This window comes from Streptomyces sp. NPDC102406 (genome assembly GCF_044765725.1).
Classification (GTDB): Bacteria; Actinomycetota; Actinomycetes; order Streptomycetales; family Streptomycetaceae; genus Streptomyces.
In genome coordinates, this window is sequence record NZ_JBIWKP010000010.1 from 169480 (window position 1) to 224958 (window position 55479).

Sequence of the window (55479 nt, forward strand, 5' to 3'; positions counted from 1 at the left end):
CGCGGGACGCCTCGACGTCACGTACGAGGAACTGGCCACCGGCCGGCCCGCGCACCAGGCGACGGACCTGCGGCTGCGCCTGACCGAGGCGCAGCGGGCCCTGGCGACCGGCGCGGCCGACGAAGCGGCGGAGCTGTACCGGGAGTTGAGCACGCAGGCGCCGGCGCTCGGCCTGGCCACGGAGCACGCCGCGGCCGAGCTCGGGCTCGGCGAGTGCGCCCTGGAGACCGGCGACCTGGGCCAGGCCCGCGCCCACTTCGACGTGGCGGACGCACTGCTCATCGAGGCCGGGGCCCCGCTCCCCCAGCGCGCCCCGGTGATCCGGGCCCGCGCCGTCGCGCACTACCTCTCCGGGTCCCTGCGCTACGCCTGCTACCTCCTGGAGTCCGCCCTGGACGAACTCAACACGGGCGGCCTGCACGACCCGGACGCGCTCGTCCTGCTCTACACCGCGTCGATCGCCCCGTACATGGACATGGGCGCCCACGCGCGTGCCGCACAGGCCGCCGAGCTGGCGCTCGCGCTCGCCCCGCGCGTGGGCGACCCGGCGCTCGTCGCCCAGATGCACCGCTCGGTGGCCCGCACCCTGCTCGCCGAGGGCAAGGTGGCCGAGGCCGACGCCTCCCTGGCGAAGGCGGCGGAGCTCTACCAACAGCTCCAGATCCGCACCGAGTTGGCGCACTGCCACTGGATGCGCGGCTATGTCCACGCGCAGGCGGGCCGCCTCACCGACGCGGAGGCGCAGTTGCGCACGGCACGAGACATGCTCTCCGCCAAGCGGGCCGCTCTCTACACGCAGCAGGTCGAGGTCGAACTGGCCGACGTACTGCGCCGGCTCGGCCGCCCGGGGGAGGCGGCCCACCTGCTGCGGGCCCTGCTCGGCGAGATCGGCCCGGAGCGGGGCGCCGTGCACGCGGCGGGCGCGCACCGGCTGCTCGGGCTGATCGCGCAGGAGTCGGACGCCGTGGAGGAGGCGGAGGAGCACTACGTCAACGCCCTGAGCCTGCTCGAACGCGCGGGCGCGGCGGGCGACCTGGCGGACCTGTGCCGGCTGCTCGGCGATCTGTACCGCCGCTCGGGCCGTATCGAGGCGGCCCTGGACACCTACCGCACGGGGCTCGGCCACCGGGCGGCCCCCGGCACGACGACCCTCGGCCCGGCCCCGGCACGGCCGCCCCTGTGACCCCGCTCCGTATATCGGCGTAGATATATGCGCGGGGTATTCCGGGGCGGGACCTTCCGGCGTAGATTCCCCACACCGTCGCCGCTCCGGGGCGATCGGATGAACCGCGTCGGCGCAGTTCATCCTCCCCCTCCCCGCCCCGGCTCGCCGACGGACGGCAGGCACAGCTCAGCACAGCGGGAGCACCTGCGTGGCGGACCCGGCCATCCCCTCGGAGACACCCCCGGCCGGGTCACGCCGAACCGTTTCACCCCTGTCCCCGGCGGTGCGGTCCGAGCGGGCACTATGGGGCCATGACTGAGAGCATGCCGTCCGTGTCGTCCGAGCCGTCTGCGTCGTCCATGCCGGATTGGGAGAAGCGGTTCCGCGCGCCGAGGGTGTCGCTGCCGGACTGGGCGGAGGACGCCCCGGACCGGTCCCTGTTCGTGTCGAACGCGACGGGCACGTACGAGCTGTACGCGTGGGACAGGGCGACGGGTGAGCAGCGCCAGGTGACAGACCGGGCGAACGGGACGACGGACGGCGTCCTCTCCCCCGACGGCGACTGGATCTGGTGGTTCAGCGACACGGACGGCGACGAGTTCGGCGTATGGCTGCGCCAGCCGTTCACCGGCGGCCCCGACACGGAGGCCGTCCCGGGTCTCGCGCCCTCCTATCCGGCAGGGCTCGCGCTCGGCCGTGACGGACGCACCGCCGTGATCGGGCGCTCCACGGACGAGGACGGCACGACCGTCCACGTCGTACGCCCGGACGCGACCGCCCCCGTCGAGATCTACCGGCACCGCGAGTCGGCCGGTGTCGGCGACCTCAGCCACGACGGGCGGCTGATCGCGATCGAGCACACGGAGCACGGCGACGCGATGCACTCGGCGCTGCGCGTGGTCCGCCTCGACGGTTCGACCGTCGCCGAGCTGGACGACACGCGGGGCGGCGAGGAGGAGCTGGGGCTCGAGGTCCTCGGCTTCGCCCCCGTGCCCGGTGACACCCGCCTCCTGGTCGGGCACCAGCGGCGCGGTCGCTGGGAGCCGATGGTGTGGGACGTGGCCTCGGGGGAGGAGACGGACCTGGCCCTCGACCTGCCCGGTGACGTGTCGGCCGAGTGGTACCCGGACGGCTCGGCGCTGCTCGTCGTCCACGAGTTCGAGGCCCGCGCCGACCTGTGGCGCTACGACCTCGCGTCCGGCGCGCTCACCCGGGTCGAGACCCCGGCCGGTTCGGTGTCGGGTGCCTCGGCCCGCCCGGACGGCAGCATCGAGTACCTGTGGTCGTCGGCGGAGCAGCCGCCGGCCGTGCGGTCCACCACGGGCGGTGTCGTCCTCGACCCGCCCGGTCCGAAGGCCCCGCGGTCGGTGCCGGTCGAGGACGCGTGGGTCCAGGGGCCCGGCGGCCGTATCCACGCCCTCGTGCAGCGTCCGGCCGGGGCGACGGGTCCGCTGCCCACGGTCTTCGAGATCCACGGCGGCCCGACCTGGCACGACTCGGACGCGTTCGCGGCGGGCCCGGCGGCCTGGGTCGATCACGGGTACGCGGTGGTCCGGGTCAACTACCGGGGGTCGACGGGGTACGGCCGGGAGTGGACCGACGCCCTCAAGCACCGCGTCGGCCTGATCGAGCTGGAGGACATCGCCGCGGTCCGCGAATGGGCCGTCTCCTCGGGGCTCGCCGACCCCGAGCGGCTGGTCCTGGCCGGTGGCTCCTGGGGCGGCTACCTCACCCTCCTCGGCCTTGGCACCCAGCCCGGCGCGTGGGCGGTGGGCCTGGCGGCGGTGCCGGTCGCGGACTACGTGGCGGCGTACGAGGACGAGATGGAGGCCCTCAAGGCGCTGGACCGCACGCTCTTCGGCGGCTCCCCCGAGGAGGTTCCGGACCGCTTCACGGTGTCCTCGCCGCTGACGTACGTGGACGACGTGGCCGCCCCGGTCTTCATCTCGGCGGGGGTCAACGACCCGCGCTGCCCCATCCGCCAGATCGACCACTACGTGGACCGGCTCGCGGCCCGGGACGCCCCGCACGAGGTGTACCGGTACGACGCGGGGCACGGTTCGCTCGTCGTGGAGGAGCGCATCAAGCAGGTCCGGCTCGAACTGGACTTCGCGAGCCGCCACCTGCCGCCCCGCACGGCCTGAGAGCGGGGGACGCGGGGCGTTCCAGGCAGGGGTCGCGGGACGGGTCCGCACCTCGGGCCCGTACCGTGGGGGTGTGTACCGGTTCCTGCTGACGCCCCGCTGGTGGGGGATCAACCTCTTCGTCCTGCTGGCGGTCCCCGTCTGCGTCTTCATGGGCTCGTGGCAGCTCAGCCGCTTCGACGACCGGGTGCAGGACCACCGCTCCGCGTCCGAGCGGTCGGTGACCAACGAGAAGGCGGCCCCCGAGCCGCTCGCCTCGCTGCTGCCCGTCGACAAGAACACCTCGGGCAAACGGGCCGAGGCGACCGGCCGCTACGACAAGCAGCTCCTGGTGCCGGACCGCGATCTCGACGGGCGCCGCGGCTTCTACGTCGTGACGCTCCTGAAGGTCGACGGGACCGGCAGGGCGCTGCCCGTGGTCCGCGGTTGGCTGCCCGGCCCGGCGTCCGCCGCGAAGGCGCCCGCGCCGCCCGAGGGGGAGGTCACGGTGGTCGGCGCGCTCCAGGCCTCGGAGTCCGCGGGCTCGGACGGGGTGACCGCGGCGGGCGGCCTGCCGTCCGGACAGGTCGGCGTGATCAGCGCGGCGTCCCTGGTGAACCTGGTGCCCTACGACGTGTACGACGCGTGGGTCACGCTCGACGACGCCGACGGACGGATGACGCCGGTCCCGGCCGGCACCCCTGAGGGCAGCGGGCTCGATCTGAAGGCGTTCCAGAACCTGGGCTACACCGGCGAGTGGTTCGTCTTCGCGGGCTTCGTGCTCTTCATGTGGTTCCGCCTGGTCCGCCGTGAGGCGGAGGCGATCCGCGACGCCGAGCTGGGGCTCGCCGAAGAGACGGCCTGAACGGACGCCCCCCGGGGCCGGGTCCTAGGAAGCCGGCAGTACGCCCGTCCGGTACACGGTGCCCGCGCACGCGTCCGGGATGGTCGCGGCGGCGCTCGGCGTTCCGGGCTCCGCCGTGTGCGACACGACCACGCTTCCGTCGGCCGTGTCCTCGCTGCCGAACTGTGTCGACAGGCCCGAGTCGGCGGTGCCCGTCGCGGGGGTCGAGCCCGTGGTGTCCCCCGACGGCGTCGGCGCGGGCGTCTCCGGCTCGCCGCCGTTGCCGCCACCGGTGCCTCCGGTGCTGCTGCCGCCCGTCGCCGGGCAGGAGCCGGTCGGCACCCACGCGAAGCGCACCTCGTAGGCCATGCCGGGCTCCAGGATGAGCTGGCTCGGCTCGGTCGCCGGGTCGGGCAGACCGGTCGCCCGGTCGCCGGCCGTGTGGTCGACGACGCTCACCCTGCTGGGGTCGGCCGCGCCCTCGGCGATGGTGACGACGCTGCCGGGGCTGTCGACGGTGCAGTTGGCGCCCGAGCCGTTCGACACCCGGAACGAGCCGTAGACGGTGCCGCTGGCGTCGGGCTGGCCGACGCTGGCCACCGCGTCGGTCAGATCGCCCGCGTCGCAGACGGGGGAGCTCGCGGCGGCCGTGGACGCCGGGCCCGGGCCGCCGGTGGCGCCGCCGCCCGCGCCCTTCTCCTTGCCGCCCTTGTCCTTGTCCTTCTTGCCGTCCTTGTCCTTGTCCTTGGCGTGGGAGGGCGAATCGCCGGGCTCCTTGCCGCCCCCGCCGCCGGACTTGTCGACGTCCACCCCGCCGTGGGTGGCTTCGCTGTGTCCCGCTATGGAGGGCCGGTCACCGGAGGAGCCCGACTTCGTCACGTGCCACACCGCGGGCACCGCCATCGCGACGAACACCCCCGCGGCGACGGCGCCGACGAGGGCCTGCCGCTTGCGGGCGCGGCGCGCGGGCACCGCGCGGCGCAGACGGTCGAGGGCCTCGTCCGAGGGGTCGATCTCGGCGACGGCCTGGCGCATCATCCGCCGCAGTTCCAGCTCGTCGTCGGCCGCCGCACCGGCCGGACGACGGGGTCCGTCGTTCACAGTTTCGTTCCCAGCGTGCTCGTCGTGCTCGTGGTGCTCGTCGTGCCCGAAGCGCTTGTCCCGCCCGTGCTCCGAGGGGCTCATGCCGGTGCCTCCATGGCGATGCGCAGGGCCGCGATCCCGCGCGAACCGTACGCCTTCACCGACCCCAGCGATATCCCGAGCGCCTCGGCCACCTGAGCCTCGGTCATGTCCGCGAAGTACCGCATGACGAGGACCTCGCGCTGACGCCGCTGGAGTCCGCGCAGTGCCGCCTTCAGCGCGTCGCGCTCCAGCAGGTCGTACGCGCCCTCCTCGGCGCTCGCCATGTCGGGCATCGGCTTGGTGAGGAGCTTCAGCCCGAGGATGCGCCGGCGCAGCGTGGACCGGGAGAGGTTGACGACGGTCTGGCGCAGGTAGGCCAGCGTCTTCTCCGGGTCACGGACGCGTTTGCGCGCGGAGTGGACGCGGATGAACGCCTCCTGGACGACGTCCTCGCAGGAGGCGGTGTCGTCGAGGAGGAGCGCCGCGAGCCCCAGCAGGGACCGGTAGTGGGCGCGGTAGGTCTCGGTGAGGTGGTCGACTGTCGTACCCGTCGCCGTCACGTCGTCAACGCCCTGCTGTGCCGGAAGCTGCGCCGGCCGTGCCGCGGGCATGGGGGCGATCACCGGCATGCCGCCGACCGCGCCCCGACGGGGACGCCGGGTCCCCAGGGGTGCGAGTGATGCGAGGGGGGGCCGCAGCGCCGCGCCCCTCGCCTGTACCGCTGTGAAGTCGAGTACCTCTGCCACGCCTGTTGGACACGCTTCCCCCCGTCAGGGTTGTACGCGTCCGGCGGCTCATTTGCGACAGACCTCGTCATCCCCACCAATGACGACCCGTCAATTGCCGACATGCGTACCTGCTCTTCCCCTACGCCCCGATTGCCTGCTTCGTTCGAACACCCTGAGGACCCCCCTCAAGACGACAGAGACGCTCCCCACCCCGCGTGCGGTTGCGGGATGGGGAGGGAATCTTCGAACGATTCAGAAGCACGTTCACGCGGCGCGCATCAGTGGTGTGGACCACTGCCCTCCACGGAACTTACACAGATCCTACGAGGCGATCCGCATATGGGAAGGGGTTGATCGTCAGACGGACGGCGGGAGAGGGGAAGATCACGCGGGGTCTCAGGCCCCGGCGAACTCCGCGGCGACCAGCTCCGCGATCTGCGCCGTGTTCAAAGCGGCGCCTTTGCGGAGATTGTCCCCGCAGACGAAGAGTTCGATCCCTGCGGGGTCGTCGAGCGAGCGCCGCAGCCGGCCCACCCAGGTCGGGTCGGTGCCCACCGCGTCGGCGGGCGTCGGGAACTCACCGGCCGCCGGGTTGTCGAAGAGCACGACCCCGGGCGCGGTAGCCAGGATCTCGCGGGCCTTGTCCACGGTGACCTCGCTCTGGAAGCGGGCGTGGACGGTGGCGGAGTGCGTCGTGACGACCGGCACCCGCACACACGTGACGGCCACCTTGAGATCGGGCAGCCCGAGGATCTTGCGGGTCTCGTCCCGCACCTTCATCTCCTCCGACGACCAGCCGTCCTCGCGCAGCGACCCGGCCCACGGTACGACGTTCAGCGCGACCGGCTCGGGGAACGGCCCGGTCCGCTCGCCGACGGCCCGGCGCACATCGCCCGGGCTGGTCCCGAGCTCCGTACCGGCGACGAGGGAGAGTTGGGCGCGCAGGGTCTCGACCCCGGCGCGGCCCGCGCCGGACACCGCCTGGTAGCTGGAGACCACCAGCTCGCTCAGGCCGAACTCGGCGTGCAGCGCGCCGACGGCCACGATCATCGACAGGGTCGTGCAGTTGGCGCTGGAGATGATGGAGCGCGGGCGCACGCGCGCGGCGTGCGGATTGACCTCGGGGACGACGAGCGGCACCTCGGGGTCCATCCGGAAGGCGGCCGAGTTGTCCACCACCACGACGCCCTTGGCGGCGGCGACCGGCGCCCACTCGGCGGCGACCTCGTCGGGCACGTCGAACATGGCGACGTCGACCCCGTCGAAGACGGACTCCTCCAGGGCCACCACCTCGACCTCGGCGCCGCGCACGGTGAGCTTGCGCCCCGCCGAGCGCGCCGAGGCGACGAGCCGGATCTCGCCCCAGACGTCGGCGTGCTGCGACAGGATCTGAAGCAGCACGGCGCCGACGCTCCCGGTCGCTCCCACGACCGCGAGCGTCGGACGCCTCGCCGGGTTGCGGTCCATCAGCGGCCGGTGCCCCCGTAGACGACGGCCTCGTCGGAGTCCGAGTCGAGCCCGAAGGCGGAGTGCACGGCGCGCACCGCCTCGTTCACGTCGTCGGCGCGCGTCACCACGGAGATGCGGATCTCGGAGGTGGAGATCAGCTCGATGTTGACGCCCGCGTCGGTGAGCGCCTCGAAGAACCCGGCCGTGACACCCGGGTTGGTCTTCATCCCGGCGCCGACGAGGGAGATCTTGGCGATCTGGTCGTCGTAGCGCAGGGAGTCGAAGCCGACGCTCGCCTTGATCCGCTCCAGGGCGTCGATGGCCTTGCGGCCCTCGGTCTTGGGGAGCGTGAAGGAGATGTCGGTCAGGCCGGTCGACGCGGCCGACACGTTCTGGACGATCATGTCGAGGTTGATCGCGGCGTCCGCGACGGCGCGGAAGATCTTCGCGGCCTCGCCCGGCTTGTCCGGCACACCGACGACGGTGACCTTCGCCTCGGAGGTGTCGTGCGCGACACCGGAGATGATCGCCTGTTCCACGGTCTTCTCCCCTTGCTTGTTCTTCGCGATCGGCTCGTTGCTGACCCAGGTGCCCTGGAGTCCGCTGAAGCTGGACCGCACGTGGATCGGGATGTTGTAGCGGCGGGCGTACTCCACGCAGCGGTGGAGCAGGACCTTCGAGCCGGAGCTGGCGAGCTCCAGCATGTCCTCGAAGGAGATCCAGTCGATCTTCCGCGCCTTCTTCACGACGCGCGGGTCGGCGGTGAAGACACCGTCGACGTCGGTGTAGATCTCGCAGACCTCCGCGTCGAGGGCGGCGGCCAGGGCGACGGCGGTCGTGTCGGACCCGCCGCGGCCGAGGGTCGTGATGTTCTTGCCCTCCTGGCTGACGCCCTGGAACCCCGCGACGATGGCGATGTTGCCCTCTTCGATGGAGGTCCTGATGCGCCCCGGCGTGACATCGATGATCCGGGCTTTGTTGTGGACCGAGTCGGTGATGACACCGGCCTGACTGCCCGTGAACGACTGGGCCTCGTGGCCCAGGTTTTTGATCGCCATGGCAAGCAGTGCCATGGAGATCCGCTCTCCGGCGGTCAGCAGCATGTCGAATTCGCGCCCGGCAGGGATCGGGGATACCTGCTCGGCGAGATCGATCAACTCATCCGTCGTGTCACCCATCGCGGACACCACGACAACCACCTGGTTGCCGTTCTTCTTGGCGTCCACCACTCGCTTGGCGACCCGCTTGATGCCCTCGGCATCGGCTACGGAGGAGCCTCCGTACTTCTGCACGACAAGGCCCACGTGCGCTCCTCGCTCAGTCCGTCTGTCACCACGTGTACGTACGCGTACCGCGGTCGGCTCAGTTTAACGAGCGGCCGAAATCCGCCCCCGGCGTATCGCATCGTGAGATGTCCCGCTCACGAGGTGATCACCGAGGTTTTGGACGCGGATCTTCCGGCCACCCGGACAGGCTCATGCCCGACGCCGCCGGGGACAACCGGAAAAGTGGGACAGCTCACTTGACGGGGCGCAGGCCGAGCGGGCCCGCGATCTCCTCCACCATGACCTGTCCTGCCTCCTCGGCGAGGGTGTCCTCCGTGCGCGCGAGGTCCTCGTCGGTGTCCAGGCCGTCGAGGTCGTCGAGGGGCTGGTTGAGCCGCACGTGGGCCACCAGGGACTGAAGGGCGCGCAGCGTCGCGGAGGCGGTGGAGCCCCAGTTCGAGAAGTACGAGAACTGCCACCACCACAGCGCCTCGGAGACCCGGCCCGCGCGGTAGTGGGCCAGGCCGTGGCGCAGATCGGCGACCACGTCGGTCAGGTCGTCGGAGATCCGGGCGGCGACCCGCGCCTTGCGGGGCTCGTAGGGGTCGAAGACCTCGGAGTACACGTCGACGGGGGCCAGCATCCGGGCCAGCCGCTCGCGCATCTCGTCCACGTCCTGCTCCGGGCCGAGGTCCGGCTCGTAGCGCTCGTCCGGGACGATGTCCTCGTGCGCGCCGAGCCGGCCGCCCGCGAGCATCAACTGGGAGACCTCGAGCAGCAGGAACGGGATGGCCGAGTCCGGCTCGTCGCCCTTGGCGATCTCGGTGACCGCGACGATGAAGGACTCGATCTGGTCGGAGATCTGGACCGCGAAGCTGTCCGGATCCTGAGCGGTGGCGTGCAGCGTGGCGTCAGACATCTAGGAGTCGTCTCCCCTCGAAGGCCCGGCCGAGGGTGACCTCGTCCGCGTACTCCAGGTCGCCCCCGACGGGGAGGCCGCTGGCCAGGCGGGTGACCTTCAGGCCCATGGGCTTGATCATGCGGGCGAGGTACGTCGCCGTGGCCTCGCCCTCCAGGTTCGGATCGGTGGCCAGGATCAGCTCTGTGACCGTCCCGTCGGCCAACCGCGCGAGAAGTTCTCGTATACGCAGGTCGTCGGGTCCCACCCCTTCGATGGGGCTGATGGCGCCGCCGAGCACGTGGTACTTGCCCCGGAACTCACGGGTGCGCTCGATCGCGACGACGTCCTTGGGCTCCTCGACGACACAGATGACGGTGAGGTCGCGGCGCGGGTCGCGGCAGATGTTGCACAGCTCCTCCTGCGCGACGTTGCCGCACGTCGCGCAGAAGCGGACCTTCGCCTTGACCTCCATCAGGGCCTGGGCGAGGCGCCGCACGTCCGTGGGCTCCGCCTGGAGGATGTGGAAGGCGATCCGCTGCGCGCTCTTGGGACCGACGCCGGGCAGCCTGCCCAACTCGTCGATGAGGTCCTGGACCACGCCTTCGTACACGGCTCGAACGCCTTCCGTAAATCCTGCTCTGCTGCCTGGTACGTACGGTAGTCGGCGCCGGTCCTAGAAGGGGAGGCCCGGGATGCCGCTGCCGCCGCCGAGGCCCTGGGTGAGGGGGCCGAGCTTCTGCTGCTGGAGCGTCTGCGCGTTCTCGTTGGCCGCCTGGACCGCCGCGACGACCAGGTCGGCGAGGGTCTCGGTGTCCTCCGGGTCGACCGCCTTGGGGTCGATGACGAGGCCGCGCAGCTCGCCCGAGCCGTTCACCGTCGCCTTGACGAGTCCGCCGCCCGCCTGGCCCTCGACCTCGGTACGCGCCAGTTCCTCCTGGGCCGTCGCGAGGTCCTGCTGCATCTTCTGGGCCTGCTGGAGCAACTGCTGCATGTTGGGCTGGCCACCACCGGGGATCACGATCAGCTCCTGTTCCCGTCTCGTCTCGTGCGCTGCGTCGGGCGCGTCCGCGTGGGCGCGCGCCCATGAAACGAGCCTACGTGGTCCGGGTGGCGCCCGCCCCGGCACCTCGCACCGCACTCTTTCGAGTGAGACGGGCCGCTCTCCTATACCTGATCAAGGCCCACTTCTGAGCGGAAAACCCGCGAAAGGGGACTCTCGGCCACCCATTGGGCGGTAGGAAGATGCGTACCCAGTCGAGTCCAGTCGCGATCCGTAACCAGTCGAGGGAGTGCCGGTGAGTCAGCCGGAGATGCAGCCCGGAGGACCGCCCCCGGAGGGGCAGGGCGAGGGCCGCAGCACCTCGGACGACCTCACGGGACGCGCCTTCCCGCTCGGCGACTGGGGCGAGCCGGCCGAGCGGCTCGACGAGCTGTACCGGTGGGTCGAGCAGGGCGCCCTGCGCACCGCCGCCTGGTATCTCGCCGACCGCGTGTGGAAGCGGCGGGGCGCCCGGGCGATGCGCGGCGGGACGGTGCTCGGGGCGCTGGCCGCGGTGCTGCTGCCGCTGCTCGACCTGACCGGCGCGGCACACGGGGCGGCGCTCTGGGGCTACCTCGGGCTGCTGCTCGCGGTGGCCTGCGCCGGGTGCGACCGCTACTTCGGGCTCACGTCGGGCTGGACCCGGGACGTCGCCACGGCACAGGCCGTGCACCGGCGGTTACTCGTGCTCCAGTTCGACTGGGCGTCGGAGTGCGTCCGCGAGGTGCTGGGCCCCGCCGAGGGCACGGCGAGCGAGGCCGCCGAGCGGTGCCTGTCCGTGCTGCGGCGCTTCTCGGAGGACGTCACGGAGCTGGTGCGCTCCGAGACCGCGGACTGGATGGTCGAGTTCCGCTCCGGGCCCGCGCCGCTGGTCATGCAGTCCGCGATCCCGAGCCCGGCCCGCCCGGCGGACCCGCCCCCCGGCCGCTTCCCCCTCCCCCCGGGCGCCCGCCCCAACATGCCGAGGCAGCGGCCCCCGGAGCCGCGGTAGAGGCATAGTGTTCGGGCGAACCTTCACCGCCAGCCGAACCGGGGGACCCGACCCGTGCCCGCTTTCGACGGCCCCGCCGTCACCCGCAACACCCTCCGCCGGCAGATCGCGGACGCGCTGCGCGACGAGATCCTCGCGGGCCGCCTCTGCCCCGGCCAGGAGTTCACGGTCAAGGAGATCGCCGAGGGGTACGGGGTGTCGGCCACCCCGGTGCGCGAGGCCCTGGTCGACCTCACCGCGAAGGGCCTGCTCGACTCCGCCCAGCACCGCGGCTTCCGCGTCCACGAGTACTCCCTGGCCGACTACCGCGCCATGATCGAGGCCCGCTCCCTCGTCGCCGACGGGATCTTCCGCGGCCTGGCCGAACCCGCCCCGGCCGAGCCGCGCTCCCCCGCCGCCCTCGCCGGGGTGCGCCGCCGCGGCGAGGAGGCGGCCCGCGCCGCGGGCGCCGGTGACCTGAACGTCCTGATCGGCTACGACCTGCGGTTCTGGCGCGAACTCTCCGCCCTCTTCGGCAACCCGTACCTCTCCGACTTCTTCCACCGGCTGCGCGTCCAGTCCTGGATGTGCGCGGTCCCGCATCTGCGCCGGGCGGGCGACCTCCGGGGCAGCCTGTGGTCGGGACACTGCGACCTCGTCGACGCCCTGGCCCGCCACGACGCCCCGGCCGCGCACGCCATCGTCGAGGCGTACAACGCGGACTCGCTGCGCCTGATGGAGCGCCTCGCGGGCGATCAGGGGGCCTGAAGGCGGGTACGGGCAAAGGCAGGCGCACATTACCCTGGCGTACGCCCTACGCCGAGAACACGCCGCGCAACCGGAGTCCTAAGGAGCCCCCTTGGCCTGTGACCTGTGGCTCGTCCCCCTCGTCGACGTGCTGTGCCACAGCCCCGACAACCCTTTCGCGGAAGAACTCGCGCTCTACGACAAGGCGTTGCACGCGGCAGGTCTGCCCTCGGTGCCGGTCTACGCGTACATGCCGGGCCTCTCCGGTGACGTGGCGCCGGTCGCCGGGTTCGACTACGACGCGCTGCACTTCCTGCGCCGGGCCTACCTGCTCCAGATGTGCGGGCTCGCCGTCACGCCGGTCGACGAACTGGGCGGCGACTACGAGCAGTTGCTGGAGATGTTCGAGTCCACGGCGCAGGCCTCCCATCTGGTGTGGCACTACGACCACGCGGGCGCCTACGTTCCCGTGGACTTCCCCGCACCGCTGTCCAACGACGAACTCCTGGAGGGCGGCGGTCCGTTGGGCTCCTCCCACGCGTTGCTGCACGAGCTGGAGTACGTGGCGCCCGCGATCGGGATAGACCCGGCGAACCCGCCGCTGCCCCCGGCCCCGCCCGTGGCACCGACCTCCCTGGAGGAACCGGCCGCGCCGGTCCCGCCGGGCGAGGGCCCCTTCGCCCGGGAGCGTCACGTCTGGCTGGGCCTGCACCGGGCCGCGACCCGCAGCCTGGCCCAGGGCTCGATGATCGTCTTCAGTTGAACCGGAGCGCCTGCCGGGGCGGGGCGCCGGTGCCGAAGCGGCACCGGCGCCCTCGCCCCGGCACCCCTCACGCCACGTGCTCGTCCGCCGCGCCCAGCGCGATGTCCAGCGCGGCCAGGCCCTCCTTGGCCTCGGCCTCCGTGATGTTCAGCGGCGGCACCACGTGCGTGCGGTTCATGTTCACGAAGGGCCACAGTCCCTGCTTCTTCGCGGCGGCGGCGAACGCGGCCATCGGCGCGTTGGCCTCGCCGGTCGCGTTGTAGGGCACCAGCGGCTCCCGCGTCGCCCGGTCCCGTACGAGGTCGAGCGCCCAGAACATGCCGACGCCGCGCACCTCGCCCACCGAGGGGTGCCGCTCGGCCAGCTCGCGCAGGCCCGGCTCGATGACCTCGGAGCCGAGCTTCGCGGCGTGCGCGACGATGCCCTCCTCCTCCATCACGTTCATGGTGGCGACGGCCGCCGCGCAGGCCAGCGGGTGCCCTGAGTAGGTCAGGCCGCCCGGGTAGGGCCGCTTGGCGAACGTCTCGGCGATCGCGCCGGAGATGGCCACACCGCCGAGCGGCACGTACCCCGAGTTCACGCCCTTGGCGAAGGTCATCAGGTCCGGCGTCACGTCGTACAGATCGGCCGCGAACCACGTGCCCGTACGGCCGAAACCGGCCATGACCTCGTCCAGGACGAAGACGATGCCGTACTTGTCGCACAGCGCGCGGACCCCGGCGAGGTAACCGGCGGGCGGCAGCATGATGCCCGCCGTGCCCGGCACCGTCTCCAGGATGACCGCCGCGATCGTCGAGGGGCCCTCGAACTGGATCGTCGACTCCAGGTGTTCGAGGGCGCGCTCGCACTCCTGCGCCTCCGTCTGCGCGTAGAACCGGGTGCGGTAGAGGAACGGCGCCCAGAAGCGGACGACACCGGCCGTGCCCGTGTCGTTGGCCCAGCGGCGCGGATCACCGGTGACGTTGACGGCCTGCTGGGTGCCGCCGTGGTACGAGCGGTAGGCGGAGAGCACCTTCGGGCGGCCCGTGTGCAGGCGGGCCATCCGCAGGGCGTGCTCGACGGCGTCGGCGCCGCCGTTGGTGAAGAAGATCTTGTCGAGGTCGCCGGGCGTGCGCGCGGCGATGAGGCGTGCGGCCTCCGAGCGCGCCTCGACGGCGAAGGCCGGGGCGAAGGTCGTCATCTTCCCGGCCTGCTCCTGGATCGCGGCGACGACCTTCGGGTGCTGGTACCCGATGTTCGTGAAGACGAGCCCGGAGGTGAAGTCGAGGTAGCGGTTGCCGTCGTAGTCCCAGAAGTACGAGCCTTCGGCACCGGCGACGGCCAGCGGGTCGATGAGCTCCTGTGCGGACCAGGAGTGGAACACGTGGGCGCGGTCCGCGGCCTTGACGGCGGCGCCGACCTGGGGATTCGGCTGAGGGGTCATACCGCCGAGCGTAGATGCGCGCTGCACGGGCACACCATCGGCGTCCTGTCTGCGGGACGCGGGCGAACACGACAGACTGTCGCCCGCGCGCCGCCGTCTTCGCGAGCCGCTCAGTACGCGCCCCGCGGGAACGCCTGTCGGACCGGGCGGGCCCAGCGGTCGGCGCCCAGTTCCGGGCGGAGTGCCGCGAGGCCGCCGCAGTACTTCGTGAACTCCGACGCCCGCACCCCGAACCGGTGCAGCACCCCGTCCGCCTCGCAGCGCGGCCCCCGCGTCTTCGTCTTCACCAGCACCAGACCGCCGTCGGCCCGTGCCGCGCGCCCCCGCGGACCCGTCTCCCGCACCACCAGACCCGCGTCGCAGGTGATCCGCTGCCCGTCGGCGACGAACGTGGCCCGCTGGTACTCGGTCACCAGCGACGGCCGCAGCCCCGGTGGCGCCTCGACCCCGAACGCGCCGCCGATGACCCCGTCGAGGAAGCCGCGCCCGGCCGCGTCGAGCGCCTGCTCCTCACCCGTCAGGCGGTGCCGGTGCTTGACCGTCTCCCCTCGCGCGTTGCTCAGTTCGATCTCGAACTGCCGCTCCCCGCTGTCCTGGTAGAGCCGTTCGCGGATCTTGTAGCGGGGCCGGTTGCCCTGCCGGTGGGCGTGGTACGTGCGCAGGTCGGCGGTGTCGTAGTAGGTCGAGCGGTAGGTGAACCAGCGCCGTCCGCCCAGCGACAGCGCGCGGAACGGGCCGCCCGCCCGCCGCGGGTCGGTGAGCAGTGCCGCGAAGTCCGCGAAGATCTCGACCGGTACGAGGTAGCGCTGGTCGCGGCGGGCCAGCAGCTCGGCCGTGCTGTTGAGTTCGTCGAGCGACAGCGGCCGGGCGGCGAGCGCGGCACGCCCGATGGCGCGTACGGCGGGGATCACACGGTCTCCTGACGATAGGGGGCAGCGGACTTCGTCGTACTACGAGAGGGACGTACGGGCGGCGCGGGACGTTCCCGGTTTCCGGCCAACGGAAAAGAACTTCCGTTCGTCACTCTCCGCGTTTGTTACGGAACCGTACGAGCCACTCCGGGTCTCTTCGTCGTATGGCCGCACTATTCTCGGTCTGTTGGTCACGTACGGGGGAGGGTGGCGCGACATGGAGAGGCTCGAATCGCTGGGTCCGGGGGACCCTCAGCGCATCGGCGCGTACCGGCTGCTGGGACGGCTGGGCGCGGGCGGCATGGGGCAGGTGTACCTGGCGCGCTCGGAGCGCGGCCGTACCGTCGCGGTGAAGCTGGTCCGTCAGGAGCTGGCGGAGCAGGAGGAGTTCAGGACCCGGTTCCGGCAGGAGGTGCGGGCCGCGCGGCGGGTCGGCGGCGCGTGGACGGCGCCCGTGCTCGACGCGGACACCGAGGCGGAGATCCCGTGGGTGGCCACCGGGTACGTCGCGGGCCCCGCCCTCCAGCAGGTCGTCTCGCACGATCACGGCGCGCTGCCGGAGCGTTCCGTACGCATCCTCGCGGCCGGTCTCGCGCACGCCCTGAAGGACATCCACGAGGCGGGGCTGATCCACCGCGACCTCAAACCGTCGAACGTGCTGGTCACCATCGACGGCCCGCGCGTCATCGACTTCGGCATCGCGCGCGCCCTGGAGACCGTCACCGACGGCGGTCTCACCCGCACCGGCGCGCTCGTCGGCTCGCCCGGCTTCATGGCGCCCGAGCAGGTGCGCGGCGACCGGATCACCCCGGCGTGCGACGTGTTCTGCCTGGGCTCGGTCCTGGCGTACGCGGCGACGGGCGCGCTGCCCTTCGGCACCTCCAACAGCGGGGTGCACGCCCTGATGTTCCGCATCGCCCAGGAGGAGCCGAACCTCGCGGACCTCCCGGAGGGCCTTCAGGACCTGGTCAGGGACTGCCTGCGCAAGCAGCCCGCCGAGCGGCCCTCGCCGGCGGAGATCCTGGAGCGCACGGGCGCCGAGGACACCCTGGGCGACGGCGGCCGTACCCGCGACCCGTGGCTGCCCGGCTCGCTCGTGGCCCAACTGGGGCGCCACGCCGTGCAGTTGCTCGACTCCGAGGACCCCGCGACCGAACTGGCACAGCAGGAGAAGCAGGCGGCACAAGGGGACCAGGCGGAACACGCCCCCGTACCGCCGCCGGGGCGGCCGGGCGCGGTCCAGGTGAACCATCTGCCCACGATGGTGGTCGGCCAGCAGGCCCAGGCCCCGGCTCCGGCTCAGGCCGCCGCGCCGCCCGTGCCCAACCCGCCGGCGTACGGCTACCCGCACCAGCCGCCGCCCGGTTACGGCTATCCGCAGGGCAGTTGGAACCACACCCCGCCCTACGGTCCCGGGACCACGCCGCTCGTCGCCCACCAGGAGCCCCCGCAGCGGAGCCGTTCCACGGCGGCGCTGATCGTGGTCGCCCTGATAGTGGCGCTCGGCGCGGGCGGCTCCGTGTACGCCCTGATGAAGGACGACGGCAAGCAAGGCACGTCGTCCCAGGGCGACCCCGGTCCGTCGCCGTCGGCCACGGACCCCGTGGGGCCGGGGCCCGACTCCCCGACGCCCACCTCCCCGTCCACGGACCCGGAGAACTCACCGCAGTCCGCGGCGGGCGAGATCCCCACGAAGTTCCTGGGCACATGGTCGGGCGCGATCGACAACGAGCGGGGGCACCACCCGCGCCGCATCGTCATCCAGCAGGGCACGACGGGTGACACGGTCCTGTCCATGACGGCCGACGGCACGCAGAACAACGGGGAGCCCTACCACTGCGTCTTCCAGGGCGCGCTGACCTCGGCGACGGACTCCACGTTGCAGATCGGCGACACCGATCCGGTGGTCGCCGAGCCGCAGGCGGCCTGCACCCCCGGCAAGCCGAGCACGATCACGTACCTGCCCTCGGGCCGGCTGCAACGCGTCATGATCGACTCGGCGGGGAAGAGGCAGTCCCTGACGTACGACAAGTCCGACTGAGGCCGCCACGGACGACGACGCCCCGGCCCGCCGAGGCGGACCGGGGCGCGGTCGACGCGGAGCGCGTCCCTACAGGGGTCCTACAGGGGCCCTACAGGAACGAGTTGATCTCGATCGTCTCGTCGCGGCCGGGGCCCACGCCGATCGCCGAGATCGGGGCGCCGGACATCTCCTCCAGGGCCTTGACGTACGCCTGCGCGTTCTTCGGGAGGTCCGCGAAGGTCTTGGCCTTGGTGATGTCCTCGGACCAGCCCGGCAGCATCTCGTAGACCGGCTTCGCGTGGTGGAAGTCGGACTGCGAGTACGGCAGCTCCTCGACGCGCTTCCCGTCGATCTCGTAGGCGACGCAGACCGGGATCTGCTCCCAGCCCGTGAGGACGTCGAGCTTGGTGAGGAAGAAGTCGGTGAGGCCGTTCACCCGGGTCGCGTAGCGGGCGATCACCGCGTCGAACCAGCCGCAGCGGCGGTCGCGGCCGGTGGTCACACCGCGCTCGCCGCCGATGCGGCGCAGCGCCTCGCCGTCGTCGTCGAACAGCTCGGTCGGGAACGGGCCCGCGCCGACCCGCGTCGTGTACGCCTTGAGAATGCCGATGACGCGGCTGATCTTCGTCGGGCCGACACCGGCGCCCGTGCAGGCGCCGCCCGCGGTCGGGTTGGACGACGTGACGAAGGGGTACGTGCCGTGGTCGATGTCCAGGAGCGTGCCCTGGCCGCCCTCGAACAGCACGACCTTGTCGTCGTCGAGCGCCTTGTTGAGGATCAGGGTGGTGTCGGCGACGTACCCCTTGATCTGCTCCGCGTAGCCGAGCAGTTCCTCGACGACCTGCTGCGCCTCGATGGCACGGCGGTTGTACAGCTTGGTCAGGAGCTGGTTCTTGACCTCCAGGGCCGCTTCGACCTTCTGGGTGAGGATCGACTCGTCGTAGAGGTCCTGGACGCGGATGCCGACGCGGTTGATCTTGTCCGCGTACGTCGGGCCGATACCGCGCCCGGTGGTACCGATCTTGCGCTTGCCGAGGAAGCGTTCCGTCACCTTGTCGACGGTCACGTTGTACGGCGTGATGATGTGCGCGTTACCGCTGAGCAGGAGCTTGGACGTGTCGACGCCGCGCTCGTTCAGACCGCTCAGCTCGGAGAGCAGGACCGACGGGTCGACGACGACACCGTTTCCGATGACCGGCGTGCACTCCGGCGAGAGGATCCCGGAAGGGAGGAGGTGCAGCGCGTACTTCTGGTCGCCCACGACGACCGTGTGGCCGGCGTTGTTGCCGCCCTGGTAGCGCACTACATAGTCCACGGATCCACCGAGCAGGTCGGTGGCCTTTCCCTTGCCTTCGTCACCCCACTGAGCACCGAGCAGCACAAGTGCGGGCACAGGCGTACACCCCTTCCGGGCGGGGCATGTCCAAGGTCAGGGGCCGCAGCCACTGATGAATGCGTAAGCCTTGGGGTGCCCCGGAATAGACGAAGCCCCTGGCGCAATAGCGCAAGGGGCTCTTGCACAAAGATGCTACCCGAGGAAGCGAGGCAAGGCCGAGGTGGCGGCTTTGGACCATCCAACTGACCGGACGGACGAGGGGCTGTCACGGCAGGTTCTGGTGCTCGTGGACCCCCTCGCCCGGCGCGCGGACGGGGAGTCCGTGCGGATCGCCAAGGACGTGCTGTGCGCCGGTGCCAGCGTCAAGGTGTGCCTGCCCGAGAGCCCGGAGGAATTTGCGAAAGCGCTGGCCAGAAGGGGTGCGCGGCGTCCCGTCGTGATCGGCGACGACCGGGCGCTGCTGCGTGCGGTGGCGCTCCTGCACCGGGAGCGGGAGCTGTCCACAGCGGTGCTCTCGATGGTGCCGGTGGGCGGCGCGCTCTCCCTCGCCCGCTCGCTCGGAATTCCCGCGCAGACGGTGGCGGCGGCGCGCGCCGCGCTCGACGGGACGGAGCGCCGGCTCGATCTGCTGGTCGACGACAGCGACGGGCTGGTCCTCGGGGATCTGCGCATCCCGCCCCTCGCGCAGGCGCACGCGGGACCGGCCGACGCGGCGCGCCCCTGGGTGCGTACGTGCCGCTCACTGGTGCGCACGCTCGCGGCGCGGCCCGTGCGCCCGGCCGCCCTGGCGCCGGGGCCGCCGGTGCGGCTGCGGGTCGAGGCGGACGGCGTGACCCTCGCCGACCTCGACCGGCCGGTGGAGGGTGTCTCGGTCGGCCCCGCGACGGGCACCGGCCTCGCGCGCGTGGAGGTGCGCGGCGCGGCGGGCTCGGCACCGCTGCGCGCGACGGCCCGTACGGTCACGGTGACGGGGGCGGATTTCCGCTACCGGGCCGACGCGGGGGCCATCGCCGGGCCCGTACGCCGGCGGACGTGGACGGTGCGGGTGGCGGCGTGGGGCCTGGCGCTGCCCTGAGGTGGGCGCAACGCGTGCCGCTGCCCGACCCGGTCGGGTTCGAGCCGGACACCGAGCAACTGAAGGGATCCGTCCGCTGACGACCGGCACCGCCTCCTCCCCCGGCTACTCCACCCGGTCCCGGGCGTGCGTGTCGGAGTCGTACGACGTTGCCTGCATGCACTGCCGGATCAGCCACATGACGCGGAGAACGCGGCGATCTTCTCGAACTCGTCCACGGACATCGGCGACGTCTCGGACGTCGGGCGCTCAGCCAGTGGTCGCTCCCGGCCGGTCACAGCGTGACGGGCAGGCCCTTCAGGCCCCGGATCACGAAGTTCGGGGTGCGGGACGGTTCCGCGGCGGGGTGGAGGGTCGGGGCGCGGGTGAGCAGGGCCCGCATGGACGCGGCCAGTTCGATGCGGGCCAGGGGCGCGCCGACGCAGTAGTGGATGCCCGCGCTGAAGGAGATGTGGGGGTTGTCGGCGCGGGTCAGGTCGAGGCGGTCGGGGTCGGGGAAGACGGCCGGGTCGTGGTTGGCCGAGCCGAACAGGAGGGCCACCTCGGAGCCGCGCGGCAGGGTGACGCCGGCGAGTTCGATGTCGTCCAGCACCCAGCGTTCGAAGAGCTGGAGCGGGGTGTCGTAGCGCATCAGCTCCTCGACGGCGCCGGGGACCAGGGTGGGGTCCGCGCGCAGGGCCGCCAGTTGTCCCGGGTGGCGAAAGAGGGCCCACCAGCCGTTCACGGTGGCGTTGACGGTGGCCTCGTGACCGGCGTTGAGGAGCAGCACGCAGGTCGAGATCATCTCCTGTTCGGTGAGGCGGTCGTCGTTCTCGTCGTGCGCCGCGATCAGTGCGGAGATCAGGTCGGTGTCGGTGGGGCGCGCGCGCCGCTCGGCGATCAACTCGCTCAGGTAGGCGGTGAATTCGACGGAGGCGCGGACCGCGGCGCGGGCCGTCTCGGCGGGCGGGTTCAGTTCGTACATGCCGCAGATCGCCGCCGACCAGGGGCGCAGCAGGGGGCGGTCGCTCTCCGGGATGCCGAGCATCTCCGCGATGACCGCGACCGGGAGGGGTTCGGCGACGGCCGTGAGCAGGTCACCGCCGCCGTCCGCGACCAGGCCCGCCACCAGGTCGTCCGCCAGCTTCTCCACGTAGGGCCGCAGCCGCTCGACGGTGCGCGGGGTGAACGCCTTGGAGACGAGGCGGCGGATGCGGGTGTGGTCCGGGGGTTCGAGGTCGAGCATGCCGTGGTCGTTGAGGGTGTGGAACGGCTCGTGCTCGGGTGGCGGCGCGGTGCGGCCGAACTCCTCGTGCGTGTACCGGTGCCGGTAGGTGCGGCCGAGCCGGCGGTCGCGCAGGAGCGCCGAGACGTCGGCGTGGTGCGGGACCAGGTACTGGCGCGTGGGCTCGAACCAGTGGACCCGCCCGGCCTCGCGCAGCGCCGCGTACGCGGGGTACGGGTCGGCGACGAAGGCCGGGGACCACGGGTCGAAGGCGGAGAGCGCCGCGTCGGCATCCATGCGGGGACGTTAGCCCTCCGGGACCGGCGTGGCCAGGCCCTCCCGGTCCGGTGCCGTGGGCTCGCCCTTGCCGCCGTCCCGCAGCGCGACGAGGACGAGCAGCGCCGCGAACAGGGCGGCGCACCCGCAGACGGCGAACCCGATCGAGTAGCCGTGCCCGAGCGCGTCCAGTGCGAACGACCGGGCCGCTCCGGGGGCTGAGTCGGGGGCGACGGAGTTGAGGGCGAGGGGGCCGCCCTCCGTGAGCACCTCGTGCGCGGCGCCCTTGGCGTCGGCGGACAGCGACGAGCCGGACAGGGCGCCCGCGACCTGGGACGCGGCCTGGCTGAGGGCGACGGCGCCGATGACGGCGGGGCCGAGCGTGAAGCCGAAGTCGCGCAGCAGGTTGGTGGAGGCGCTGGCCATGCCCGCGAGGTGGACCGGGACGGTGTTGACGGCCGTCGCCGTGATGGAGGAGACGGTGAGGGCGAAGCCGGTGCCGACCAGGCCGAGGGGCAGGATCAGCGAGGTCAGGGCGCGGTCGTCGACGTCGAGCGTGGCCGCGGTGAAGTCGCCCGCGGCGATCAGCGCGAGCCCGGCCGTGAGCAGCGTACGCGCGGGGACGCGGGCGAGCAGCCGGGAGGTCAGCGGGGTCAGGAACGGTGTGATGCCGTTCAGGAGCAGGAACGCGAACGCGGTCCGCATCGGGCTCTGGTGCTGGATCGGGCCGAGCCTGATGCTCGCCGCGTAGGCGGTCCCGAGGAAGCTGAACATGCCGACGACGGCGACGACGGAGGCGACGGCGAACGCGCGGTTGCGGAACAGGTCGAGCCGCAGCAGCGGCGACCGCGCCCGGCGCTCGGCCACCACGAACAGGGCGACGAAGACGGCCGCGACGACGAACGCGGCCACCACAGGCGCCGAGCCCCAGCCGTCGGTCGGGCCCTGGATGACGGCGTAGAGCAGCGCGAACAGGCCGACGCCAATGGTGATCTGCCCGCCGATGTCGAGTGAACGGCCCTCGGGCGCCGAGGAGTCGGCGGCGAGGAGGAGGCTGGTCAGCGCGCTCAGCGCCGCGACGATCGCCACGACCACGAAGGACCAGCGCCAGGAGCCGTAGGTGCCCGTGATGCCGCCGAGCAGCGGCGCGAGGAAGCCGCCCGCGGAGAGGCTGGACGCCCACAGGGCGATGGCGCGGGCGCGCTGGGCGTGCCCGGTGGTGCCCGCCGCGATCATGGCGAGCGACGTCGGGAAGAGCGCGGCGGCGCCGAGTCCGGCGAGCGCCTGCCCGGCCCAGAGCTGGTGGATGCCGCTGCTCGCCGCGGCGACCACCTCACCGGCGCCGAGGAGCACGGCACCGCCGACGAGCAGCCGTTTGCGTCCGAAGAGGTCGCCGAGCACGCCGAAGGACAGCTCCAGGACGGTGACGGGCAGCAGGAAAGCGTCCGATATCCACGTCAGTTGGGAGCCGACCGGGTGCAGGTGTTCCTGGAACAGGCCGTTGAGCGTGGCCGGGATGGCGATGCCGATCTGGGCGAGGCAGACGGCGAGGCAGCCCGCGACGAGCGTGCCGAGGGCGAGCCGGGGCGCCGTGGGCGTCTTGCCCGGTGCGTGCGGCACGGTTGATGCGTCCATGGTGGGGGTCTCCTCCGTCGTCGTCAGTGCCGGGCGGCCGGGGCGGGCGCGGCGGCGCGGTCGGGGCGGCCCACCGTCAGCTCGCCGGGCCGGTAGGGGACGTACGCGGCTCCGTCGAGGCCGAGGTCGAGCGCGGCCCGCTGGAGGGCGGCGGGGCTCGCGGCGGTGCCCCAGTGGCCGGTCTCGACGCGGTGTTCCACGGCGTGGACGGCGGCCAGGGTCTCGGCGGTGGTGAACGCGCAGTGGCCCTGTCGCTCGACGTACGCCTGGCGCAGCAGCGCGCTGTCACCGGCGGCGCGGACGCGGTCGGCGAAGCGGTTCTCCTGCTCGACGGGGACGAGCTGGTCGGCGGTGGTGTGCAGGTCGAGCAGCGGGACGGCGAGGCCCTGTCCGGCGGACGAGGTGCGGGCGGCCTCGCGGACGGCGTCCGGGTCGGCGGTGACCGAGGCGCCCGCGGTGAGGGCGGTGAGGTCGGCGCGCAGGTCGAGTCCGGCCGCCCGGTACAGGGCGCGGACGCGCGGCGCGGACGGGGATCCTGCGAGCAGCGCGGCGTAGTCGACGCCGCGGTTGGCGGAGTTGTTGCCGCCGACCGAGCGCTCCATGGCGTATCGCCCGCCCTCGATGAAGGAGAGCAGGCCCTGGGCGAGCCAGGCGTACTGCTGCTCCTCCTGTCCGCGCCAGTCGTCGGCGGCCGGCCGGTCCTTGCCGGGTGCCCAGGCGGGGACGTTGAGGTAGGCGGCGGCGAGGGCGATGCGGGCGCGTCCGGCGGGGGTGGTCTGGGCGGCGGTGACGGCGGCGGTGAGGCGGTCGGCGGTGGCGGCGGCCTCGCCCGGGGAGTCGAAGCCGACGAGCTTCGGCCGTTCGCCGGGGAGCAGGAGCCGGGCGATCGTGTACTCGGCGTCGAGCTGGTAGTTGTCGAGGTCGGTGCCGCCCGTGACGAGTCCGCACAGGCCGAGGGCGCCGTCGACGCGGCCCGCTCCGTCGCGGGCGATCTGCGCGTTGACGAGGCCGCCCATGGACTGGCCGACGGACAGGGTGCGGCGCGGCTCGCCGGTCCGGGCGGTGACGGCGTCGAGGGTGGCGAACTGGTCGCGTTCGGCGCTGGCCAGGGCCCACTGGGAGCCGTTCGGGTCGTAGGAGGACCCGGCGAGGGCGTACCCCTCGGCGAGCAGGGCGTCGTGGGCGGCGGCGGAGGGGGCGTTCTGGGCGGCGAGGGGCCCGAAGCCGTGGCTGAACAGCAGCAGGGTGCCGTTCCAGTGGCCGGGCGCGGGGATGTCGGCGATCCAGGTGGCGCCGTCGGCGAGGACGCCGGTGAGGTGCTGGGCGCGGTCCGCGGCGGGGGTCGCGGTGTCGGCGCGGGCGGTGCCCGGCGCGACGAGGCAGAGGGCGGCGGCCAGCAGGACGGCGGTGGTGCGGACGCGTGCGGGCATGACGGGGCTCCGATCGGCGGGGCGGGCGGGAGCGCGGGAGGAGGCGAGTGGTCAGGCGGCTCGGAATGTAGGGCAGATTCCGAACGCCCGTCAATGAAATGCACAACATCAGCTCGGCCGGGTCCGGAGCCCTCACCCAGGGGCGTCAGCCCTCCGCGCCCACCGGCACGGTGTCGAGCAGGCGACGCGCCGCGTCCTTCGCGGGCCCGTCGAGCCGCTCGTGCACCGCGCGGAACAGGTCCTGCGCGGGGCCCGCGGGCCAGTCCGAGGGCAGGTGCTCCACCGGCAGCCGGGGATCACTGCGGATGACGCCGAGCCAGTCGGTCGCGAGCCGCAGCCGCAGCGCGAGCGCGTCCTGGTCGCGGGGCGCGTCCTGACCGGCGTACGGCCGCCACTGGTCGGCGAACTCCCGGTAGGCGCGGTCGAGTTGCTTGAGGTCCCAGGTGTCGTCGATCATCTCGGCGACGTCCATGCCGAGGTCCGCGGTGGCGCGGAAGACCTTGACGTGCGCGGCGAGGCCCAGTTCGGCGACGATACCGGAGACGTCCACCGCGCCCGGCGCGATCCACAGGCCGCTGAACAGCGGGCCGAACCCCGCCCAGGTGAGCTGCGCGCGCAGGTCGTGGCGCTGCCGCTGCCAGGAGTCGGGCAGCGAGAACCCGAGCAGCGACCAGGTGCCGTCCCAGTCGTCGTTGACGGCGCCGGTCTGCCAGATGCGGCGCTCACCGTCGCGCAGGATCTCCTCGGAACGGCCGGTCAGCCCGAAGTAGGTGCGCCTGCCCTCGCGCTGGCGGCGCAGCAGCCCGCGGCCCGTCATCCGGGTCAGCGTCGAGCGGGTCGCGTGCTCGCCGACCCCGGCCCGCGCGAACACCTCGATGACACTGCCCGAGTACACGCACACCCCGCGCCCGAGCACCTGGTCGCCGAGGAAGCTCAGCATCAGGGACTGGGGGCGGGGCGTGGTGTCGGTGCTCACCCGGGTACGGTAACCGCCGCTCAGCCGGGGGTGACAAGCCGCGCTTCGTAGGCGAAGACCGCGGCCTGGGTGCGGTCCCTGAGGCCGAGCTTGACCAGGACCCGGCTGACATGGGTCTTGATCGTCGACTCGGCGACCACGAGCCGCGCGGCGATCTCCGCGTTCGACAGGCCCTGCGCGATGAGGACGAGCACCTCCGTCTCGCGCTCGGTCAGCTCGCCGTACGCGCCCGGGTGCTGTGCGGCGGGCAGCTTCGGGACGTCCGAGAGCTTCGCGAACTCGGTGATCAGTCGCCGGGTCACCGACGGGGCGAGCAGCGCCTCGCCGCCCGCCACCACCCGTACACCGTCCGCGAGTTGACGGGCGGAGGCGTCCTTGAGGAGGAAGCCGGAGGCGCCCGCGCGGAGCGCCTGGTACACGTACTCGTCGAGGTCGAAGGTGGTCAGGACGAGGACCTTCGCGCCCTCGTCGGCCGCGACGATCTCACGGGTCGCCTCGATGCCGTTCAGCTCCGGCATGCGGATGTCCATGAGGACCACGTCGGGGTGGAGTTCGCGGACCTTGGTGATCGCCTCGATCCCGTTGACCGCCTCGCCGACGACCTCGATGTCCGGCATCGCGCCGAGGAGGACCGAGAACCCCTCGCGCACCATCATCTGGTCGTCGGCGATCAGCACCTTGATCATGCGTCGGTCCCGTCGTGCGCGACGTCGTGCGCGGAGCCGGTCCCGCGCTGCTCCGGCACCGGGGCGGCGACCGGCACGAACACCGTGACCTCGTAGCCGCCGTCCGCGGTCGTGCCCGCCGTCATCTCGCCGCTGAGCATCGACACGCGCTCCCGCATGCCGGTGATGCCGTGCCCGGCCCCCGGCGAGGGTTTGACCAGGGCGTTCGGCCGGCCGTTGACGACGCGCAGGCCGAGGCCGCCGAGGACGTACGACACCTCGACCGCGGCGTCCGCGCCGGGCGCGTGCCGCAGGGTGTTGCTCAGCGCCTCCTGCACGATCCGGTACGCCGACAGCTCGACGCCCTGCGGCAGCTCACGCACCGCGCCCGTCACGGCCTTGGTGACGGTCAGGCCCGCCTCCCGCACGTTCTCCAGCAGCTTGTCGAGGTCGGCGAGCGTGGGCTGCGGGGCGTCGGGCGCCGCGTAATCCTCGGCCCGTACGACGCCGAGGACGCGGCGCAGTTCGGTGAGGGCCGCCACCGCGTTCTCCCGGATCGTGACGAACGCCTTCTCCAGCTCGGGCGGCGGATTCTCGACCCGGTAGGGCGCCGCCTCCGCCTGGATCGCCACGACCGACATGTGGTGCGCGACGACATCGTGCAGCTCGCGGGCGATGTTCGTGCGCTCCTCCAGAAGGGTGCGCCGGTCCCGCTCGACGGCGGTGACCGTACGCTCCTGGACGACCTGCCGCTTGGTGGTCCGGTTGACCTGGACCAGGGTGACGATCGCGACCGCGACGCCCGAGAAGAACAGCATCGGTCCCGCGTCACCGGATCCCAGGCCGCCCATGATCTCCCCGGCGAGCACCGAGTAGAGCGCGCTGAGCACCCACATCCAGGCCGCCGCGCGCGGCCGGGTGCGCGCCGCGACGACCGTCATCACGACGGTGTGGCCCAGGAGGCTGCCGCCCGACCACGGGAACATGCCGTCATGGGTCACCACGACGAGGAACGGGGCCGCGGCGAACGACAGCCACCAGGCGAGGACCGGCCGCAGCAGGGTCAGCGCCACCGGCACCGCCGCCAGGAGCCCGGCCACCAGGGCCATGAACGAGTCGTCGAAGACGCTGTAGCTCGCCATGCCCACGATCAGTGTGAACAGAGCGAGGCCCAGCACGACGGCGTGCGGCAGATACCGCAGGTACCTGCGGGCGGCGGCCGGGAACAGATGGGCCCACGGGCCGGCCGCGGCGGCTTCGGGCAGCGGCCGGTAGGCCCGCACATCGCGGAACAGGTCCTCGCGCAGCCCGCGCAGCGCCGACCGCGCGAGGCTGAACTCGGGGCTGCGCTCCCTCGGGATCCCGGCGGTGGTGGTCGTCTCGGTCATGGCTCCGACCGTACGGGCAGGGGCGGGCCCGGGTCGTCCCCAGCCAGACGGGTCCTCACCGTCCGCCGTGAGTACTACGCGGCGTCCGCCTCCGGCCCCGCCCCGGCTCACCAGGCCAGTTGCGCGATCTCCTCGGCGACCACCGCGCAGGCGTCCGCCGCCGGGTCGATCAGCGGGAAGTGCCCGACCTCCGCCAGGAACGTGACGCCGACCACCTCGCCCGCCCTGGCCGCCGCGTCCGCGTACGCCTCGGCGACCGCGTAGGGCACCGTCGTGTCCGCGCGGCCCTGGACGAGGGTCGTGGCGATACCGGTGGGCAGCAGCGCGGCCGGGTCGGCGTACGGCCGCCGCGCCTCGAACAACGCGCCCTCGCCGCCCAGGAGTTGGGCACTCGCCCCGTCGCAGACACCCATGTCCTGGGCGAGCGCGAGGTCCGCGATGGGGGCGAGCGCCACGACACCGCGCAGCGCGGGCGGGGCCGGGGTGCGCCAGGGCGCGTCGGCGGGCAGGACGTGCCGGGCCGCGGCCCACAGCGCGAGGTGGCCGCCCGCCGAGTGGCCGGTGATCACGGTGCGCCGCGCGTCCGCGGTGGGCAGGTGCGTCGCGGCGAGCGCGGGCAGCGCGTCGAGGGCCGCCGCCACGTCGTCGAAGGTCTCCGGCCAGCGCCCGGCCACCGGCCCCTTCGCGCCCTGCCGCGGGAGCGGTCGGCCGCGCCGGTACTCGACGCTGGCGACGGCGAACCCGCGCCGGGCCAGGAAGTCGGCGAACGGGCTCAGGTGCGCTCTGTCGTACGCCGCCCGCCACGCGCCGCCGTGCACCGCCACGACCAGCGGGGCCGCGGTCGCACCGTCACGGGGCGCGTAGAAGTCGATGACCTGATCCGGGTGATCGCCGTACGCGGCGGTGACGTCCGGGGCGACGATGGGGTGCGAGAAGGCCGATGCCTCCTCCGCCTCGTCGCGCGCGGCGGCTTCGTCCGGCATGCTCCAACCTCTCGACGGCACAGTGGAATTGCGCGAACCAACGGGGAACCAGCAGGAAATCAGCGGGTATGCGGACGCTACCAGCCGCGTGACGTGCGTCGACACACACAGTGACCGGACAAACGGGCCCAGCGTGCCGTTACCCTGGCCGTCATGAGCAGCGAACCCGAACCCGGCACCCTCCGCCCCGGCGGTCGCACCGCCCGGGTCCGCGCCGCCGTCCTCGACGCCGCGGGCGACGTCCTGGCGGAGCAGGGCTTCGACCGGCTCGACCTCGCCGACATCGCCCGCCGCGCCGACGTCGGCAAGACCACCGTCTACCGGCGCTGGTCCACCCCCGCGGGACTGGTCGCCGACCTCCTCGCGCAGATGGCGCAGGAGTCGCTGCCGCGCTCGGCGACCGGCACGCTCCGCGGCGACCTGACGGCCAACGCGCTGCTGGTACGCCGCACCCTCGCCGACCCGCGGCAGGGACCGCTGTTCCGCGCGGTGATCGCGGCGGCGACCTGCGACCCGCGGACCGCCGACGCGCTGCGCCGGTTCTACGAGGTGCGGGTCGCCGAATGGGCACCGGCCGTGGAGGAGGCCGTCGCCCGGGGCGAGGTGCCCGCGGGCACCGACGCCGCCGAGGTGATCAGGGCGGTGTCGGCCCCGCTGTACTACCGCCTCCTCACGACCGGGACCGCGCCCACCGAGGCGGACGCGGCCCGGGCCGTGGCCGCCGCCGTGGCGGCGGCCGAGGCAGGGATCTACACCGGCTGAGCGTCCGGCGCCGCGTCAGCCGAGCGCGTCCGCGAGCACCCTCGCCGCGCGCTCCACCTCGGCGAACCCCAGGTACAGCGGCGTGAACCCGAACCGCAGCACGTCCGGCGCCCGGTAGTCGCCGACGACGCCCGCCGCGATGAGCCGCTCCATGACCTCGCCCGCGTCGTCGCAGCGCAGCGCCACCTGGCTGCCCCGCTCGGCGTGCGCGGCCGGGGTGACCGGCTCCACCCGCCCGGCCGGGACGTACGCCTCGACGCAACTCAGGAACAGGTCCGTCAGGGCCAGCGACTTGGCGCGCACCACGTCGAGGGAGACCTCCGGGCGCGACCACACGTCGAGCGCCGCGTCGAGCGCCAGCATCGACAGGACGTCCGGCGTCCCCACGCGACCGCGCACCGCGCCCTTGGCGGGCTCGTAGGCGGAGCTCATCCCGAACGGCTCGGCGTGCGAGTTCCAGCCCGGCAGCGGCGAGTCGAAGGCGGCCTGGTGCTCGCCGCGCACGTACAGGAAGGCGGGCGCGCCGGGGCCCCCGTTCAGGAACTTGTAGGTGCAGCCGACCGCGAGGTCGACGCCGTGCTCGTCGAGCCCGACCGGCAGCGCGCCCGCGCTGTGGCACAGGTCCCACACGCTCACGGCGCCCGCCGCGCGGATCGCCGCGGTCAGGCCCGGCAGGTCGTGCAGGCGGCCCGTGCGGTAGTCGACGTGGTTCAGCAGCACGGCGGCCGTACGGGGACCGAGGGCGCCCGCCACCTCGCCGGGCGCCACCGGGCGGACCGAGCAGCCCGTCATCCGGGCCGCCGACGCGGCGATGTAACCGTCCGTCGGGAACGTGGTGGCGTCGACGATCACCTCGTCCCGCCCCTCCCCCGCCATCCGGACCGCGCCCACCAGGGCCTTGAAGATGTTGACGCTCGTCGAGTCGGCGACCACGACCTGGCCCGGCCCCGCACCCACCAGGGGGGCTATCCGGTCGCCGATCCGCTCCGGCGCCGTCCACCAGCCGGACTCGGTCCAGGAGCGGATGCGCAGCTCGCCCCACTGCCGGTGCACCACGTCCGCCACCCGCCCGGGGACGTTGACGGGCAGCGCGCCCAGCGAGTTCCCGTCGAGGTAGACGACCTCGTCGAGCACGAACTCCTCGCGTACGGCGGCCAGTCGGTCGGCGGCGTCGAGCTTGCGCGCACGCTCGCGCAGGTGAGCGGTGTCAGACATGGGACCTCGCCGTCCACAGCTCCGGGAACACGGACTTCTGCGCGCGCTTCTCCAGCCAGGCCACACCGGCGGAGCCGCCGGTGCCGGTCTTGGCCCCCATGGCACGGCGGGTGGCCACCAGGTGGTCGTTGCGCCAGCGCCACACCAGCTCGGCGACGTCGGTGAGGGCCTCCCCGAGCCGGGCGAGCTCGGCGCTCTCGTCGCCCGCGTACAGCGCCGTCCAGACGGCCTCCACCTCGGGCGAGGGCTCGTAGCGCTGCGAGACGTCACGGTCGAGGACGGCCCGCGGCACGTCGTGGCCACGGCGGGACAGGAGCCGCAGCACCTCGTCGTAGAGGGTGGGCTCGTGCAGCGCCTTCTCCAACTCGGCGTGGACGCGGGGCGCGCCACGGTGCGGCACCAGCATCGACGCCGACTTGTCGCCGAGCAGGAACTCCATCCGCCGGTACATCGCCGACTGGAACCCGGAGCCCTCGCCGAGGGCGGACCGGTAGGAGTTGAACTGGGCCGGGGTGAGCTGGGCCAGTGGCCGCCAGGAGGCGTTCAGCGCCTCCAGCTCGCGCACCGACCGCTTCAGCGCGGCCACGGCGGCCGGTACGTCGTCCTCGGCGAGGGCCCGCGCCGCGGTCTCCCACTCGTGCACGATGACGGTGAACCACAACTCCATGACCTGGGTCGTCACCAGGAAGACCATCTCGCCGGGGTCGTCCGAGCGCAGATGCTGGAGGTGGGTGAGCACATCGGCCTGGACGTAGTCCTCGTAAGGCGTGGTGCCCGCGAAGTCGAGATGCGGTGTTGCTTCCGCGTCGTGGGACATCGCTGTCTCCTGAATGTGTACTCCGGGTAGCGGTCCGCCCTGCCGTTACCGGCACGGGGCCCCGGTCCCCGCCTCGCATCCTTCACAATCGTGCCCCGGAACGGCAAGGCCCGCCTGATCACAGACGGGCCTCACCCACGGTGACGGTCAGCGACTAGCCGAGGGTCTGCGCCGCGGCCGGGGAGGAGTCCTTGAGGAACTGCGAGCAGCGCTCGTACTCCTCCTGCTCACCGATGGACCCGGCCGCGCGGGCCAGCGCGTGCAGGGCGCGCAGGAAGCCGCGGTTCGGCTCGTGCTCCCACGGCACGGGCCCGTGGCCCTTCCAGCCGCTGCGCCGCAGGGCGTCGAGCCCGCGGTGGTAGCCGGTGCGGGCGTACGCGTACGACTCGACGACGCTGCCCCGCTCGAACGCCTCGTCGGCGAGCTGCGCCCAGGCGAGCGAGGAGGTCGGGTACTTCGCGGCGACGTCCGCCGGGGGCGTCCCGCCCGCCAGCAGCTCGCGCGGCTCCGGGTCGTCGGGCAGGTGGGTCGGGGGCGGTCCCCCGAGCAGGTTCTCGTGAAGGCTCATGGGTTCCAGTCTGCGCCATCCGCGCGGCCGGTCTCCACGCCGGTGATCAGTCGCGTCCGGTGACGGTCCGCACGGCCCGCACGAGCGCGTCGACGCCCGCCTCCGCCTTGGCGCGCGGACAGCCGACGTTCAGCCGTACGAAGCCGGGCGCCCCGTACGTGCCGCCCGGCATGACGGCGACCTTCTCCTGCTCGACGAGGACGCGCTGGAGCTCGTCGTCCGCGGTGACGCCGAGCGGCCGCAGATCGATCCAGGCGAGGTAACCGGCCTGCGGGGCGCGCCACGCGAGCTCGGGGAACGCCGAGCCGAGCCGTTCCTCGACGAGGCGCAGAGCGTCGTGTGTGTACGCGCGCAGGGCGTCCAGCCACGCGGCGCCCTCGCGGTACGCGGCGATGTGGGCGGTGAGCGAGAGCACGGCCGGGGAGGCCAGGCCCTCGCCCGTGTTCATCCGGCGCAGGAACTCGGCGTGATCGTCCGGGTCACCGACGAAACCGTAACTGCCGCTGAGCGCCGGGAAGTTGAAGGACTTCGTGGCGGAGGTGACGAGCGCCCAGCGCAGCCCGTCGGCGTAGCGCGTCCACGGCAGGTGGGTGTGTCCTTCGTGCGTCAGGTCGGCGTGGATCTCGTCGCTGATCACCGCCACGTCGTGGGTGCGCGCGAGGTCCGCGAGGCGGCGCAGCTCGGCGTCGGTCCAGACGTGCCCGGTCGGGTTGTGCGGCGAGCAGAGGACGAGGACGCGGCTGTCGGGGCGGGCCAACTCCCGCTCCAGGGCGGCCCAGTCGTCGAGCGCGACGGTCCGCATGTCGCGGCCGAGCCCGGTGATCGCCTTGCGGAAGCCGTCGTACGTCGGCGTGTGCAGGACGACGCCGTCACCGGCCCGCGTCCACATGCGCAGGAGCTGGGACACCTGGTTGAGGACGGACGGGGCGTAGACGAGCCGGTCCGTGTCGACCTCGGTGGCGTACCGGGTGCGGAACCAGTGGCGTATCGCGCCGCGGAAGTCCTCGTTCTGCCAGTCGGTGTAGCCGAACACGCCGTGCGCCAGGCGGGAGCCGAGGGCGGCCAGCACCTCGGGCGCGCACGCGAAGTCCATGTCGGAGATGGTGAACGGCAGCAGGTCGGGGACCGGGAAGCGGTCCGTGACGCCGTCCCACTGCACGCACCAGGTGCCGCGCCGGTCGACAGGGGTGTCGAAGTCGTACGTCACTGCTGGGCACCTCCGGGCATGGCACGGGCCCGGCACCCCCGCGAGGGGGAGGCCGGGCCCGCACACGGGCTGGTACGGGTTACTTGATGCGCGTACCCGTCGAGCGCAGGCTCTCGCAGGCCTCGACGATGCGGGCGGTCATGCTCGCCTCGGCCTTCTTGCCCCACACGCGCGGGTCGTAGGTCTTCTTGTTGCCGACCTCGCCGTCGACCTTCAGGACACCGTCGTAGTTCTCGAACATGTGACCGGCGATGGGCCGCGTGAAGGCGTACTGCGTGTCGGTGTCGAGGTTCATCTTCACCACGCCGTTCTCCAGCGCCGTGCGGATCTCCTCCAGGGTGGAGCCCGAGCCGCCGTGGAAGACGAAGTCGAACGGCTTGGAACCGGCGGGCTTGCCGTACTTCGCGGCGACGCCCTCGTTCAGCTCGGCGAGCAGGTCGGGGCGGAGCACGACGTTGCCCGGCTTGTACACGCCGTGCACGTTGCCGAAGGAGGCGGCGAGCAGGTAGCGGCCCTTCTCGCCCAGGCCGAGCGCCTCGACGGTGCGGATCGCGTCGTCGACCGTGGTGTAGAGGTTGTCGTTGATCTCGTGCGAGACGCCGTCCTCCTCACCACCGGTCGGGGTGATCTCGATCTCCAGGATGATGTTCGCGGCCTTGGCCTTGGCGAGCAGCTCCTCGGCGATGGAGAGGTTGTCGGCGAGGGTCTCGGCCGAGCCGTCCCACATGTGCGACTGGAACAGCGGCAGCCCGCCGGCCTCGACGCGCTTGGCGGAGATGTCGAGCAGCGGGCGCACGTACCCGTCCAGCTTGCCCTTGGGGCAGTGGTCGGTGTGCAGCGCGATCTTGTTCGGGTACTTCGCGGCGGCGACGTGCGCGAACTCGGCGAGCGCCTGGGCGCCGACGACCATGTCCTTCACACCCTGGCCCGACAGGTACTCCGCGCCACCGGTCGAGATCTGGATGATGCCGTCGCTCTCGGCCTCGGCGAAGCCCTGGAGGGCGGCGTTGAGGGTCTGCGTCGAGGAGACGTTGATGGCCGGGTAGGCGAACTTGCCCGCCTTGGCCCGGTCGAGCATCTCGTTGTACTGATCCGGGGTTGCGATGGCCATCTGTCGACTCCTCGTGAAGCGCGCGATTGCGGGTTTGGGTTGTTCTGGTGTCTCGACCGGTGGTCCGACCCTCACCAAGCACCATGGGGTGACATCATCGTCGCCCCCATCTTTCCAGACGTGGCGGCGGGCCGGGTGCCGGGCTCAGTCCAGGCCGAGCTCGTCCTTGGAGAAGGCGAAGAGGTACGGCACCCCGGCGCCCTCGGTGATCTTCTCGGCGGCGCCCGTGGCCCGGTCCACGATGGTCGCCACGCCGACGACCTCGGCGCCCGCCGCGCGGACCGCCTCGACGGCGGTCAGCGGGGAGCCGCCGGTGGTGGAGGTGTCCTCGACGACGAGCACGCGGCGGCCCGCGATGTCCGGTCCCTCCACCTGGCGCTGCATGCCGTGCGCCTTGGCGGCCTTGCGGACGACGAACGCGTCGAGCCGCTTCCCGCGGGCGGCGGAGGCGTGCAGCATCGCACCGGCGACGGGGTCGGCGCCCATGGTCAGACCGCCCACCGCGTCGTACTCCAGGTCGGCGGTCAGATCGAGCAGCACCTGACCCACGAGCGGGGCGGCCTCCCCGTCGAGCGTGACGCGCCGCAGGTCGACGTAGTAGTCGGCCTCAAGGCCGGAGGAGAGCGTCACCTTGCCGTGCACCACGGCCTTGTCCTTGATCTGCTGGAGCAGCGCCGCGCGCACGTCGTTCGTCGTCATGGCTACGAGCTTAGAGCCTGTCTTTACAGGCGGGTCCAGGTCCAGGTGGTGCCGGCCTCCAGCGGCTCGACCGGCGTGACCAGGCGCGGCGCGGTGTTCAGGCCGTTCGGCGGGCCGGTCTGCGGCTCCACGCAGACGGCCGCCTCCTGCTCGTCGTAGACCACGACCCACTGCTCGCGGCTCCTGACGTTCAGCTCCAGCGCGCCGGGCCAGGTCAGCGTCACGTCGACGCCGTCGGGCATGCCGAAGCAGTCGTCCCAGGGGCCGGGCTTCGGGGCGATCCGGTCGCCGGTGGGCAGGTGGTCCGCGCCGCGCTCCTCCTGCCAGGCGGGCGCGAAGTCGATCTCCACGTCACTTCCGCCGAGGGTCCGGTTGAACCACGGGTGCCAGCCGGCCTGCGCCGGGAACGAGTCGCCGTACGTCTCGATGCCGAGGGTCAGGGTCAGCGCGTCCTCGGTGAGGGCCACGACCTGCGTGACGCGGCCGGGGTGGGGCCAGGGCTCGGCGAGGTCGTACGTGAAGACGGCCTCGGTCCGCCCGGCCCGCGCGGTGGTCCACTCGGCGTCGCGGGCGAAGCCGTGGATGGCGTGCGGCGGCGAGTTCAGCGGCATCTGGTGGACCTGCCCGCCGTCGCGGAACCGGCCGTCCCTGATCCGCCCGCACCAGGGCACCATCGGGAAGCAGCCGTAGCGCTCCCCCTGCCGCAGCAGCTCGGTCCCGGCGATCTTCAAGCTGCTGATGCGGCAGCCGTTGCCCGGCGCCACGGTCACTTCCGCGTCGCCCGCGGTCAGCGTCGTCTCCTGAGTCGTCACGACCCCTGAGCCTATGCGGCCTCCCGCTACCGCCGCCTGCGCAGGGCCCGGCCCACGACGATCGCCGAGGCGAGGGCGAGCGCGGCGGCGGGCGCGGCCCAGCGCAGGGTGGCGCTCGCCGTGACGCCCTCCGGCGCGGGCACCGGGGCGTACCGGCCGCGCGGCGGCGCGTGGTCGACCTCCTCGGCGCTGCGGCCGATCATCGTGCGGCGGGCGTGTGCGGCGACGGGCTCGGGCGGCAGCTCCACCCCGCCCCCGGGGGTCTCGGGGTACGTCTCCTCGTCGGCCAGGGGGTCGAGGGAGGGCGGCGGCACCTCGGTCTCGTACAGGGACCCCGGCGCGGACCCGGCCACCGCCTCGTCCACCGCCTCGGCCGCGTCGATCCCGTCGGTGGCGTCGACCTCGTCGCCCGTGTCGAGGTCGTCGCTCATCCCGATGTCGTCGATCGCCGCGATCTCTTCGTCCGGCTCCTCCGAGCCGGGTTCCTGGCCGGACGCCCCGAGGTTCCCAGCGAAACGGTTCAGCAGCCGGTGCGCCGCCGAGACCACCGCCTCGCGCGGAAGATCGGCCACGCGGCCGTCGCCCGACCCGGTGCCGGTGAAGGTGAGCGCGGCGCCGCCGTCGGCCGCGGTGACCCGGGCGGTCAGCGCGAACTTCACGCCACCCGCGCCCCGCGCCTCTGCCCCCTCACCGGTCATGGCGAACGAACCGTCCGGCTGCTCGACCACGCGGACGGTTCCGCGGTAGGTGATGGTGTGCCCCTCGATACGCACCTTGAGGCGGCCCTCATCACCCGACGCGTCGCGCTGGAACCCGGGCAGGGCCCGCGTCACCCGCAGGGGGTCGCAGAGCACCGCCCGCAGGGACTCCGCCGGAACCGGAACGAACACCTCATGCTCCATACCGCCCGAGCGTAGCGACTCCGTCGTGGTTGCGGGGGCCGCGCCGACATCTGCCGGGGGGCGTCTTGTCGCGGGTGCGCTCCGGTGGGGGCTGAGGGCGCACGGAGTGCGCCTTTCAGGGGCGCGGGGAACTGCGCGACCAGCCCCCACCGGACCGCACCCGGCGACAAACCCCACCCCCACGGCGCTCACCCCCCATAACGCGGATGCACAAGCGTCGACGGGGCATACCCCCGCCCCGGCCGAATCACCCGCACCCCCGCCACGGACGGCGGCAGCCGCCCCCGCTCCCCCACCACAAATCCGGCCGCCCCGCCATCGCCCTGGTACGCCACCACCCGCAACCCCGCGGACCGCACCGTCGCGGCGACCGTCCAGAACCGGTCCGACACGTCCCCGCCGTGGGCCACCACCCGTCCCGGGCCGCTGAGCACCCGCCGTACGAGCCCGTAGAACTCCTGGGAGTACAACTTCGCGCTGTCGGTGCGGGCCGGGTCCGGCAGATCGCAGACCACCACGTCGTAGGGGGCGTCGGCGCGGACCCGGGACTCCTCCCTGAGCAGGGCGAACACGTCCCCCGTGGCGACGCGCACCCGCGGATCGCGCAGCGCCCCCCGGTTCAGGGCACGCAGCCCCGGATCGGTCCTGGCGAGCCGTACGACCCCGGGGTCGGTGTCGACGACGTCCACCCGCCGCACCCCCGAGTGGCGGAGCACCTCGCGCACGGCGAGCCCGTCGCCGCCGCCGAGCACGAGGACCCGGGCGTGCGGGCCGCCGCGCATCGCGGGGCCCACGAGCGCCGCGTGGTAGCGCGCCTCGTCACGGCCCCCGGCCCGCAACTGCCCGTCCAGATACAGGCCGAGAGGGCCCCGCTCGCCCCCGGTGACCACGACCTCCTGCACCTCGGTCCGCTCGGCGACCCGGACCTCCGCCCCGAACATGGCGTGCCGCGCGGCCCGCTCGAAGTCGTCGACGAGGACCCAGGCGGCGGCGAGCACGCTGAGCACCGCGAGGTTGGCGAGGAGCAGCACCCGGCGGCCCCGGGCGCTGAGGTCCCGTCGGAGCAGGCCGAGGACGAGGGCGCCACCGGCCACCGCGTTGACCGCGCCGGTCAGCAGGGCGCCCGTCAACTGGCCGAGCAGGGGCAGCAGCAGGAAGGGGAAGGCGAGGCCGCCGACGAGGGCGCCCACGTAGTCCGCCGCGAACAGGTCGGCGACGGCGCCGCCCGCGTCCTGGCGTCTGATCCGCTGGATGAGCACCATCAGCAGGGGGACCTCGGCGCCGATGAGGACGCCGATGCCGAGCGAGAAGGCCACCAGCAGCCAGCGCGGCCCGTCGGACGCCGCGCCCCGGGCGCCGCTCCAGGCGAACACCGCGTACAGGGCCATGGCGCTGCAACCGCCGACGAGGGCGAGCGCCGTCTCGACCAGGCCGAACCCGGCGGCGGCGCGTGGCCGCAGGCGCTTGGCGGCGAGCGCGCCGAGGCCCATGGCGAAGACCATGACGGAGAGGACGACGGAGGTCTGGGTGACCGAGTCGCCGAGGAAGTAGGAGGCGAGGGCGACCAGTTCGAGTTCGTAGACGAGGCCGCACGCCGCGCAGACGAAGACGCAGACGAGCACGAGGAACCGGCCGGTGCCCGGCGACACGGGCAGGGGGGCCCGGCCGCGCCCGCCCGCGGGCCGGGGCGCTGCGGGCCCCGAGGGCCGTGCGGACACGTGCGGTTCGATCACGCCTGGAACGCTACGTCACCGTTCGACTCCTTCTCGTCACCCACACGTGTGGAACAGGCGCATCGCGTGCATACTCCGCCGCCCCTGCGGTCCGAAGGGCGGCGCCTGTTCCCGGTGGGTCCTAGAGGGCGGCGACGACCGGCACGCGTACGCCCATTCGGCTGCGGGTGGCGACGAGTTGGCCGTCCTGCGGATACGCGTGCCAGGTGCGCCATTGCACCTGGCCCTCGTGGTACTGGGCCAGCATGGCCGTGAAGGCGTGCGGGCTGCCGGGGAAGACGCCCGCCAGCCCGTTCGGATGGTCGGCGACCAGGGCCAGCAGCTCCTGGGCGCGTCCGGCGAACTGTCCCTCCGTCAGATGTTCGACCCGGGCGGCGAATTCGTACTCCCAGTCGCCGACGCGCTTGGCGACGCCGAGCGGCAGCGGGGTGCTGCTGCCGGGGATGCAGGCGACGGTTTCCGAGCAGTTGCCGTGCTCCTCCTCAAGAAGGACCTGGTGGGAGGCGCCGAGCAGCCGCAACTGAAGCTTGGAGTCGGCGAGTTCGAGGTCGAGCGTGGCGAGCGCGGGAAGCGGCTCGCGGCCCAGGGCCCAGGCCAGATCGGCCGCACTCGTGTCGGTGTAGGCGGTGTTCAGGGTCGTGAGCATGGGTCGGCTCCGCTGCACGCAAGGGGAGATGGGGCCGGCTACGTCAAAGGGACCGGCTCGTGCCCACGCGAACGCGTTGAACACGCAGTACGAGGGCTGAGTTGACGGTTAAAGGGAATCATGGGCTGCGAGGCCCCCACAGCGTTTTTACCCAACTTCGGAGGGTTTCCATCCCCCCGAGGGCTCCACAGTTCAACTGTTCAACTGGCGCCGTCGTCTTTCGCGCCCAACTCACCACTGCCGGGTGTCAAGGGGAACGTACGTACGTGCGGCCCGCGTGGACCGACTGCCCCGTGTCAGTCGCCTCCGCGCGGGCCGCACGCCCCGGGTGCGGCGTCAGCTTCCGCCGCCGCACCCGCCCCCGCCACCGCACGAGGAGCCGCCCCCGCAGGAGCTGCTCCCGCACGACGATCCGCCGCCGCACGACGAGTGGTGCCCGCCGTGATGCCCGGAGGAATCCGAGGAAGAACCCGAGGAACATGCCGCGCCACCGACGGCCCCGCCACCCCCGGCCCACCAACTGCCACTGCTGCCCCGCCCACCGCGCGAGCCCCTCGCGTAAGACGTACGCGGACGTCCGCCCCCACTCCTGGCCGACGCGACGGCGACGGCGACGACCACGACGACGACGACCGTGAAGACGATGATGACGAGCACTCCCATCACCGGCCCCCTCTCTTCCCCCGAATCCCCCGAAACCCCCGAGGGGCGCCCCGAGCGGGCGTGACAGGGGGATGCCCTCCCCCGCACACGGCCAAAGCAGAGTTGAGGAACTCCAGAGGTTCGGCGCAGGATGGCCGCCATGACCTCCAGCTCGCGCCCTCCGCTCAACCGCCGGCTCGCCGAGTTCGGGACGACGATCTTCGCGGAGATGTCGGCCCTCGCCCTGCGGACCGGCGCCGTCAACCTCGGCCAGGGCTTCCCCGACACCGACGGGCCCGAGCAGGTGCGCGAGGCGGCGGTGCGGGCCCTGCGCGACGGACGCGGCAACCAGTACCCGCCCGGCCCCGGCGTCCCCGAGCTGCGCACCGCGATCGCCGCGCACCAGGAGCGCCGGTACGGCATCGCGCTCGACCCGGACCGCGAGGTCCTGGTCACCGCGGGCGCCACCGAGGCCATCGCCGCCGCGCTGCTCGCGCTGGTCGAGCCCGGGGACGAGGTCGTCGCCCTGGAGCCCTACTACGACTCGTACGCGGCCTGCGTCGCCATGGCGGGCGGGACCAGGGTGCCGGTGACCCTGCGCCCGCACGAGGGGGCGTTCCGCCTCGACCTCGACGAGCTGCGCGCCGCGATCACCCCCCGCACCCGCCTCCTCCTCATCAACACGCCGCACAACCCGACCGGCACCGTCCTGACCCGCGCCGAGCTGACCGCGATCGCCGAGCTGGCCGTCGAGCGCGATCTCCTCGTCGTCACCGACGAGGTCTACGAGCACCTGACCTTCGACGACGCCGAGCACGTGCCGCTGGCCACGCTGCCCGGGATGCGCGAGCGGACGGTGACGATCGGCTCGGCCGGCAAGACGTTCTCGTTCACCGGCTGGAAGGTCGGCTGGGTCACGGCGACGCCCGAACTGGTCACGGCGGTCCGCTCGGCCAAGCAGTTCCTCACCTACGTCTCCTCCGGCCCCTTCCAGTACGCCGTCGCCGAGGCCCTCGCCCTCCCCGACTCCTACTTCACCGGCTTCCGCGCCGACATGACCGCCAAGCGAAACCTCCTCGCGGCCGGTCTCGCCGACGCCGGGTTCGGGGTCTTCCGCCCCCAGGGCACCTACTTCGTCACCACCGACATCCGCCCGCTCGGCTTCGACGACGGCTTCGCGTTCTGCCGGGCGCTGCCCGAGCGCTGCGGCGTCGTCGCGATCCCCAACGCCGTCTTCTACGACGACCGCACGGCCGGTGCCCCCTTCGTACGGTTCGCGTTCTGCAAGCGGGCAAACGTGCTGGAGGAGGCGGTGTCCCGGCTCAGGTCGCCGGCCGCCTGAGCCCATGCCGGATCGGCGCTGGATATTCCGACCCGCTACCAGGAGTGCTCAGGTGTCGTAGACGGTCGAGCGATGCCCGACGTGTACGGCCCACACCACCAGCTCGCCGTTGTCGATCGTGCAGCTCACGCGGTAGTCGCCTACCCGTAGGCGGCGCCGGTCGGGCTGGGAGACGAGGGCCGTGGTGTCGCACCCCATCGGCTCGTTCTCCAGCCCGGTCAGTTCGGCCAAGATGCGGAGGGCCATGTCTCGCGGCACAGCGGGCCGACCGGGACGACGTACCTACCGTCACCACCCGGCGCGGCAAGCAGGTCGCAGCCGTGGTCTCCATCGAGGTGCTGCGCAAGGACCGAGTGTCCCATGTGTACACAACGGCCCACTCGGGAGGCCGCCTGGCACCCGGGTGCCGCAGACGCCCGTCTGGACGCGTCCGGCGCGCGCCCCCGGCACGCGCGTCGGAGGGTTCGGGTGTGACCGAGTCATCCGCCACCGTCCTCGACGGCCCCCCGGCCACCACCGCCGACCCCGGGACCTCGCCGCGCCTGCTCGCCCCCGGAGCGGGCCGCGCCATCGGTCTTTTCGCCGCCGCCCGGCTCACCGGGATCCTCGCCGTCACCGTCACCGCCTGGCTGAGCGGCAAGCAGCCCATGGCGCTGCTCGGCCGGTCCTGGGACTCGCGCTGGTACCTGCACATCGCCGAGCACGGCTACGGCGCCCGCACGCTGCACTTCCGGCCCGGCGTCGTCTTCAGCGACCTGGCGTTCTTCCCGCTGTACCCGGCGCTGACCCGCTCCCTGTACGAACTGCTGCCGCTCTCCGCCCCCGCCTGCGCCCTGCTGCTGGCATGGACGGCGACGCTCGCCGCCGCCCTCGCCATCTACCGGATCGGCGAACTCCTGCACGGCCGCACCGTGGCCGCGCTCCTGGTGGTCCTGTGGGGCCTGCTGCCGCATTCGGTCGTGCTGTCCATGGCGTACACCGAACCCCTCCTGACGGCCCTCGGCGCGTGGTCGCTGTACGCGGTGCTCAAGGGGCGCTGGCTCTGGGCGGGCTCGCTGGCGGCGCTCGCCGGGCTCGCCCGGCCGAACGGGTTCGCGGTCGCCGCCGCCGTCCTCGCCACCGCCGGGTACGAGATCGTCCGGCGCCGCGGCCGGGTGCCCCGCGGGCTGTGGGCGGGCGCCCTGCTCGCCCCGGTCGGCTGGTCCGCGTACGTCCTGTGGGTCGGGTTCAGGAAGGGCGACCCGCTGGGCGGGTATTTCACGGTGCAGCGCGGCTGGGGGTCGCGGTTCGACTTCGGGGCCGGTTCGGTCCGGGCCGTGCAGCGGATGCTGCTGCACGGCGACCGCTTCGTGTTCCCGGTGACCCTGGTGATCGTCGCGGTGGCGGTACTGCTGTACGCGCTGCTGCTCCTGGAGCGCCCGCCGCTGCCCCTGCTCGTGTACAGCGGCGTCCTGCTCCTCGTCGCCCTCGGCGGTTCCGGCTACTTCGAGTCCAAGCCGCGCTTCCTGCTGCCCGCGTTCCCGCTGCTGCTGCCGCTGGCGTGCGCCCTGGCCAGAACGGCGAGAGCCCGGCCTGCGCACGCCCTCCTGGTGGTGGGCGCGCTGGCCGGGCTCTCGGTGACGTACGGCGCGTATCTGCTCGCCTACGCCCACGCGCCGCTGTAGCTCACGTCGAAACGTCAGCTCACTCCGAGTCGCCCTCGGGCTTCTCCTCGGCCGAGTCGACCTCGGCCTCCAGACCGAGCTGCTCCACGAGCCAGCGGTCGAACTCGATCGCGGCGCGCACCCAGCTCACCGTCGACGACACGAAGTGCTCCAGGGAGACTCCGGTGCCGATCAGCATTTGGGCCTCGCCGATGAGGCGGACCGTGCCGTCGTCATGGGTGTGGCTGTAGACCTTCGGCCACAGGGTGCGCCGGTTCCAGTCGTCGATGGACTCCAGGAGCTGCGGCTTGATCTCGATGCCGTGGGGGCGGTCGTAGAACGTCCGCACCGAGAAGACCTGCTGGTCCCCCTCGCCGCGGAACATGAAGTACGTACGGAACTCTTCCCACGGCGCCGCGAGGTCACCCTCGTCGTCGAGGACGTACTTGAGCTCCATCTGTTCCAGGAGCTGCTTCACCAGGTCCTGGTCGGGGATGACGGGGCCTGCCGGTCCCGCTCCCTGCTGCGGTTCGGGCTGTCCCCCGAAATTGGGAATCGAGGACGGGTCGATGCTCACGTGCGTGGTCCCTTCGTACGGATTCCGACATCCTCCCCCATGGCGGGAGGGGTGCCGCAACCCCCGCCGCGAACCGATCGGGGTGTCCGCTGTGGGCGGACCCCCGACGGCTCGCCGGGGTCAGTCGGTGGCGGGTCCCACGATCAGGCCCTCGCCGAACGTGTCCACCCGGACCGTGTCCCCGTCCTTGACCTCGCCCGAGAGGATCTCCTTGGCGAGGCGGTCGCCGATCGCGGTCTGGACGAGGCGGCGCAGCGGGCGCGCGCCGTAGGCCGGGTCGTTGCCCTCGTCGGCGAGCCAGGTGAGCGCGGCGTCGCTGACGTCGAGCGTGAGGCGGCGGTCGGCGAGGCGCTTGGCCAGGCGGCCGAGCTGGAGTCCGGCGATGCGCCGCAGCTCGTCCTTGTCCAGGGCGGAGAAGACGACGAGGTCGTCGAGCCGGTTCAGGAACTCCGGCTTGAAGGAGGCCCGTACGACTTCGAGGACCTGCTGCTTCTTCTCCTCGGCCGAGGAGAGCGGGTCCACCAGGTACTGGGAGCCCAGGTTCGAGGTGAGGACCAGGATCGTGTTGCGGAAGTCCACCGTGCGGCCCTGGCCGTCGGTGAGGCGGCCGTCGTCGAGGACCTGGAGCAGGATGTCGAAGACCTCGGGGTGGGCCTTCTCCACCTCGTCCAGGAGGACGACCGAGTACGGCCTGCGGCGCACCGCCTCGGTGAGCTGGCCGCCCTCCTCGTAGCCGACGTAGCCGGGCGGGGCTCCGACGAGGCGGGCGACGCTGTGCTTCTCGCCGTACTCGCTCATGTCGATGCGGATCATGGCCCGCTCGTCGTCGAAGAGGAAGTCGGCGAGCGCCTTGGCCAGCTCGGTCTTGCCGACGCCGGTCGGGCCGAGGAAGAGGAAGGAGCCGGTGGGGCGGTCGGGGTCGGCGATCCCGGCGCGGGTGCGGCGGACGGCGTCCGACACCGCCTGTACCGCCTCTGTCTGGCCGATGAGGCGCTTGCCGAGTTCTTCCTCCATGCGGAGCAGCTTCTGCGTCTCGCCTTCGAGGAGGCGTCCGGCGGGGATGCCGGTCCAGGAGGCGACGACGTCGGCGATGTCGTCGGGGCCGACCTCCTCCTTGACCATCGTGTCCGTGGCGACCTCCTCCTCGGCCTCGGAGGCGGCCTCCAGGTCCCGCTCCAGGGAGGGGATCTCTCCGTAGAGGAGCTTGCTCGCGGTGTCGAAGTCGCCGTCGCGCTGGGCGCGCTCGGCCTGGCCGCGCAGCTCGTCGAGCTTCTCCTTCAGCTCACCGACGCGGTTGAGGGACTGCTTCTCCTTCTCCCAGCGGGCGGTGAGGCCGCGCAGCTCCTCCTCCTTGTCGGCGAGGTCGCGCCGCAGCTTCTCCAAGCGCTGCCTGCTGGCCGGATCGGTCTCCTTGCCGATGGCCAGCTCCTCCATCTTCAGCCGGTCGACGGCGCGCTGGAGCTCGTCGATCTCGACGGGCGAGGAGTCGATCTCCATACGCAGCCGGGACGCGGCCTCGTCGACGAGGTCGATGGCCTTGTCGGGCAGGAAGCGGGAGGTGATGTAGCGGTCGGAGAGCGTGGCGGCGGCGACGAGCGCCGAGTCCGCGATCTGCACCTTGTGGTGCGCCTCGTAGCGCCCCTTGAGGCCGCGCAGGATGGCGATGGAGTCCTCGACACTCGGCTCGGCGACCAGGACCTGCTGGAAGCGGCGCTCCAGGGCGGGGTCCTTCTCGATCCGCTCGCGGTACTCGTCGAGGGTCGTGGCGCCGACCATGCGCAGTTCACCGCGGGCGAGCATGGGCTTCAGCATGTTCCCGGCGTCCATGGCGGAGTCGCCGCCCGCGCCGGCGCCCACGACGGTGTGCAGCTCGTCGATGAACGTGATGACCTGGCCGTCGCTCTCCTTGATCTCGGAGAGGACGGTCTTGAGCCGCTCCTCGAACTCGCCGCGGTACTTGGCGCCCGCGACCATCGCGCCGAGGTCGAGCGAGACGAGCCGCTTGTTCTTCAGCGACTCGGGCACGTCGCCCTTGACGATGCGCTGGGCGAGTCCTTCCACGACGGCGGTCTTGCCGACGCCGGGCTCGCCGATGAGTACGGGGTTGTTCTTCGTGCGCCTCGACAGCACCTGGACGACCCGGCGGATCTCCTGGTCACGGCCGATGACGGGGTCGAGCCGTCCCTCGCGGGCGGCGGCGGTGAAATCGGTACCGAACTTCTCCAGGGCCTTGTACGAGCCCTCGGGGTCGGGTGTGGTCACCCGGCGCCCTCCCCTGCTCTTCATGAATGCCTCGGCCAGCTTCTTCGCGCCGGCCCCGTTCTCGGTCAGTACGTCACCCGCGGCGCCACCCTTGGCGGCAATGCCGATCAGCAGGTGCTCGGTGGAGAGGAACTCGTCGCCCAGCTCCTTGGCCCGCTCGGCGGCGTCGGCGACGACGGCCAGCAGGTCGCGGTTGGGCTGCGGCGGCGCGACCGTCGATCCTGTGACGCTGGGCAGCGCGCCGACGACGCGCTCGGCACCGGCCCTGACCTGCGCCTGATCGGCGTCGACCGCCGCCAGCAGGTCCGTGATGTTCTCGTTCTCCCGGCCCTCCAGGAGGGCGAGGAGCAGATGCGCCGGGGTGAGATCCGGGTGCCCCCCGGACACGGCCCGGCTGGTGGCCGCGTTGATCGCGTCGCGGCTCCGGTTCGTCAGCTCGGCGTCCACGTCACTCGTCTCCTTCTCCTCCACGTCACAGGCAACTCTGACCTATTCAGCGTACACAAAGTTGAGTCTATTCCGCTCAAGGTCTGCGTAGGTTCACTCAGGGCCCGCTCAGAGTCCACTCAGGGACGGATTGTGGATAGATTCCAGCCATGGCCAAGAAGATCGACCTGGACGCGCCCGGTACCTCCTTCCTCAGCTTCTGGCGGGAACGGCACCTGTGCACCCTGACGACCCTGCGCCCGGACGGCACCCCGCACGTCGTCCCGGTCGGCGTCACCTACGACGCGGAGGAGCGAGTGGCGCGGGTGATCACGAACAAGGCCAGCCGGAAGATCGCCCACATCCTGGCGGCGCCCTCCGCGTCCCCGGCCCGGGTCGCGGTCTGCCAGGTCGACGGCCGGCGCTGGTCGACCCTGGAAGGCACGGCCACCGTCCGCACGGACCCGGCCCTGATCGCGGACGCGGAGCGCCGTTACGCCGAGCGGTACACGCGCGCGCCGCGGCCCAACCCGGACCGGGTGGTCATCGAGATCGCGGTGGACCGGGCCACGGGCAACGGCGTGCACGACGCGTAGCCGAGTAGCCCGCAACGGCCGCCGTACACGGGCCCCGGGCACAAAACTGCAGCGGCGCCACCGTGTTCAGGTCCACGGTGACGCCGCTGCGGGGGGAAGCACCTGAGCGATCTACTGCGACGGGGGAATCGCGTCAGGCACTGCGGGGGGTGGCAGTGGTGGTACTGGTGTGCTGCGGGGCCTCGGGCTCCGCGTCACCGACCAACTGGTGGTCACGCTGGTCGAGGTTGACGAAGATCATTCCGTATCGGACGACGGTCCTCACCGGTTGCGGGGCGCCTCGGGGGCGACGCAGACACCGGTAGGCCCGGATGTCGTCGTCGTCGTCCCGCACCACGATGATCGGCTCCCCGAACAGGGTGACCATGAGCGAGTCACCCGGGTTCGGGACGGCCGTCACGAGGTCGATCGTGTGCCAACCGGAACGGTAGGCGATCGCCATCTCGCGGCGGAGGGATCTGTCATCGGGCGGGGTGATCATTTGCCCGCACCCGTCGGTGCCGCGTTCCAGCCAAGGTCCGGCGGGGCCGCGGCGACAGAGACGGGCTCCGCCGCACCGGCGCTGTTCCATCCGAGATCGAGTGCGCTCACCGCACTGACGGCCAGCCCGGCGGAAAAGGCGGCGATCACCACCGAGCGAAGCATGCGCTTCAACATAGTCGGCTTCGTCCTCACTTGGTAAGTTCCTCTCCCCCGGCTGCAACAAGACGATGTCTCAATCCGGCACGTCAAAGCCACAGAGTCGATGCATCATGTTCCTGCACGTACAGGACCCTGGGGGGTGGAGATTGTTCTCAACAAGCACCAAACCGACACATCCTCACCCCACAGCTCCGCTCTGTGAACAAGGAGCGCGTCTCTACGCCGACGCGTTGACCGAGGGCCGTCTCGCGCGGACGAAGGCAGAGAACACACCTTGCCTCCTCGAAGCCGCACTGCTGCACCCGGATCCGGACGACGCGAGCTGGCTGCGCCCGGTTCCCCCCTCCGCGGCGCTCGCGCAGTGGCTCCTGCCGCTGGAGCGGGAGATCCAGGAGCGCCGGAAGGCCGCCGTCCGGCTCACCGATCTGTTCGAGCCCTTCATGGCCATCACCGCGCGAGCGGAACCGACCACCCACGCCATCACCGTCCTTGAGGGTGACACCCGCATCAACTCCGCAATAGAGCGCCTCACCGCGGAGTGCCGGTTCGAGGTCCTCACGGTGCAGCCCGGTGGTGGCCGCAGCGAGAACACGCTCAACGTGGCGCTGAAACGCGGCCAGACGGTCCTGGACCGGGGCGTCGCCATGCGCACCATCTACCAGCACACCGTCCGCCACAGCCAGGGAACGCTCGCCTACGCCGCCCGCATCCACCGGGAGAACGTGGAGATCCGCACCCTCGAAGAACTCATCGACCGCCTGATGATCTTCGACCGGAGCGCGGCGCTCATCCCCGTCGGCGAGGAGCGCCAGATCGCCCTGGAACTGCGCCACCCCGGCCTCGTCGAGTACCTCACCAAGGTGTTCGAGGACCTGTGGCGGCGCGCGACCCCCCTCCTGGAGGACCCGCCCTACCCCCCGTCGACCGACGGCATCACCGGCGTCCAGCGCTCCATAGCCAAGCTGCTCATCGAGGGCCACGTGGACGAGGCCATCGCCCGCCGGCTCGGGATGAACGTCCGCACCTGCCGCGCCCACATCGCGAAGATCGCGGCCTCGCTGGGCAGCGGCAGCCGCGCCCAACTCGGCTATCTCATCGCCAGATCGGGGATCCTGGACCAGGAGACCGCACTGCCGACCAGAGAGAGCACCAAGTGACGGGCGGGGCACACAGACACGGGGCCGAAGAGTTCTGCGACGCTGGTTCCCACCTCTACGCCCACGCTTTGCACTGGGGAAGAGTGCGAAGGGAAGACGCCGCGGACGCGCCCTGCCTGCTCGAACACGGACTGCTCACGCCCGACCCCGCGGACGCCGAGTGGATGCAGCCGGTCGCGCCCGCCGTGGCCCTGCCCGCCCTGCTGAACAGCATCGAGGACGAGATCGCCCGGCAGCGCCACCGTGAGGCACAACTGGCGCGGGCCTTCGCCCCCCTGATGAACCTCGACGCCGAGCGCGCGGCCGTGCCCAACGCGCCGATGCTCAACGTGATCATGGGATTCCGCCGCATCAACGCGGCGATAGCGGACGCGATGCTGGCCTCGTCCCAGGAACTGCTCACCATCCAGCCCGGCGGATTCCGCCCACCGGACCAGCTCGCTGACGTTCTCCCCCGCGAACAGCAACTGCTCTCCCGTGGCTGCCGGATGCGCACGCTCTACCAGCACAGCACCCGGCACTCACCCGCCGTGCGCGCCCATTTCGAGCAACTCGAAGGTGACGTGCAGGTGCGCACCCTGGACGAGGTCACCGAACGGCTCGTCCTCCTCGACCGCACCGTCGCCTTCATCCCCGCCAACCCCGACCGCACCGTCGCCCTGGAGATCCGTCATCCGGCGCTGATCAGCTACCTGGTGACCACCTTCGAACGCCTCTGGCGTCTCGCGGACCCGATGTTCCCCGTCACGGCACCGGAATCCGCCCCGCAGGGCGACCCGTCGAGCCGCCAGCGCACCATCGCGGCCCTGCTGATCGAGGGCCACACCGATGCCGTCATCGCCGACCGGCTCGGCGTCAACATCCGCACGGTCCGCCATCACATCGCCAAGCTGGCCGCGACACTCGGCAGCGAGAGCCGCGCCCAACTCGGTTACCTCATCGGCCAGTCGGGCATCCTCGACCAGGATCGCTGACCCACCCCCGCCGTGCGGGACGCGACCACTTCGCGACGCGGCTACTTCAGACCCGCCTCCGCGCACGCCTGCGCGTACTTCGCCGTGCAGATCTCCTTCACCGTGAAGATCCCGTCCTTGACCACGGTCTGCTTGATGTTGGCGCGGGTCAGGGCGACGACGCTGACGCTCGCCGTGCGGACCTGCTTCGTCGTCGGGCTGTCGGTCCTGTCCATGGCAAGGGCCTCGAACTCGATGGTCCGGCCCTGCGCGACCCGTACCGCCATCTCGGCGGCCGTCGCCGCCTCCTCGGGGTACGGCTTGTAGACGCTCATGTACTGATTGCCCGTCAGAATCCGCTGCACCGCGGCGAGTTCCGCGTCCTGGCCGGTGATCGGGGGCATCTTGGTGACCCCGGCCTCCTTGAGCGCCTCGACCACTCCGCCCGCCATGCCGTCGTTGGCCGAGTAGACGCCGGCGATGTTGGAGGCGCCGATCGCCGCGATGGCCTGCTCCATGTTGGCCTTGGCGTTCTGCGGCTTCCAGGCGACCGTGTCGTACGACTTCGCGATGGTGACGGCGTCCGCCAGCTCCGCGCGGGCGCTCTCCTTGAAGTCGATCGCGTTCGGGTCGGTCGGCGAACCGTTGATCATGACGATCTTGCTGCTCTTGGAGGCCTTGTCGCCGAGCGCCTGGACGAGCTCCTTGCCCTGCGTCTGGCCGACCAGCCCGTTGTCGAAGCCGACGTACGCGTCCACCGGGCCCTGGGCGAGACGGTCGTACGCGATGACGTGGATGCCCGCGTCCTTCGCGCGCTGCACGGCGGGGGTGATCAGCTTCGCGTCGACGGCGTCCACGATCAACGCGTCCACCTTCTTGCTGATCATCTGGTCGACCTGCCGGTTCTGCAACCCGGCGTCCTGACCGGCGTTGGCGTACTCCAGTACGCCGTGCCCGTCGGTCAGTTCGGCTATCTGTCTCTTGATGTGCGGATAGTCGAACTTCTCGTAGCGAGCGGTCTCCTTCTCCGGCAGCAGCAGGCCGATCCTGACATCGTTGCCCTTGCGCACGGGCGCGCTGGATTCGCTGTCCCCGCCGGGCAGCACACCACCGCAGGCCGAGACCGAGACCACCAGGACGGATGCGGTGGCGGCCAGCGCGGCACATCGCATTCGCGTGTTCATTTACGGATACCTCCCTGACGTGGCCGCGACGATGCGGCCGAGGTGGCTCGAAGCCAACTCGGCCGCCCAAGTCACGTCAAGAGATGAAGCGACACCGCAATGAAACCGCATCCGTTACTTCCCCACATGAAGCCAGATACGGCGAATACCGGACATGTGTACCCGGTGGTAACACCCTTGGCGTCAGGACCCGGCGGGCACCCGGTCGAGGAAGCCGTGCACGGCCCTGATCCGGCCGTCGTCGGCGAGCTGGACCACGTCGAACCCGGCGACGGGCGCGCCGCCGTCCGCCTCCGACACCAGTTCCCAGCCGAACCGGGCGATGCCGTGGTGCCCGTCGACCGCCCCGAGCGGCCGGAAAAAGAACCCGGGGAACTGCTCGCGCGCGGCGCCGATGACCGCCGCGACCCCGTCGTGCCCGGCGACGTCGGCCAGCGGGTCGGTGTAGGTGCCGTCCTCGGTCCAGGCGGCGGCGACGGCCTTGCCCCGCTCCTCGGCGCTCGACGCGTTCCACGCCTCGAAGTAGCGGGCGACGGCGCTCTCGTACGTCTCGGTTCCGGTCATGGCTCCAGCCCTCCTGAAGGGTCGCTCGGCAGGTAGTGAGACCCGGAGCCCGAGCGGAGTGCGCCGCCCGGGTCCCGGTGACCTCAGAGTGCCGGGCGGCGGGTGGGGGGTCGATTACGTGGGAGGTAAGGCCGGGCCGGTGGGGTCGGTGGGGTCGGTGGGACGGGTCAGGGGCGCCGCGGCCCCCGGGTCCTGCCGCGTTCCCTCTCGGCCCTGCTCGTCGCGTGAGCAGTTGGGGCAGCGGCCCGGTTCTGGGCCTCGGTAGGCGCGGTCGCAGCCGTCGCAGTTGTGAAGGGGATGCCGCACGGCTTCGGGCTCCCGGGACCTCTTGAACGCGGCGCTCAGCGGCGGGAGCCGGACCACGAGTCGGTGGGCGAGCAAGGCGGCCGGGCTGTGGATCGGGCGGTCCTCCGGCAGGTCCCTGGTGAGGGCGTGGCGTACGGCGGCGGGGCTCAGGTCCCGTTCCAGCCAGGCGGCGACACCGGGCGTGAGGCGTTCGGTGTCGCGGGTGGAGAGGGCCAGGCGGGCGTCGGTGCGGTGGAGACCGGCGAGGAGATCGACGGCGGCCCGGAGCAGTCCGGGGCCGGGGGTGCTCTCCGGGTGGGGGACGGTGAGGGGGCGCGGCTTCCTGGGCCTCGGCGGCTTGGGTGCGTGTTCCGTGCGGACCGGTGCGGCCCCCGGCTGGTTGCAGGAGACGGTGCGGGTGCGGACGCGGCCATCGGGGGTGCGGCGGCGTTCGCGGCGCAGGTAGCCGTGGTGTTCCAGCTCGCGCAGGGCGGCGGCGATCCGGGTCGTGCCCTCCGGGAAGCGGGCGGCGAGCGTCCTGACGTCGGCGCGGGCCCCTGCCGGGAGCGACTGGATGTGGACGGCGAGGCCGATCGCGAGGCCGGAGAGTTCGCGGTGCTGGGCGAGGTGGTTGCCGACGACCGTGAACCGGGTGTGGTGACGGGCGTTCTCGTGAGCGATGCCGTACTCGTCCGGGGGGTTGTTGGTGGCAACGCCGGACCGGGCGCGCGAAGGCACGCTAGGGTTCTGGGTATCCATCAGGAAGGTTTCGTCTTCCTCGGTGGTCAGGCCCTCGATCGGGATCGCTAGTCCCGGCCGGGGGCCGACGTATGTGTGGGGTGATCTGTCGCGGTGAGCGTAGAGGTCGCAACCGGGCGTGGCGCAAGCCGCGTTGGTGATGTTCACCCGACCGTGTCGGCCGGGCCGCGACCGCTGTCGCGGGAGGCGTCGCGGGAGGTGGGGAGGGGCTTGGTCAGGTTTCTTTCCCTCTCGGACGTTCCTTTGGTGTTGTCGCCCGTGCCACCGGCGTACGGGTTTCCGGTCACCGGTCGCCGAACGAGATCGAGTTCGGCCCAGACCGTCTTGCGCGGGGTCGGACCAGCGACGACGCCCCAGCGATCGGTGAGTGCGGCCACGAGCACGAGACCCCGGCCCGACTCCGCGTCGAGTGCCGCCACTTGGGGCTCCGGGAGCACATCACCGCGCGCGTCGGCCACCTCGATGCGCAGGGCGCCCCCGGTGACGTAGACGCTGAGCCGGAAGTCGCGGCCGGGCTGCCGGGCGTGGGTGACGGCGTTGGTGGCCAGCTCGGCGATGACGTGCGCCGCCGCGTCCAGGTCGAGGGGCAGGCCCCAGGTGCGGAGCTGTTCGACGGCGAGCAGTCGCGCGAGGCGGGCGCCGCGCGGCGTGGAGGAGAGCTGCACCGTGAAGTGCGTCGCGGGGCGGGGAAGTTCGGCGATCTTTCGGTTCACATCACTCAGCGTGGCCATCGCCTCGTACTGTCACCAGTGACATGCCCGTCACGTACGGCGACTGTCCAGGGTTTGTCCAGCGCTGTACAGGCTGTCCAGCGGGGCGTGAGGGTACGGACGCTGACGGGACGTGGGCGGGGATCCGGTGGACCGAAGGGGTGCGGGATGACCGAGACGGCGACGGACGGTGACGGCTGGGAGATCGAGCCCGGCGACGAGCAGGGCGCGGCCGTGATCGCGCTGGTGGGGCGGCAGTTGAGAGCGCGGCGCGAGGCGATGGGGCTACGGGTGCCGGAGCTGGCGGCCACGATGGGGTATGGGGAGGGGATCGTCTACAAGGTCGAGAGCGGGACGAGGATCCCGCGCCCGGAGTTCCTCGACAAGGCGGACGAGGTGCTGGGGGCCGGGGGGTTCATCAAGGCGATGAAGCCGGATGTGGCGGAGGTTCGGTATCCGAAGAAGGTTCGGGATCTGGCGCGGATGGAAGCGCAGGCCGTTGAGCTGACCGCCTACGGCAATCACAACCTGCACGGGCTGTTGCAGACCCAGGAGTATGCGCACGGGCTGTTCACGATGAGGCGCCCAGCTCTCGAACGAGACCGCATTGAACAACTCGTGGCCGCCCGGGTGGCCCGGCGGTCGATCTTCGAGCGGGAGCCCGCCCCCGCCCTCAGCTTCGTGCAGGAAGAAGTGACCCTGCGGCGACCCATCGGAGGCAGGATGGTACTGCGTCGCCAGCTCGAACACCTTCTGGAACTGGGCCAGTTGCGGAGCGTCGAGATTCAGGTGATGCCGACCGACCGCAGCGACCACGCGGGGATGAGCGGAGAGATGCAGGTGCTGAAGTTCAAGGACGGCACGGCGATCGGGCGGTCCGAGGGAGAGTTCGGCAGCCGGCCTGTCGCCGACCTCAAGCAGCTCCGCGTCATCGAACTACGCTGTGGCATCATCCGAGCGCAGGCTCTTGCGCCGGGGGAGTCGCTGGCCTTCATCGAGCACATGCTGGGAGAAACATGATCCGCAAGACCTCCGCCGGGGGCTCGTCCGAACTGACGTGGCGCAAGAGCAGCTACAGCAGCAACAGCAACGAGCCCGACTGCGTCGAAGTCGCCCACGCCCCCGGCACCACCCACATCCGCGACTCCAAGAACCCGGCCGGACCCCGGTTCACCGTCGGCGACCCCGCCTGGGCCCGCTTCCTGGAAAACCTATGAACCCGCCGCCCGAACTGGCATGGTTCAAGAGCAGCTACAGCAGCGGCAGCAGCGATCCCGACTGCGTCGAAGTCGCCCACACCCCCGGCACCGCCCACATCCGCGACTCCAAGAACCCCCCGCACGGCCCCCAGGTCACCGCGAACGGCACCGCCTGGGCCGCGTTCGTCACGTACGCGCGCTCACCCCTCGTACTCCGTGAGGTCGATCGCGTACAGGCGTAGACCCGCGTCCTCGCCCGTGAAGCTCATCCCGAGCTTGTCCAGGACCTGCGCGGAGGACGTGTCGCCGGGGGCCGTGGCCGCTACGACGCGGTCGATGCCGCGGTCCTGGAGGGCGAACTCCAGGGTGGCCTGCGCGGCCTCCGAGGCGTAACCCTGGCCCCAGAACTGGCGGGCGAGCCGCCACTGGATGCCGATGTGGTCCGCGATGCGGGGCGGGGCGTCGGGGACGTACAGGCCGACGGCTCCCGCCAGCTCGCCGGAGCCCAGCAGTTCGACGGCGAAGAGGCCGAAGCCCTCGTCGTCCCATTCCTCCTCCCAGCGTTCGATGTCCTCGGCGCTCTCGGCGAGGGAGCGCGGGGCGCCGTCGCCGATGTGCTGCATGACGACGGGGTCGGCCTGGATCTCGGCGAGGGCCGTGAGGTCGTCGGGCGACCAGCGGCGCAGGAGGAGGCGCGGGGTGTGGATCTCGGTCATGGCGTCCATCCTGCGCCATGACCGGCGGCGAACCCGCACTCGCCCCTCCCGCCCCTTCTCCCCCTCCGGAGAGTGTGCTGCCATGTCCGTCTACGGAGAGTGGGGGAGACGTGAGCGGCAAGCAGGGCTCAGGGAGCCGGCGGCGCAGGGTTCGCGGGCTGGTGGGGCTGGTGATCAGCGCGTTGGTGCTCGGCGCTCTCACCTGGTTCGCGGGAGCCGCCGGGAACACCGAGCGGGTCACGAGTATGTGGGTGAACGCCCAGGTCGCCAAGGACGGCAGTGCCCGGATCACCGAGGTGATCGACTACGACTTCGGGCACCCGCCGGAGAGCCGCCACGGCATCTACCGCGACATTCCCGGCCTGACCTATGAGGTCGACGACGAGGACGTCCGCGTCACGATGGACGGCGCGCCGGTCCCGTACGAACTCTCGTACGGGGACACGACGGAGCGGAGCATCCGGATCGGTGACGCGGGCCGGACGGTCACCGGTCCGCACCGCTACCGGATCACATATCCACTGCCGGACGTCGTGCGGAAGGGCAAGCTCGCCTGGGACGCGGTCGGCACGGGCTGGAAGGTCGACCTGCACGACGTGACGGTCCATGTCGCGGGCTCGTACCGGTGGTTGGGGTCCCGGTGTGTGCGCGGCAGGACCGGATCCGTCTCGCCGTGCCGGTGGGAGCAGCCCTCCACCGGGCATCTCGTCGCCTCCTTCGGGAAGGTCGCGTCCGGGCAGGGCGTCACGTTGTACGGGGCCACCGACAACCGGTCCGTGAGTGACCTCGTCCGGGCTGTCCGGCCCGCCCCGCCCGCGGGCGCGCGGCCCGACGCGGCCCCCTCGCCCGATCCCCTCCGTACGGGACTGGTCCTGGCCGGACTCGTGCTGCTCTGCGGGGTCTCGA

The 55479-nt window shown here is 72.2% G+C and carries 55 protein-coding genes (2 of these 55 cut by a window edge); 18 read left to right on the plus strand and 37 right to left on the minus strand.

Features of this window, described 5'->3' with window-relative positions:
- The 3 genes from ACIRF8_RS31015 to ACIRF8_RS31025 all read left to right on the plus strand — a co-directional run.
- On the plus strand, nucleotides 1-1183 hold the 3' portion of the coding sequence (locus ACIRF8_RS31015; protein ID WP_404220150.1) for a helix-turn-helix domain-containing protein. It extends 176 nt beyond the left edge of the window; 1183 of the gene's 1359 nt are visible here — the last part of the coding sequence; the start codon falls outside the window, past its left edge; its stop codon occupies nucleotides 1181-1183.
- A gap of 293 nt (nucleotides 1184-1476) precedes the next feature.
- A complete protein-coding gene (locus ACIRF8_RS31020; protein ID WP_404220152.1) occupies nucleotides 1477-3309 on the plus strand; it encodes a S9 family peptidase in 1833 nt (610 codons plus the stop codon).
- A gap of 73 nt (nucleotides 3310-3382) precedes the next feature.
- Nucleotides 3383-4153: an SURF1 family protein gene (locus ACIRF8_RS31025; RefSeq protein WP_404220154.1), complete on the plus strand. Its 771-nt coding sequence runs from the start codon at nucleotides 3383-3385 to the stop codon at nucleotides 4151-4153.
- A gap of 24 nt (nucleotides 4154-4177) precedes the next feature.
- Here ACIRF8_RS31025 and ACIRF8_RS31030 read toward each other — a convergent pair whose 3' ends face one another.
- The 7 genes from ACIRF8_RS31030 to ACIRF8_RS31060 all read right to left on the minus strand — a co-directional run bounded on the left by ACIRF8_RS31030 (nucleotide 4178) and on the right by ACIRF8_RS31060 (nucleotide 10618).
- Nucleotides 4178-5317 carry a hypothetical protein gene (locus ACIRF8_RS31030; protein ID WP_404220156.1) on the minus strand — a complete coding sequence of 380 codons (1140 nt, stop codon included), beginning with the start codon at nucleotides 5315-5317 and terminating at the stop codon, nucleotides 4178-4180.
- A complete protein-coding gene (locus ACIRF8_RS31035; protein ID WP_404220159.1) occupies nucleotides 5314-6003 on the minus strand; it encodes a SigE family RNA polymerase sigma factor in 690 nt (229 codons plus the stop codon). Before ACIRF8_RS31035 ends, ACIRF8_RS31030 begins: the two co-directional genes overlap by 4 nt.
- A gap of 378 nt (nucleotides 6004-6381) precedes the next feature.
- A complete protein-coding gene (locus ACIRF8_RS31040; RefSeq protein ID WP_404220161.1) occupies nucleotides 6382-7452 on the minus strand; it encodes an aspartate-semialdehyde dehydrogenase in 1071 nt (356 codons plus the stop codon).
- Nucleotides 7452-8738: an aspartate kinase gene (locus tag ACIRF8_RS31045; protein WP_404220163.1), complete on the minus strand. Its 1287-nt coding sequence runs from the start codon at nucleotides 8736-8738 to the stop codon at nucleotides 7452-7454. Before ACIRF8_RS31045 ends, ACIRF8_RS31040 begins: the two co-directional genes overlap by 1 nt.
- A gap of 214 nt (nucleotides 8739-8952) precedes the next feature.
- Entirely contained in the window at nucleotides 8953-9618 is a 666-nt protein-coding gene (locus ACIRF8_RS31050; RefSeq protein WP_404220165.1) for a DUF5063 domain-containing protein, read from the minus strand.
- A complete protein-coding gene (gene recR / locus ACIRF8_RS31055; protein ID WP_116511760.1) occupies nucleotides 9611-10210 on the minus strand; it encodes a recombination mediator RecR in 600 nt (199 codons plus the stop codon). The genes ACIRF8_RS31050 and recR overlap by 8 nt, the downstream gene beginning before the upstream one ends.
- A 63-nt stretch (nucleotides 10211-10273) precedes the next feature.
- Nucleotides 10274-10618, minus strand: a complete 345-nt coding sequence (locus ACIRF8_RS31060; RefSeq protein WP_404220167.1) for a YbaB/EbfC family nucleoid-associated protein — start codon at nucleotides 10616-10618, stop codon at nucleotides 10274-10276.
- Nucleotides 10619-10895: 277 nt separating this feature from the next.
- On the opposite strand from ACIRF8_RS31060, the gene ACIRF8_RS31065 reads away from it, so the two are divergent.
- The 3 genes from ACIRF8_RS31065 (at nucleotide 10896) to ACIRF8_RS31075 (ending at nucleotide 13119) form a co-directional block, all read left to right on the plus strand.
- Nucleotides 10896-11630 carry an SLATT domain-containing protein gene (locus tag ACIRF8_RS31065; RefSeq protein ID WP_404220169.1) on the plus strand — a complete coding sequence of 245 codons (735 nt, stop codon included), beginning with the start codon at nucleotides 10896-10898 and terminating at the stop codon, nucleotides 11628-11630.
- A gap of 54 nt (nucleotides 11631-11684) precedes the next feature.
- Complete coding sequence (locus tag ACIRF8_RS31070; RefSeq protein ID WP_404220171.1) at nucleotides 11685-12377, plus strand: GntR family transcriptional regulator; 693 nt, start codon at nucleotides 11685-11687, stop codon at nucleotides 12375-12377.
- 91 nt (nucleotides 12378-12468) lie between these two features.
- Nucleotides 12469-13119: a hypothetical protein gene (locus ACIRF8_RS31075; protein ID WP_404220173.1), complete on the plus strand. Its 651-nt coding sequence runs from the start codon at nucleotides 12469-12471 to the stop codon at nucleotides 13117-13119.
- Nucleotides 13120-13186: 67 nt separating this feature from the next.
- Here the strand turns inward: ACIRF8_RS31075 and ACIRF8_RS31080 are convergent, their stop codons facing one another.
- Together ACIRF8_RS31080 and ACIRF8_RS31085 are read right to left on the minus strand one after the other, a co-directional pair.
- Nucleotides 13187-14542, minus strand: a complete 1356-nt coding sequence (locus tag ACIRF8_RS31080; RefSeq protein ID WP_404220175.1) for an aspartate aminotransferase family protein — start codon at nucleotides 14540-14542, stop codon at nucleotides 13187-13189.
- A gap of 110 nt (nucleotides 14543-14652) precedes the next feature.
- Nucleotides 14653-15453 (minus strand): VTC domain-containing protein, encoded by an 801-nt coding sequence (locus ACIRF8_RS31085; protein ID WP_404220178.1) that lies wholly within the window; start codon nucleotides 15451-15453, stop codon nucleotides 14653-14655.
- 217 nt (nucleotides 15454-15670) lie between these two features.
- On the opposite strand from ACIRF8_RS31085, the gene ACIRF8_RS31090 reads away from it, so the two are divergent.
- Complete coding sequence (locus ACIRF8_RS31090; RefSeq protein ID WP_404220180.1) at nucleotides 15671-17494, plus strand: serine/threonine-protein kinase; 1824 nt, start codon at nucleotides 15671-15673, stop codon at nucleotides 17492-17494.
- A 91-nt stretch (nucleotides 17495-17585) separates the two neighbouring features.
- On the opposite strand, the gene ACIRF8_RS31095 is transcribed toward ACIRF8_RS31090, so the two are convergent.
- Complete coding sequence (locus ACIRF8_RS31095; RefSeq protein WP_404220182.1) at nucleotides 17586-18869, minus strand: adenylosuccinate synthase; 1284 nt, start codon at nucleotides 18867-18869, stop codon at nucleotides 17586-17588.
- A gap of 172 nt (nucleotides 18870-19041) precedes the next feature.
- On the opposite strand from ACIRF8_RS31095, the gene ACIRF8_RS31100 reads away from it, so the two are divergent.
- Complete coding sequence (locus ACIRF8_RS31100) at nucleotides 19042-19887, plus strand: diacylglycerol kinase (RefSeq protein WP_404220184.1); 846 nt, start codon at nucleotides 19042-19044, stop codon at nucleotides 19885-19887.
- A gap of 274 nt (nucleotides 19888-20161) precedes the next feature.
- Here ACIRF8_RS31100 and ACIRF8_RS31105 read toward each other — a convergent pair whose 3' ends face one another.
- From ACIRF8_RS31105 to ACIRF8_RS31135, 7 genes are all read right to left on the minus strand, one after another.
- Nucleotides 20162-21388 carry a cytochrome P450 gene (locus ACIRF8_RS31105; RefSeq protein WP_404220186.1) on the minus strand — a complete coding sequence of 409 codons (1227 nt, stop codon included), beginning with the start codon at nucleotides 21386-21388 and terminating at the stop codon, nucleotides 20162-20164.
- A 9-nt stretch (nucleotides 21389-21397) separates the two neighbouring features.
- The gene (locus tag ACIRF8_RS31110; protein WP_404220188.1) at nucleotides 21398-23002 is read right to left on the minus strand and encodes an MFS transporter; all 1605 of its coding nucleotides are present in this window, start codon (nucleotides 23000-23002) and stop codon (nucleotides 21398-21400) included.
- A 23-nt stretch (nucleotides 23003-23025) separates the two neighbouring features.
- Nucleotides 23026-24432 (minus strand): DUF6351 family protein, encoded by a 1407-nt coding sequence (locus ACIRF8_RS31115; RefSeq protein WP_404220190.1) that lies wholly within the window; start codon nucleotides 24430-24432, stop codon nucleotides 23026-23028.
- Between the two features lie 145 nt (nucleotides 24433-24577).
- Entirely contained in the window at nucleotides 24578-25372 is a 795-nt protein-coding gene (locus ACIRF8_RS31120) for a PaaX family transcriptional regulator C-terminal domain-containing protein (RefSeq protein ID WP_404220297.1), read from the minus strand.
- A 56-nt stretch (nucleotides 25373-25428) separates the two neighbouring features.
- Nucleotides 25429-26094, minus strand: coding sequence for a response regulator (locus tag ACIRF8_RS31125; protein WP_404220192.1), 666 nt, complete (start codon nucleotides 26092-26094; stop codon nucleotides 25429-25431).
- Nucleotides 26091-27461 carry a sensor histidine kinase gene (locus ACIRF8_RS31130; RefSeq protein WP_404220194.1) on the minus strand — a complete coding sequence of 457 codons (1371 nt, stop codon included), beginning with the start codon at nucleotides 27459-27461 and terminating at the stop codon, nucleotides 26091-26093. Before ACIRF8_RS31130 ends, ACIRF8_RS31125 begins: the two co-directional genes overlap by 4 nt.
- Nucleotides 27462-27568: 107 nt before the next feature.
- On the minus strand, nucleotides 27569-28444 hold the full coding sequence (locus ACIRF8_RS31135) for an alpha/beta hydrolase (protein WP_404220196.1): 876 nt from the start codon (nucleotides 28442-28444) through the stop codon (nucleotides 27569-27571).
- A 153-nt stretch (nucleotides 28445-28597) separates the two neighbouring features.
- On the opposite strand from ACIRF8_RS31135, the gene ACIRF8_RS31140 reads away from it, so the two are divergent.
- Nucleotides 28598-29206, plus strand: a complete 609-nt coding sequence (locus tag ACIRF8_RS31140) for a TetR/AcrR family transcriptional regulator (protein ID WP_404220198.1) — start codon at nucleotides 28598-28600, stop codon at nucleotides 29204-29206.
- A gap of 15 nt (nucleotides 29207-29221) precedes the next feature.
- Here ACIRF8_RS31140 and kynU read toward each other — a convergent pair whose 3' ends face one another.
- From kynU to ACIRF8_RS31190, 10 genes are all read right to left on the minus strand, one after another.
- A complete protein-coding gene (gene kynU, locus ACIRF8_RS31145) occupies nucleotides 29222-30421 on the minus strand; it encodes a kynureninase (RefSeq protein ID WP_404220200.1) in 1200 nt (399 codons plus the stop codon).
- On the minus strand, nucleotides 30414-31238 hold the full coding sequence (locus ACIRF8_RS31150) for a tryptophan 2,3-dioxygenase family protein (RefSeq protein ID WP_404220202.1): 825 nt from the start codon (nucleotides 31236-31238) through the stop codon (nucleotides 30414-30416). Before ACIRF8_RS31150 ends, kynU begins: the two co-directional genes overlap by 8 nt.
- 154 nt (nucleotides 31239-31392) lie before the next feature.
- Nucleotides 31393-31806, minus strand: coding sequence for a DUF3151 domain-containing protein (locus ACIRF8_RS31155; RefSeq protein WP_404220204.1), 414 nt, complete (start codon nucleotides 31804-31806; stop codon nucleotides 31393-31395).
- Between the two features lie 46 nt (nucleotides 31807-31852).
- Entirely contained in the window at nucleotides 31853-33013 is a 1161-nt protein-coding gene (locus tag ACIRF8_RS31160; RefSeq protein WP_404220206.1) for a MalY/PatB family protein, read from the minus strand.
- A gap of 79 nt (nucleotides 33014-33092) precedes the next feature.
- Nucleotides 33093-34124 carry a class II fructose-bisphosphate aldolase gene (gene fbaA / locus ACIRF8_RS31165; protein ID WP_404220208.1) on the minus strand — a complete coding sequence of 344 codons (1032 nt, stop codon included), beginning with the start codon at nucleotides 34122-34124 and terminating at the stop codon, nucleotides 33093-33095.
- A 144-nt stretch (nucleotides 34125-34268) separates the two neighbouring features.
- Complete coding sequence (gene pyrE, locus ACIRF8_RS31170) at nucleotides 34269-34823, minus strand: orotate phosphoribosyltransferase (RefSeq protein ID WP_404220210.1); 555 nt, start codon at nucleotides 34821-34823, stop codon at nucleotides 34269-34271.
- 23 nt (nucleotides 34824-34846) lie between these two features.
- On the minus strand, nucleotides 34847-35635 hold the full coding sequence (locus ACIRF8_RS31175) for an aldose 1-epimerase (protein WP_404220212.1): 789 nt from the start codon (nucleotides 35633-35635) through the stop codon (nucleotides 34847-34849).
- A gap of 26 nt (nucleotides 35636-35661) precedes the next feature.
- A complete protein-coding gene (locus ACIRF8_RS31180) occupies nucleotides 35662-36537 on the minus strand; it encodes a carbon monoxide dehydrogenase subunit G (protein WP_404220214.1) in 876 nt (291 codons plus the stop codon).
- Nucleotides 36538-36725: 188 nt separating this feature from the next.
- Entirely contained in the window at nucleotides 36726-38270 is a 1545-nt protein-coding gene (locus tag ACIRF8_RS31185; RefSeq protein ID WP_404220216.1) for a polyamine aminopropyltransferase, read from the minus strand.
- Between the two features lie 121 nt (nucleotides 38271-38391).
- On the minus strand, nucleotides 38392-38916 hold the full coding sequence (locus ACIRF8_RS31190; RefSeq protein WP_404220218.1) for a DUF2617 family protein: 525 nt from the start codon (nucleotides 38914-38916) through the stop codon (nucleotides 38392-38394).
- Nucleotides 38917-39709: 793 nt separating this feature from the next.
- Between ACIRF8_RS31190 and ACIRF8_RS31195 the strand changes: the two genes are divergently transcribed.
- Nucleotides 39710-40900 (plus strand): pyridoxal phosphate-dependent aminotransferase, encoded by a 1191-nt coding sequence (locus ACIRF8_RS31195; protein WP_404220220.1) that lies wholly within the window; start codon nucleotides 39710-39712, stop codon nucleotides 40898-40900.
- Between the two features lie 48 nt (nucleotides 40901-40948).
- Here the strand turns inward: ACIRF8_RS31195 and ACIRF8_RS31200 are convergent, their stop codons facing one another.
- Complete coding sequence (locus ACIRF8_RS31200) at nucleotides 40949-41158, minus strand: type II toxin-antitoxin system RelE/ParE family toxin (protein WP_404220222.1); 210 nt, start codon at nucleotides 41156-41158, stop codon at nucleotides 40949-40951.
- A 212-nt stretch (nucleotides 41159-41370) separates the two neighbouring features.
- On the opposite strand from ACIRF8_RS31200, the gene ACIRF8_RS31205 reads away from it, so the two are divergent.
- The gene (locus ACIRF8_RS31205) at nucleotides 41371-42564 is read left to right on the plus strand and encodes a mannosyltransferase family protein (RefSeq protein ID WP_404220224.1); all 1194 of its coding nucleotides are present in this window, start codon (nucleotides 41371-41373) and stop codon (nucleotides 42562-42564) included.
- Between the two features lie 19 nt (nucleotides 42565-42583).
- Here ACIRF8_RS31205 and ACIRF8_RS31210 read toward each other — a convergent pair whose 3' ends face one another.
- Complete coding sequence (locus ACIRF8_RS31210; RefSeq protein WP_404220226.1) at nucleotides 42584-43120, minus strand: YbjN domain-containing protein; 537 nt, start codon at nucleotides 43118-43120, stop codon at nucleotides 42584-42586.
- Between the two features lie 120 nt (nucleotides 43121-43240).
- Nucleotides 43241-45829 (minus strand): ATP-dependent chaperone ClpB, encoded by a 2589-nt coding sequence (gene clpB / locus ACIRF8_RS31215; protein ID WP_404220228.1) that lies wholly within the window; start codon nucleotides 45827-45829, stop codon nucleotides 43241-43243.
- A 149-nt stretch (nucleotides 45830-45978) separates the two neighbouring features.
- Between clpB and ACIRF8_RS31220 the strand changes: the two genes are divergently transcribed.
- Nucleotides 45979-46404, plus strand: a complete 426-nt coding sequence (locus ACIRF8_RS31220; RefSeq protein WP_404220230.1) for a pyridoxamine 5'-phosphate oxidase family protein — start codon at nucleotides 45979-45981, stop codon at nucleotides 46402-46404.
- Between the two features lie 133 nt (nucleotides 46405-46537).
- On the opposite strand, the gene ACIRF8_RS31225 is transcribed toward ACIRF8_RS31220, so the two are convergent.
- Together ACIRF8_RS31225 and ACIRF8_RS31230 are read right to left on the minus strand one after the other, a co-directional pair.
- Nucleotides 46538-46885 carry a hypothetical protein gene (locus ACIRF8_RS31225; protein WP_404220232.1) on the minus strand — a complete coding sequence of 116 codons (348 nt, stop codon included), beginning with the start codon at nucleotides 46883-46885 and terminating at the stop codon, nucleotides 46538-46540.
- Entirely contained in the window at nucleotides 46882-47049 is a 168-nt protein-coding gene (locus tag ACIRF8_RS31230; protein WP_404220234.1) for a hypothetical protein, read from the minus strand. The genes ACIRF8_RS31225 and ACIRF8_RS31230 overlap by 4 nt, the downstream gene beginning before the upstream one ends.
- Before the next feature lie 107 nt (nucleotides 47050-47156).
- On the opposite strand from ACIRF8_RS31230, the gene ACIRF8_RS31235 reads away from it, so the two are divergent.
- A complete protein-coding gene (locus ACIRF8_RS31235) occupies nucleotides 47157-48203 on the plus strand; it encodes a helix-turn-helix transcriptional regulator (RefSeq protein ID WP_404220236.1) in 1047 nt (348 codons plus the stop codon).
- Complete coding sequence (locus ACIRF8_RS31240; protein ID WP_404220238.1) at nucleotides 48200-49177, plus strand: LuxR C-terminal-related transcriptional regulator; 978 nt, start codon at nucleotides 48200-48202, stop codon at nucleotides 49175-49177. Before ACIRF8_RS31235 ends, ACIRF8_RS31240 begins: the two co-directional genes overlap by 4 nt.
- 41 nt (nucleotides 49178-49218) lie before the next feature.
- Here ACIRF8_RS31240 and ACIRF8_RS31245 read toward each other — a convergent pair whose 3' ends face one another.
- The 4 genes from ACIRF8_RS31245 to ACIRF8_RS31260 form a co-directional block, all read right to left on the minus strand.
- Nucleotides 49219-50340 carry a sugar ABC transporter substrate-binding protein gene (locus ACIRF8_RS31245; protein WP_404220240.1) on the minus strand — a complete coding sequence of 374 codons (1122 nt, stop codon included), beginning with the start codon at nucleotides 50338-50340 and terminating at the stop codon, nucleotides 49219-49221.
- Nucleotides 50341-50523: 183 nt separating this feature from the next.
- Nucleotides 50524-50904 carry a nuclear transport factor 2 family protein gene (locus ACIRF8_RS31250; protein ID WP_404220242.1) on the minus strand — a complete coding sequence of 127 codons (381 nt, stop codon included), beginning with the start codon at nucleotides 50902-50904 and terminating at the stop codon, nucleotides 50524-50526.
- 114 nt (nucleotides 50905-51018) lie between these two features.
- Nucleotides 51019-51948 (minus strand): helix-turn-helix domain-containing protein, encoded by a 930-nt coding sequence (locus tag ACIRF8_RS31255; protein ID WP_404220244.1) that lies wholly within the window; start codon nucleotides 51946-51948, stop codon nucleotides 51019-51021.
- A gap of 143 nt (nucleotides 51949-52091) precedes the next feature.
- Nucleotides 52092-52661 carry an ATP-binding protein gene (locus ACIRF8_RS31260; RefSeq protein ID WP_404220246.1) on the minus strand — a complete coding sequence of 190 codons (570 nt, stop codon included), beginning with the start codon at nucleotides 52659-52661 and terminating at the stop codon, nucleotides 52092-52094.
- A gap of 165 nt (nucleotides 52662-52826) precedes the next feature.
- Here ACIRF8_RS31260 and ACIRF8_RS31265 point away from each other — a divergent pair, with 165 nt between their 5' ends.
- Genes ACIRF8_RS31265 through ACIRF8_RS31275 form a run of 3 tightly spaced genes read left to right on the plus strand, consistent with a single transcriptional unit; the run spans nucleotide 52827 to nucleotide 54099 of the window.
- On the plus strand, nucleotides 52827-53678 hold the full coding sequence (locus tag ACIRF8_RS31265) for a helix-turn-helix domain-containing protein (RefSeq protein ID WP_404220248.1): 852 nt from the start codon (nucleotides 52827-52829) through the stop codon (nucleotides 53676-53678).
- Nucleotides 53675-53875 carry a DUF397 domain-containing protein gene (locus ACIRF8_RS31270; protein WP_404220250.1) on the plus strand — a complete coding sequence of 67 codons (201 nt, stop codon included), beginning with the start codon at nucleotides 53675-53677 and terminating at the stop codon, nucleotides 53873-53875. The genes ACIRF8_RS31265 and ACIRF8_RS31270 overlap by 4 nt, the downstream gene beginning before the upstream one ends.
- Entirely contained in the window at nucleotides 53872-54099 is a 228-nt protein-coding gene (locus ACIRF8_RS31275; RefSeq protein WP_404220252.1) for a DUF397 domain-containing protein, read from the plus strand. Before ACIRF8_RS31270 ends, ACIRF8_RS31275 begins: the two co-directional genes overlap by 4 nt.
- On the opposite strand, the gene ACIRF8_RS31280 is transcribed toward ACIRF8_RS31275, so the two are convergent.
- Entirely contained in the window at nucleotides 54058-54573 is a 516-nt protein-coding gene (locus ACIRF8_RS31280; RefSeq protein ID WP_404220254.1) for a GNAT family N-acetyltransferase, read from the minus strand. The genes ACIRF8_RS31275 and ACIRF8_RS31280 overlap by 42 nt on opposite strands.
- A 110-nt stretch (nucleotides 54574-54683) precedes the next feature.
- Here ACIRF8_RS31280 and ACIRF8_RS31285 point away from each other — a divergent pair, with 110 nt between their 5' ends.
- A protein-coding gene (locus ACIRF8_RS31285; protein WP_404220256.1) for a DUF2207 domain-containing protein crosses the window boundary here: on the plus strand, nucleotides 54684-55479 show its start. Its footprint extends 968 nt past the window's final position; 796 of the gene's 1764 nt are visible here — the first part of the coding sequence; it begins with the start codon at nucleotides 54684-54686; its stop codon lies beyond the right edge, outside the window.

Bases quoted from the DNA above. Each gene is read 5' to 3' on its own strand.
- ACIRF8_RS31180 (WP_404220214.1), bottom strand. From the start codon at position 36,537: ATGGAGCATGAGGTGTTCGTTCCGGTTCCGGCGGAGTCCCTGCGGGCG.
- ACIRF8_RS31030 (WP_404220156.1), bottom strand. From the start codon at position 5,317: ATGAGCCCCTCGGAGCACGGGCGGGACAAGCGCTTCGGGCACGACGAG.
- ACIRF8_RS31140 (WP_404220198.1), top strand. From the start codon at position 28,598: ATGAGCAGCGAACCCGAACCCGGCACCCTCCGCCCCGGCGGTCGCACC.
- ACIRF8_RS31265 (WP_404220248.1), top strand. From the start codon at position 52,827: ATGACCGAGACGGCGACGGACGGTGACGGCTGGGAGATCGAGCCCGGC.
- pyrE (WP_404220210.1), bottom strand. From the start codon at position 34,823: ATGACGACGAACGACGTGCGCGCGGCGCTGCTCCAGCAGATCAAGGAC.
- ACIRF8_RS31195 (WP_404220220.1), top strand. From the start codon at position 39,710: ATGGCCGCCATGACCTCCAGCTCGCGCCCTCCGCTCAACCGCCGGCTC.
- ACIRF8_RS31135 (WP_404220196.1), bottom strand. From the start codon at position 28,444: ATGCCGGACGAAGCCGCCGCGCGCGACGAGGCGGAGGAGGCATCGGCC.
- ACIRF8_RS31110 (WP_404220188.1), bottom strand. From the start codon at position 23,002: ATGGACGCATCAACCGTGCCGCACGCACCGGGCAAGACGCCCACGGCG.
- ACIRF8_RS31230 (WP_404220234.1), bottom strand. From the start codon at position 47,049: ATGCTTCGCTCGGTGGTGATCGCCGCCTTTTCCGCCGGGCTGGCCGTC.
- ACIRF8_RS31040 (WP_404220161.1), bottom strand. From the start codon at position 7,452: ATGGACCGCAACCCGGCGAGGCGTCCGACGCTCGCGGTCGTGGGAGCG.
- ACIRF8_RS31225 (WP_404220232.1), bottom strand. From the start codon at position 46,885: ATGATCACCCCGCCCGATGACAGATCCCTCCGCCGCGAGATGGCGATC.
- ACIRF8_RS31255 (WP_404220244.1), bottom strand. From the start codon at position 51,948: ATGGATACCCAGAACCCTAGCGTGCCTTCGCGCGCCCGGTCCGGCGTT.
- ACIRF8_RS31190 (WP_404220218.1), bottom strand. From the start codon at position 38,916: ATGCTCACGACCCTGAACACCGCCTACACCGACACGAGTGCGGCCGAT.
- ACIRF8_RS31155 (WP_404220204.1), bottom strand. From the start codon at position 31,806: ATGAGCCTTCACGAGAACCTGCTCGGGGGACCGCCCCCGACCCACCTG.
- ACIRF8_RS31020 (WP_404220152.1), top strand. From the start codon at position 1,477: ATGACTGAGAGCATGCCGTCCGTGTCGTCCGAGCCGTCTGCGTCGTCC.
- ACIRF8_RS31130 (WP_404220194.1), bottom strand. From the start codon at position 27,461: ATGACCGAGACGACCACCACCGCCGGGATCCCGAGGGAGCGCAGCCCC.
- ACIRF8_RS31090 (WP_404220180.1), top strand. From the start codon at position 15,671: ATGGAGAGGCTCGAATCGCTGGGTCCGGGGGACCCTCAGCGCATCGGC.
- ACIRF8_RS31245 (WP_404220240.1), bottom strand. From the start codon at position 50,340: ATGAACACGCGAATGCGATGTGCCGCGCTGGCCGCCACCGCATCCGTC.
- ACIRF8_RS31235 (WP_404220236.1), top strand. From the start codon at position 47,157: ATGTTCCTGCACGTACAGGACCCTGGGGGGTGGAGATTGTTCTCAACA.
- ACIRF8_RS31275 (WP_404220252.1), top strand. From the start codon at position 53,872: ATGAACCCGCCGCCCGAACTGGCATGGTTCAAGAGCAGCTACAGCAGC.
- ACIRF8_RS31105 (WP_404220186.1), bottom strand. From the start codon at position 21,388: ATGGATGCCGACGCGGCGCTCTCCGCCTTCGACCCGTGGTCCCCGGCC.
- ACIRF8_RS31050 (WP_404220165.1), bottom strand. From the start codon at position 9,618: ATGTCTGACGCCACGCTGCACGCCACCGCTCAGGATCCGGACAGCTTC.
- ACIRF8_RS31250 (WP_404220242.1), bottom strand. From the start codon at position 50,904: ATGACCGGAACCGAGACGTACGAGAGCGCCGTCGCCCGCTACTTCGAG.
- ACIRF8_RS31120 (WP_404220297.1), bottom strand. From the start codon at position 25,372: ATGCTGAGCTTCCTCGGCGACCAGGTGCTCGGGCGCGGGGTGTGCGTG.
- ACIRF8_RS31280 (WP_404220254.1), bottom strand. From the start codon at position 54,573: ATGACCGAGATCCACACCCCGCGCCTCCTCCTGCGCCGCTGGTCGCCC.
- ACIRF8_RS31115 (WP_404220190.1), bottom strand. From the start codon at position 24,432: ATGCCCGCACGCGTCCGCACCACCGCCGTCCTGCTGGCCGCCGCCCTC.
- ACIRF8_RS31270 (WP_404220250.1), top strand. From the start codon at position 53,675: ATGATCCGCAAGACCTCCGCCGGGGGCTCGTCCGAACTGACGTGGCGC.
- kynU (WP_404220200.1), bottom strand. From the start codon at position 30,421: ATGTCTGACACCGCTCACCTGCGCGAGCGTGCGCGCAAGCTCGACGCC.
- ACIRF8_RS31080 (WP_404220175.1), bottom strand. From the start codon at position 14,542: ATGACCCCTCAGCCGAATCCCCAGGTCGGCGCCGCCGTCAAGGCCGCG.
- ACIRF8_RS31150 (WP_404220202.1), bottom strand. From the start codon at position 31,238: ATGTCCCACGACGCGGAAGCAACACCGCATCTCGACTTCGCGGGCACC.
- ACIRF8_RS31220 (WP_404220230.1), top strand. From the start codon at position 45,979: ATGGCCAAGAAGATCGACCTGGACGCGCCCGGTACCTCCTTCCTCAGC.
- fbaA (WP_404220208.1), bottom strand. From the start codon at position 34,124: ATGGCCATCGCAACCCCGGATCAGTACAACGAGATGCTCGACCGGGCC.
- ACIRF8_RS31125 (WP_404220192.1), bottom strand. From the start codon at position 26,094: ATGATCAAGGTGCTGATCGCCGACGACCAGATGATGGTGCGCGAGGGG.